The 56,838-nt window shown below is 58.0% G+C and carries 51 protein-coding genes, 3 tRNA genes and 1 pseudogene (1 of these 55 only partly in view); 35 read left to right on the top strand and 20 right to left on the bottom strand.

Translation table 11 applies throughout. The annotated features are described in order from the left end of the window. A protein-coding gene (locus tag VF716_RS00275; protein WP_013983016.1) for an AAA family ATPase crosses the window boundary here: on the bottom strand, positions 1-88 show its 5' end (the start). Its footprint begins 872 nt before the window's first position; the window shows 88 of its 960 coding nt (coding positions 1-88); the start codon lies at positions 86-88; its stop codon lies off the left edge, out of view. A 211-nt stretch (positions 89-299) separates the two neighbouring features. Between VF716_RS00275 and VF716_RS00270 the strand changes: the two genes are divergently transcribed. After that, positions 300-5,150: an NAD-glutamate dehydrogenase gene (locus VF716_RS00270; protein ID WP_125856471.1), complete on the top strand. Its 4,851-nt coding sequence runs from the start codon at positions 300-302 to the stop codon at positions 5,148-5,150. A 123-nt stretch (positions 5,151-5,273) separates the two neighbouring features. Here VF716_RS00270 and VF716_RS00265 read toward each other — a convergent pair whose 3' ends face one another. Then, complete coding sequence (locus VF716_RS00265) at positions 5,274-6,188, bottom strand: DUF6685 family protein (RefSeq protein ID WP_017245192.1); 915 nt, start codon at positions 6,186-6,188, stop codon at positions 5,274-5,276. A gap of 158 nt (positions 6,189-6,346) precedes the next feature. Between VF716_RS00265 and VF716_RS00260 the strand changes: the two genes are divergently transcribed. Both VF716_RS00260 and VF716_RS00255 read left to right on the top strand, forming a co-directional pair. Next, positions 6,347-6,568 (top strand): DUF2835 domain-containing protein, encoded by a 222-nt coding sequence (locus tag VF716_RS00260; protein WP_011913506.1) that lies wholly within the window; start codon positions 6,347-6,349, stop codon positions 6,566-6,568. A 111-nt stretch (positions 6,569-6,679) separates the two neighbouring features. Beyond that, complete coding sequence (locus VF716_RS00255; protein WP_125865486.1) at positions 6,680-7,711, top strand: quinone-dependent dihydroorotate dehydrogenase; 1,032 nt, start codon at positions 6,680-6,682, stop codon at positions 7,709-7,711. A 91-nt stretch (positions 7,712-7,802) separates the two neighbouring features. On the opposite strand, the gene rmf is transcribed toward VF716_RS00255, so the two are convergent. Next, positions 7,803-8,018, bottom strand: coding sequence for a ribosome modulation factor (rmf, locus tag VF716_RS00250; protein ID WP_011913504.1), 216 nt, complete (start codon positions 8,016-8,018; stop codon positions 7,803-7,805). 360 nt (positions 8,019-8,378) lie between these two features. Between rmf and rlmKL the strand changes: the two genes are divergently transcribed. Continuing rightward, positions 8,379-10,556 (top strand): bifunctional 23S rRNA (guanine(2069)-N(7))-methyltransferase RlmK/23S rRNA (guanine(2445)-N(2))-methyltransferase RlmL, encoded by a 2,178-nt coding sequence (rlmKL, locus tag VF716_RS00245; RefSeq protein ID WP_011913503.1) that lies wholly within the window; start codon positions 8,379-8,381, stop codon positions 10,554-10,556. 47 nt (positions 10,557-10,603) lie between these two features. Here rlmKL and dacB read toward each other — a convergent pair whose 3' ends face one another. After that, positions 10,604-12,061 carry a D-alanyl-D-alanine carboxypeptidase/D-alanyl-D-alanine endopeptidase gene (dacB, locus tag VF716_RS00240; protein ID WP_440551202.1) on the bottom strand — a complete coding sequence of 486 codons (1,458 nt, stop codon included), beginning with the start codon at positions 12,059-12,061 and terminating at the stop codon, positions 10,604-10,606. A 265-nt stretch (positions 12,062-12,326) separates the two neighbouring features. Between dacB and VF716_RS00235 the strand changes: the two genes are divergently transcribed. Next, on the top strand, positions 12,327-12,671 hold the full coding sequence (locus tag VF716_RS00235; protein WP_011913501.1) for a YggL family protein: 345 nt from the start codon (positions 12,327-12,329) through the stop codon (positions 12,669-12,671). Here the strand turns inward: VF716_RS00235 and VF716_RS00230 are convergent. The 6 genes from VF716_RS00230 to VF716_RS00205 all read right to left on the bottom strand — a co-directional run bounded on the left by VF716_RS00230 (position 12,655) and on the right by VF716_RS00205 (position 17,857). Continuing rightward, positions 12,655-13,749, bottom strand: coding sequence for an FUSC family protein (locus VF716_RS00230; protein WP_013983010.1), 1,095 nt, complete (start codon positions 13,747-13,749; stop codon positions 12,655-12,657). The two genes, VF716_RS00235 and VF716_RS00230, sit on opposite strands and share 17 nt — an antisense overlap. A 4-nt stretch (positions 13,750-13,753) precedes the next feature. Beyond that, positions 13,754-15,085 (bottom strand): deoxyguanosinetriphosphate triphosphohydrolase, encoded by a 1,332-nt coding sequence (locus VF716_RS00225; RefSeq protein WP_011913499.1) that lies wholly within the window; start codon positions 15,083-15,085, stop codon positions 13,754-13,756. A 157-nt stretch (positions 15,086-15,242) separates the two neighbouring features. Beyond that, entirely contained in the window at positions 15,243-15,563 is a 321-nt protein-coding gene (locus VF716_RS00220; protein ID WP_011913498.1) for a hypothetical protein, read from the bottom strand. Then, positions 15,560-15,940 carry a phage holin family protein gene (locus VF716_RS00215; RefSeq protein WP_011913497.1) on the bottom strand — a complete coding sequence of 127 codons (381 nt, stop codon included), beginning with the start codon at positions 15,938-15,940 and terminating at the stop codon, positions 15,560-15,562. The genes VF716_RS00220 and VF716_RS00215 overlap by 4 nt, the downstream gene beginning before the upstream one ends. A 14-nt stretch (positions 15,941-15,954) precedes the next feature. Continuing rightward, positions 15,955-16,356 carry a DUF883 family protein gene (locus VF716_RS00210; RefSeq protein WP_011913496.1) on the bottom strand — a complete coding sequence of 134 codons (402 nt, stop codon included), beginning with the start codon at positions 16,354-16,356 and terminating at the stop codon, positions 15,955-15,957. Between the two features lie 226 nt (positions 16,357-16,582). Then, on the bottom strand, positions 16,583-17,857 hold the full coding sequence (locus VF716_RS00205; RefSeq protein WP_125850011.1) for an OprD family porin: 1,275 nt from the start codon (positions 17,855-17,857) through the stop codon (positions 16,583-16,585). 420 nt (positions 17,858-18,277) lie between these two features. Between VF716_RS00205 and VF716_RS00200 the strand changes: the two genes are divergently transcribed. Next, on the top strand, positions 18,278-18,526 hold the full coding sequence (locus VF716_RS00200) for a glutaredoxin family protein (protein ID WP_041771738.1): 249 nt from the start codon (positions 18,278-18,280) through the stop codon (positions 18,524-18,526). 79 nt (positions 18,527-18,605) lie between these two features. Here the strand turns inward: VF716_RS00200 and VF716_RS00195 are convergent. The 3 genes from VF716_RS00195 to mobA all read right to left on the bottom strand — a co-directional run bounded on the left by VF716_RS00195 (position 18,606) and on the right by mobA (position 19,703). Next, positions 18,606-18,682, bottom strand: a tRNA-Pro gene (locus tag VF716_RS00195). A gap of 144 nt (positions 18,683-18,826) precedes the next feature. After that, a complete protein-coding gene (locus VF716_RS00190; protein WP_013983005.1) occupies positions 18,827-19,048 on the bottom strand; it encodes a YgdI/YgdR family lipoprotein in 222 nt (73 codons plus the stop codon). 46 nt (positions 19,049-19,094) lie between these two features. Then, on the bottom strand, positions 19,095-19,703 hold the full coding sequence (mobA, locus tag VF716_RS00185) for a molybdenum cofactor guanylyltransferase MobA (protein ID WP_279642842.1): 609 nt from the start codon (positions 19,701-19,703) through the stop codon (positions 19,095-19,097). A 201-nt stretch (positions 19,704-19,904) separates the two neighbouring features. On the opposite strand from mobA, the gene VF716_RS00180 reads away from it, so the two are divergent. Then, the gene (locus VF716_RS00180; RefSeq protein WP_440551194.1) at positions 19,905-20,933 is read left to right on the top strand and encodes an acyltransferase family protein; all 1,029 of its coding nucleotides are present in this window, start codon (positions 19,905-19,907) and stop codon (positions 20,931-20,933) included. A 69-nt stretch (positions 20,934-21,002) separates the two neighbouring features. Here VF716_RS00180 and VF716_RS00175 read toward each other — a convergent pair whose 3' ends face one another. Then, on the bottom strand, positions 21,003-21,320 hold the full coding sequence (locus tag VF716_RS00175; RefSeq protein WP_020308694.1) for an I78 family peptidase inhibitor: 318 nt from the start codon (positions 21,318-21,320) through the stop codon (positions 21,003-21,005). A 204-nt stretch (positions 21,321-21,524) separates the two neighbouring features. Here VF716_RS00175 and VF716_RS00170 point away from each other — a divergent pair, with 204 nt between their 5' ends. After that, positions 21,525-21,926, top strand: a complete 402-nt coding sequence (locus VF716_RS00170; RefSeq protein WP_011913489.1) for a PA2779 family protein — start codon at positions 21,525-21,527, stop codon at positions 21,924-21,926. Further along, positions 21,923-22,882, top strand: a complete 960-nt coding sequence (locus VF716_RS00165) for a PA2778 family cysteine peptidase (RefSeq protein ID WP_440551191.1) — start codon at positions 21,923-21,925, stop codon at positions 22,880-22,882. Before VF716_RS00170 ends, VF716_RS00165 begins: the two co-directional genes overlap by 4 nt. Here the strand turns inward: VF716_RS00165 and VF716_RS00160 are convergent. Further along, entirely contained in the window at positions 22,879-24,162 is a 1,284-nt protein-coding gene (locus tag VF716_RS00160; protein WP_440551189.1) for an NAD(P)/FAD-dependent oxidoreductase, read from the bottom strand. The two genes, VF716_RS00165 and VF716_RS00160, sit on opposite strands and share 4 nt — an antisense overlap. A 168-nt stretch (positions 24,163-24,330) precedes the next feature. On the opposite strand from VF716_RS00160, the gene VF716_RS00155 reads away from it, so the two are divergent. From VF716_RS00155 to VF716_RS00100, 12 genes are all read left to right on the top strand, one after another. After that, positions 24,331-24,407 (top strand) — tRNA-Val (locus tag VF716_RS00155). A gap of 226 nt (positions 24,408-24,633) precedes the next feature. Beyond that, positions 24,634-26,556 (top strand): threonine--tRNA ligase, encoded by a 1,923-nt coding sequence (gene thrS, locus VF716_RS00150; protein WP_053527226.1) that lies wholly within the window; start codon positions 24,634-24,636, stop codon positions 26,554-26,556. Next, positions 26,556-27,107, top strand: a complete 552-nt coding sequence (gene infC, locus VF716_RS00145; RefSeq protein WP_169918131.1) for a translation initiation factor IF-3 — start codon at positions 26,556-26,558, stop codon at positions 27,105-27,107. Before thrS ends, infC begins: the two co-directional genes overlap by 1 nt. 59 nt (positions 27,108-27,166) lie before the next feature. After that, a complete protein-coding gene (gene rpmI / locus VF716_RS00140; RefSeq protein WP_003298367.1) occupies positions 27,167-27,361 on the top strand; it encodes a 50S ribosomal protein L35 in 195 nt (64 codons plus the stop codon). A gap of 27 nt (positions 27,362-27,388) precedes the next feature. Further along, complete coding sequence (gene rplT, locus VF716_RS00135) at positions 27,389-27,745, top strand: 50S ribosomal protein L20 (protein ID WP_003282569.1); 357 nt, start codon at positions 27,389-27,391, stop codon at positions 27,743-27,745. Positions 27,746-27,919: 174 nt separating this feature from the next. Next, positions 27,920-28,924 carry a phenylalanine--tRNA ligase subunit alpha gene (gene pheS / locus VF716_RS00130; RefSeq protein ID WP_049325873.1) on the top strand — a complete coding sequence of 335 codons (1,005 nt, stop codon included), beginning with the start codon at positions 27,920-27,922 and terminating at the stop codon, positions 28,922-28,924. 31 nt (positions 28,925-28,955) lie between these two features. Further along, positions 28,956-31,334, top strand: coding sequence for a phenylalanine--tRNA ligase subunit beta (gene pheT, locus VF716_RS00125; RefSeq protein WP_049325849.1), 2,379 nt, complete (start codon positions 28,956-28,958; stop codon positions 31,332-31,334). A gap of 3 nt (positions 31,335-31,337) precedes the next feature. Next, positions 31,338-31,640, top strand: a complete 303-nt coding sequence (gene ihfA / locus VF716_RS00120; protein WP_011913482.1) for an integration host factor subunit alpha — start codon at positions 31,338-31,340, stop codon at positions 31,638-31,640. Then, positions 31,621-31,977: a MerR family transcriptional regulator gene (locus VF716_RS00115; RefSeq protein WP_011913481.1), complete on the top strand. Its 357-nt coding sequence runs from the start codon at positions 31,621-31,623 to the stop codon at positions 31,975-31,977. The genes ihfA and VF716_RS00115 overlap by 20 nt, the downstream gene beginning before the upstream one ends. Before the next feature lie 85 nt (positions 31,978-32,062). Then, positions 32,063-32,139: transfer RNA gene (locus VF716_RS00110), tRNA-Pro, on the top strand. Between the two features lie 217 nt (positions 32,140-32,356). Further along, a complete protein-coding gene (locus VF716_RS00105) occupies positions 32,357-32,572 on the top strand; it encodes an AlpA family transcriptional regulator (RefSeq protein ID WP_024915821.1) in 216 nt (71 codons plus the stop codon). A 359-nt stretch (positions 32,573-32,931) separates the two neighbouring features. Further along, the gene (locus tag VF716_RS00100; RefSeq protein WP_074859101.1) at positions 32,932-33,888 is read left to right on the top strand and encodes an inovirus-type Gp2 protein; all 957 of its coding nucleotides are present in this window, start codon (positions 32,932-32,934) and stop codon (positions 33,886-33,888) included. Positions 33,889-34,253: 365 nt separating this feature from the next. Here VF716_RS00100 and VF716_RS00095 read toward each other — a convergent pair whose 3' ends face one another. Both VF716_RS00095 and VF716_RS00090 read right to left on the bottom strand, forming a co-directional pair. Beyond that, the gene (locus VF716_RS00095) at positions 34,254-34,832 is read right to left on the bottom strand and encodes a plasmid pRiA4b ORF-3 family protein (RefSeq protein ID WP_074859107.1); all 579 of its coding nucleotides are present in this window, start codon (positions 34,830-34,832) and stop codon (positions 34,254-34,256) included. 14 nt (positions 34,833-34,846) lie between these two features. Next, a complete protein-coding gene (locus VF716_RS00090; RefSeq protein ID WP_033997851.1) occupies positions 34,847-35,722 on the bottom strand; it encodes a helix-turn-helix transcriptional regulator in 876 nt (291 codons plus the stop codon). 137 nt (positions 35,723-35,859) lie between these two features. Here VF716_RS00090 and VF716_RS00085 point away from each other — a divergent pair, with 137 nt between their 5' ends. The 14 genes from VF716_RS00085 to brxL all read left to right on the top strand — a co-directional run bounded on the left by VF716_RS00085 (position 35,860) and on the right by brxL (position 55,924). After that, positions 35,860-36,528, top strand: coding sequence for an OB-fold protein (locus tag VF716_RS00085; RefSeq protein WP_074859110.1), 669 nt, complete (start codon positions 35,860-35,862; stop codon positions 36,526-36,528). Between the two features lie 92 nt (positions 36,529-36,620). Continuing rightward, a complete protein-coding gene (mads1, locus tag VF716_RS00080; RefSeq protein ID WP_069953197.1) occupies positions 36,621-36,824 on the top strand; it encodes a methylation-associated defense system helix-turn-helix domain-containing protein MAD1 in 204 nt (67 codons plus the stop codon). Further along, entirely contained in the window at positions 36,817-37,428 is a 612-nt protein-coding gene (locus VF716_RS00075) for a DUF1819 family protein (RefSeq protein ID WP_025297449.1), read from the top strand. The genes mads1 and VF716_RS00075 overlap by 8 nt, the downstream gene beginning before the upstream one ends. A gap of 23 nt (positions 37,429-37,451) precedes the next feature. Further along, positions 37,452-38,081: a DUF1788 domain-containing protein gene (locus VF716_RS00070; protein ID WP_209375533.1), complete on the top strand. Its 630-nt coding sequence runs from the start codon at positions 37,452-37,454 to the stop codon at positions 38,079-38,081. 11 nt (positions 38,082-38,092) lie between these two features. Next, the gene (gene brxC, locus VF716_RS00065; RefSeq protein ID WP_440551174.1) at positions 38,093-41,647 is read left to right on the top strand and encodes a BREX system P-loop protein BrxC; all 3,555 of its coding nucleotides are present in this window, start codon (positions 38,093-38,095) and stop codon (positions 41,645-41,647) included. Between the two features lie 80 nt (positions 41,648-41,727). After that, positions 41,728-43,536 carry a BREX-1 system adenine-specific DNA-methyltransferase PglX gene (gene pglX, locus VF716_RS00060; protein WP_074859117.1) on the top strand — a complete coding sequence of 603 codons (1,809 nt, stop codon included), beginning with the start codon at positions 41,728-41,730 and terminating at the stop codon, positions 43,534-43,536. Beyond that, entirely contained in the window at positions 43,533-43,676 is a 144-nt protein-coding gene (locus VF716_RS00055; protein WP_083393743.1) for an ATP-binding protein, read from the top strand. Before pglX (VF716_RS00060) ends, VF716_RS00055 begins: the two co-directional genes overlap by 4 nt. Continuing rightward, positions 43,660-44,970, top strand: a complete 1,311-nt coding sequence (locus VF716_RS00050) for an AAA family ATPase (protein ID WP_074859120.1) — start codon at positions 43,660-43,662, stop codon at positions 44,968-44,970. The genes VF716_RS00055 and VF716_RS00050 overlap by 17 nt, the downstream gene beginning before the upstream one ends. Next, positions 44,963-45,493, top strand: coding sequence for a hypothetical protein (locus VF716_RS00045; RefSeq protein ID WP_074859123.1), 531 nt, complete (start codon positions 44,963-44,965; stop codon positions 45,491-45,493). Before VF716_RS00050 ends, VF716_RS00045 begins: the two co-directional genes overlap by 8 nt. Before the next feature lie 58 nt (positions 45,494-45,551). Beyond that, the gene (locus tag VF716_RS00040; protein ID WP_440551168.1) at positions 45,552-48,572 is read left to right on the top strand and encodes a reverse transcriptase domain-containing protein; all 3,021 of its coding nucleotides are present in this window, start codon (positions 45,552-45,554) and stop codon (positions 48,570-48,572) included. Then, positions 48,569-50,359, top strand: a complete 1,791-nt coding sequence (gene pglX, locus VF716_RS00035; RefSeq protein WP_440551165.1) for a BREX-1 system adenine-specific DNA-methyltransferase PglX — start codon at positions 48,569-48,571, stop codon at positions 50,357-50,359. Before VF716_RS00040 ends, pglX (VF716_RS00035) begins: the two co-directional genes overlap by 4 nt. A gap of 7 nt (positions 50,360-50,366) precedes the next feature. After that, positions 50,367-52,874, top strand: a complete 2,508-nt coding sequence (gene pglZ, locus VF716_RS00030) for a BREX-1 system phosphatase PglZ type A (protein WP_440551162.1) — start codon at positions 50,367-50,369, stop codon at positions 52,872-52,874. 17 nt (positions 52,875-52,891) lie between these two features. Next, the gene (locus VF716_RS00025; RefSeq protein WP_440551159.1) at positions 52,892-53,773 is read left to right on the top strand and encodes a hypothetical protein; all 882 of its coding nucleotides are present in this window, start codon (positions 52,892-52,894) and stop codon (positions 53,771-53,773) included. 51 nt (positions 53,774-53,824) lie between these two features. Beyond that, complete coding sequence (brxL, locus tag VF716_RS00020; protein WP_440551156.1) at positions 53,825-55,924, top strand: BREX system Lon protease-like protein BrxL; 2,100 nt, start codon at positions 53,825-53,827, stop codon at positions 55,922-55,924. Positions 55,925-56,017: 93 nt separating this feature from the next. Here brxL and VF716_RS00015 read toward each other — a convergent pair whose 3' ends face one another. From VF716_RS00015 to VF716_RS00005, 3 genes and pseudogenes are all read right to left on the bottom strand, one after another. After that, the gene (locus VF716_RS00015; protein WP_169713330.1) at positions 56,018-56,188 is read right to left on the bottom strand and encodes a hypothetical protein; all 171 of its coding nucleotides are present in this window, start codon (positions 56,186-56,188) and stop codon (positions 56,018-56,020) included. A gap of 9 nt (positions 56,189-56,197) precedes the next feature. Next, the gene (gene radC, locus VF716_RS00010; RefSeq protein ID WP_074859139.1) at positions 56,198-56,695 is read right to left on the bottom strand and encodes a RadC family protein; all 498 of its coding nucleotides are present in this window, start codon (positions 56,693-56,695) and stop codon (positions 56,198-56,200) included. Continuing rightward, a pseudogene (locus VF716_RS00005) lies at positions 56,667-56,838 on the bottom strand (hydrolase or metal-binding protein); the annotation flags it as partial. The gene radC and the pseudogene VF716_RS00005, both read right to left, overlap by 29 nt.

Here is a 56,838-nt window from a genome sequence, read left to right as displayed (position 1 = left end):
TCAGTAGGCGTTCGATGAGCCGTTCCTGGCCCAGGATCTGTGTGGACAGGAACTGCCGCAGCGCGACTATCGATTCACGGTGGTCCATCGTTTCGGTTCTTCCTGGTGGGCGGCCGGCCCCGGCTGTTGACGCCGATGCCAGCGTGGCCGTCATCGGCTGCTACAGACGGTCGCAGAGGGCCGCAAGGGATGCGCCACTTTACTGCATTAACCCTCGTCTAGACTAACCTTGAACCTTCGTCCTGTGCCGTCAGTCACTACCGACGAGCCTTTCCCCAGCAAGCCAAGCGGAGCCATACATGGCGTTCTTTTCAGCGGCCAGCAAGGCCGACTTTCAGCAGCAATTGCAGACAGCGTTGGCCCAACACGTAGACCCGAAAATCCTGCCCCAACTGAATCTGTTCGCCGAACAGTTCTTCGGCATCGTCGCCTTGCCCGAGCTGACCGAGCGGCGCATGAGCGACCTGGTTGGCTCGACGCTGGCCAGCTGGCGGTTGCTCGAGCGCTTCGACCCCGCCGTGCCGGAAGTGCAGGTCTTCAATCCCGATTATGAAAAGCATGGCTGGCAATCCACCCACAGCGTGGTCGAGGTGCTGCATCCGGACATGCCGTTCCTGGTCGACTCGGTGCGCATGGAGCTGACCCGCCGCGGTTACAGCATCCATACCCTGCAAACCAGCGTCCTGCAGGTGCGCCGCGCAGCCGACGGCACATTGCTGGAGCTGCTGCCCAAGGACGAGCGCGCCCCGGACAGCCACGCCGAATCGCTCATCTTCGTCGAGATCGACCGTTGCGCCAGCGCTTCGGCCCTGCGCGAGCTGGAGCAGTCGCTGCTCGGTGTGCTGGCCGACGTGCGTCAGGTGGTGGGTGACTTCGCGGCCATGAAAGGCAAGGTAGGCGACCTGCAGGCGCGGCTGGAGCAGGTTAACCTGCGCATCGATGCCGATGAGCTGGACGAGATCCGTGACTTCTTGCGCTGGCTGGCCGATGACCATTTCACCTTCCTCGGTTACGAGGAGTTCTCCGTGCTGGAGCAGGGCGACGGCGGTCAGATCGTCTATGACGAGAATTCGCTGCTGGGGCTCTCGCGCAGCATGCGCACCGGGCTGTCGCAGGAGGAGCAATCGCTTACCGGCCAGTCGGTCAGCTATCTGCGCGAGCCGCTTCTGCTGTCGTTCGCCAAGGCGGCGATGCCCAGCCGTGTGCACCGCCCGGCTTATCCGGACTTCGTCTCGGTGCGCGAATTCGACGAGCAGGGCCGAGTGGTGCGCGAGTGCCGCTTCCTCGGTTTGTTCACCTCGTCGGTCTACACCCAGAGCGTGCGGCGCATCCCCTTCATCCGGCGCAAGGTCGAGACGGTGGTACAGCGTGCCAACTTCGGCAACTCGGCGCACCTGGCCAAGGAGCTGGTGCAGGTTCTGGAAGTGCTGCCGCGTGACGAGCTGTTCCAGGCGCCCATCGACGAGCTGTTCGAAAATGCCATCGCCATCGTGCAGATCCAGGAGCGCAATCGCCTGCGGCTGTTCCTGCGCTTCGATCCGTACCGACGCTTCTGCTACTGCCTGGTCTACGTGCCGCGCGACAGCTATTCCACCGAGACGCGACTGAAGATCCAGCAGGTTCTGCAGGAGCGGCTCGAGGCGAGCGACTGCGAGTTCTCCACCTATTTCTCCGAATCCGTACTGACCCGGGTGCAGTTCATTCTGCGCCTGGACCCCAGCCGAGCGCTGCAGGTCGATCCGGCGCGTCTCGAGCAGGAAGTGCTGCAGGCCTGCCGTACCTGGCAGGACGATTACCAGGGCCTGGTGGTCGAGCGCTTCGGCGAAGCGAAGGGCACGCACCTGCTCAGCCAGTTTCCCAAGGGCTTCCCGGCCGGCTACCGCGAGCGCTTCTCGCCGCAATCGGCCACCGTCGACATGCAGCATGTGCTCGATCTGAGCGAAGAGCGTCCGCTGGTGATGAGTTTCTACCAGCCGATCACCGCGGAAGAGAACCGCCTGCATTGCAAGCTTTACCACCTGGATACGCCGCTGCCGCTGTCGGACATCCTGCCGATCATGGAGAACCTGGGCCTGCGCGTGCTCGGTGAGTTTCCGTTCCAGCTGCGCGACAGCAGCGGCCGCGACTACTGGATCCATGATTTCGCCTTCACCTATTCCGAAGGCCTGGAAATCGATCTGCTGGAGATCAACGAGGCGCTGCAGGACGCCTTCATCCACATCTATGGCGGTTTCGCCGAGAACGATGCCTTCAACCGCTTGGTCCTGACGGCGGGCCTCGCCTGGCGGGAGGTCGCGCTGCTGCGGGCCTATGCGCGCTATCTCAAGCAGATCCGCATGGGCTTCGATCTGGGCTATATCGCCAGCGCGCTGCTCAACCACACCGACATCGCGCGTGAGCTGGTTCGACTGTTCAAGATGCGCTTCTACCTGGCGCGCAAGCTGGGTGACGAAGACCTGGCCGACAAGCAGCAACGCCTGGAGCAGGCGATCCTCAGCGCCCTGGATGACGTGGCGGTACTCAACGAGGACCGAATTCTGCGGCGCTACCTGGCCCTGATTCAGGCAACGCTGCGTACCAACTTCTATCAGCCGGACGCCAGCGGCAAACCCAAGCCGTATTTCAGCTTCAAGCTCGATCCCCGGGCCATTCCGGAAATGCCGCGGCCGGCACCGATGTACGAGATCTTCGTCTATTCACCGCGGGTCGAGGGCGTACACCTGCGCGGTGGCAAGGTGGCCCGTGGCGGGTTGCGCTGGTCGGATCGCGAGGAGGACTATCGCACCGAGGTACTCGGCCTGGTCAAGGCGCAGCAGGTGAAGAACGCGGTCATCGTCCCGGGTGGGGCCAAGGGCGGCTTCGTGCCGCGGCGGCTGCCGACCACCGGCTCGCGTGACGATATTCAGGCCGAAGCCATCGCCTGCTATCGCATCTTCATCAGCGGGCTGCTGGATATCACCGACAACCTGCGCGACGGCCAGGTGGTTCCACCCGCCAACGTGCTGCGTTACGACGGCGATGATCCCTATCTGGTGGTTGCCGCGGACAAGGGTACGGCGAGTTTTTCCGACATTGCCAACGGCATTGCCGCCGAGTACGACTTCTGGCTTGGCGATGCCTTCGCCTCGGGCGGCTCGGCGGGTTACGACCACAAGAAGATGGGCATCACGGCCCGTGGTGCCTGGGTATCGGTGCAGCGTCATTTCCGTGAGCGCGGCATCAACGTGCAGACCGATGTGATCAGCGTGATCGGCATTGGCGACATGGCTGGCGACGTGTTCGGCAATGGTCTGTTGATGTCCGAAACCCTGCAACTGGTGGCAGCCTTCAACCATCTGCATATCTTCATCGACCCGAATCCCGACCCCGCACGCAGCTTTGCCGAGCGCAAACGCCTGTTCGACTTGCCGCGGTCATCCTGGACCGATTACGACGCGTCGCTGATCTCCGAGGGCGGCGGCATTTTCCCGCGTTCGGCCAAGCGGGTGCAGATCACCGCACAGATGAAGGAGCGTTTCGCCATCGAGGCGGATCAGCTGACGCCGGCCGAACTGATTCACGCCCTGCTCAAGGCGCCGGTGGATCTGCTCTGGAACGGAGGCATCGGTACCTATGTGAAGAGCAGCGGCGAAAGCCACGCCGAGGTCGGCGACAAGGCCAACGATGCGGTGCGAGTCAACGGTGCCGATCTGCGCGCCAAGGTGGTGGGTGAGGGTGGCAACCTCGGCATGACCCAGCTGGGACGCGTCGAGTACGCGCTGCATGGCGGCTCGAGCAACACCGACTTCATCGACAATGCCGGTGGGGTCGACTGCTCCGACCATGAGGTGAATATCAAGATTCTGCTAAACGAGGTTGTCAGCGCGGGGGACATGACAGCCAAGCAGCGCAACCAGTTGCTGTTCGACATGACCGATGCGGTAGCGGATCTGGTGCTGCAGAACAACTACAAGCAGACCCAGGCACTGTCCCAGGCGCAGCATCGCTCCCGTGAGCGGGCCTCCGAGTACGTGCGGCTGATCAATGCGCTGGAGGCTTCCGGACAGCTCGATCGCGCGCTGGAGTTCCTGCCTTCTGACGAGGCGCTCGCCGAGCGCGCCAATATCGGCAAGGGGCTGACCCGTCCGGAGCTGTCGGTGCTGATCTCCTACAGCAAGATCGAGCTCAAGAAGGCGCTGCTGGATTCCCGTGTGCCGGACGATGACTACCTCGCGCGGGAGATGGAAACCGCATTCCCGCAACAGCTGGTCGAACGCTTCCGTGGTGCCATGTTGCAGCACCGCCTCAAGCGCGAGATCGTCAGCACCCAGATCGCCAACGATCTGGTCAACAACATGGGCATCACCTTCGTTCAGCGGCTGCACGAAGCGACGGGCATGAGCGCTGCCAATGTGGCCGGAGCCTATGTCATCGTGCGCGACATCTTCCATCTGCCGCACTGGTTCCGCCAGATCGAGGCGCTGGACCACAAGGTGCCTGCCGAGCTGCAGCTCAGCCTGATGGATGAGCTGATGCGTCTCGGTCGGCGTGCGACGCGCTGGTTCCTGCGTAACCGGCGCAGCGAACTGGATGCCGCGCGGGATGTAGCGCATTTCGGTCCGCGGGTTGCAGCCTTGGGATTGAAGCTGGACGAGCTGTTGCAAGGCTCGACCCGCGACCATTGGCAGGAGCGCTATCGGCGTTACACCGAAGCTGGCGTGCCCGAGCTGCTGGCGCGCATGGTTGCCGGCACGAACCATCTGTACACGCTGCTGCCGATCCTCGAGGCCGCCGACGAAACCGGGCAGGTTCCGGCGCACGTGGCCGCGGCGTATTTCGCCGTCGGCGGGGCGTTGGAGCTGCCGTGGTATCTGCACCAGCTGACCAACATGCCGGTGTCCAACAACTGGCAGGCGATGGCCCGCGAAGGCTTCCGCGACGACCTCGATTCGCAGCAGCGCAGCATCACGGTGTCTGTGCTGCAGATGGACAACGGACCGGAGTCGATCGGCGAGCGAGTCGATAGCTGGCTGGCCCTGCGGCCGGCTCCGCTGGAGCGGTGGCGATCGATGCTTGCCGAACTGCGCAGCGCCAGCGGCAATGACTATGCGATCTATGCCGTTGCCAGTAGGGAGCTGCAGGGGCTGGCGCAATCGGTAGGGCATGGCTGAACCCGCTGCGCCCCCTGCGCACAGGTCGCAGGGGGCGTACATTTGGCCCAACATAAAAAGCGCACCGCGGCAGCGGTGCGCTTTTCTATGTGAGCTGCGTTCGAAATCGCACCGTGGTGCGGTTCAGTCCTGCGACGGCTGGCCGACCTTGAAGCGGGTAATCTGCGGCAGGTCACGCAGATAACGGATCAGATCCGGCGCGCCGGCCAGCTTGAGCCCTTCGCCGATGGCGTTCGCAGTCGGGTCGCGTCTCTCCAGCAGGAGCAGCTCCGAGTTGCTGGTGTCGCGCAACAGCGTCAGGCGGGCGTAGGGGACATGGCTGTCCAGCAGCAGCGCCATGAATTCGCGATCGCTCCAGGCTTGCGCAGGCATGGTAACGGCATGGTAGTCCGCATCCAGCGCATGCAGGCCGGGACGGTCGAGTCGATATTCGGTGACGTTGGCGGGCAGTGATACTTCCAGCCCGCGCAGGCGAGCATAGGCTACGGCGGAGGCGAACGCTTCGAGGTGATGATCGCCGGCCCAGTAGAGGCGTTCGCCGAGCCAGCTGGCCTGGCGCAGCTCGATCGTTGCGCCTGTGTCGAAGCCGGGGAGGGCAGTGCCAAGGGCGCGGGCGAAGTCCTTGTAGCTGATGATGCGAACCTGCCGACACGCCGCTGTGCTGGCGAAGGCCTCGAACGTCGGGTAGCTGGGCTCGTTCTTGCGCTGCGCACCGAAGCCGTCGACCTGGCGCAGGTCGACCAGCGTCTGCACGCTGAGCTTGCTTACCAGCCGGGTCAGGGCAGCGTGGGCACGGGCCTTGTCTTCCTGAACCGGACCGGACAGCGCACCGCGCGGCAGCTCCAGGAGGCGTTGCAGGCACGGACCATCGTTCCAGAAGATGCTCGGTTCGGGCTCGGGCAGGTGCGCGAATGGCAACTGCAGGCCGCTGGCGCGTTCCTGGACGGGAAGCGCGGACTTCGAGCGCAGCCCGAGGCGTTGCGCAAGTCTGGCGATTTGAGATGTCAATGAAGGCATGGGCTCGGGCAGGCTCATCATGATGCTTGAGCTCTCAGGGCTACGGCCGAAGTGTGGCAGACCTGTGGCATTTGCGCACGGGCTTTGCACCGCGCGTGCCGATGCCACACGCACTTGGGGCGGCCAATCATGGCGTGTCGATGTGGCAATATCGCTGGGTAGATCACTGAGGAGCCTCCATGCCAAATCTGGTGCTGGATATCGCGCTATCCGCCGAACGAATGAAAGCGGTATACCAAGGCCATGCGAATCGCATCCTGATCCGAAGCCGCGATGGCACGCGGGTCAGCCTGCCTGCGCATCATCTGCGCCCGTTTCTGACCCACGAAGGCGTATATGGTTCCTTCGAGCTCGAGTTTGCCGAACAGGGTCAGTTGCTGGGCTTGCGGCGGCTGAAATGACGCGCTCGGCGACTGCTGGCGACGCCCGTATTTCATCACCCGCCGCTGCGGCTGTACGGACCTCGGGCTGCTATACTCCGCGTCCACCTTTACCGAGACTTTAGGCTGCGTATGTATAACCTGGCCCGCCAGCTGTTGTTCAAGTTATCTCCGGAAACTTCCCACGAACTTTCCCTCGAGCTGATTGGCGCGGGCGGCCGTCTCGGGCTGAATGCGATGCTTAGCAAGCCGCCGGCCAGCCTGCCAGTGCGGGTGATGGGGCTGGACTTTCCCCACCCGGTAGGTCTGGCCGCGGGGCTGGACAAGAACGGTGAGGCCATTCGCGGGCTGTCGCAGCTGGGCTTCGGCTTTATCGAGGTCGGCACCGTGACGCCGCGCCCGCAGCCCGGCAACCCGAAGCCGCGAATCTTCCGCCTGCCGGAGGCCGAGGCGATCATCAATCGCATGGGCTTCAACAACCACGGTGTCGATGCCTTGCTGGCTCGTGTCGAAGCAGCCAGGTTCAAAGGCGTGCTGGGGATCAACATCGGCAAGAATTTCGACACCCCCGTCGAGCGCGCCGATGAGGATTATCTGCTCTGCCTGGACAAGGTCTACCACCACGCCAGCTATGTCACTGTGAACGTCAGTTCGCCCAATACTCCGGGCCTGCGCAGCCTGCAGTTCGGCGACTCGCTCAAGCAGTTGCTCGACGCGTTGCGGCTGCGTCGTGAAGATCTGGAGATCATGCATGGCAAGCGTGTACCGCTGGCCATCAAGATCGCGCCGGACATGACCGATGAAGAAACCGCGCTGGTGGGGGAGGCCGTGTTCCAGGCGGGAATGGACGCGATCATCGCCACCAATACCACCCTCGGCCGCGAAGGCGTCGCCGGCCTGGCGCATGCCGATGAGGCAGGTGGCCTGTCCGGCGCGCCGGTACGGGACAAGAGCACCCATACGGTGAAAGTGCTGGCGCAGACGCTGGGTGGGCGACTGCCGATCATCGCCGTAGGCGGTATCACCGAGGGTCGTCACGCGGCCGAGAAGATCGAGGCGGGTGCCAGCCTGGTCCAGTTGTACTCAGGCTTCATCTACAAGGGACCGGGTCTGATCCGCGAGGCGGTGGATGCCATCGCGGCGCTGCGTTCGCAGGCGAAGTAGGTGGTGGGAAGGGGCTCCTGTTTGGAGCCCCTGGGCTTCTAGCCCGCCGCCCGGGTAGGGCGTGCCGTATCAAGTCGGGTGGATCGGTAAATCAGCCGACCGCGTGAAGTTCGTTGAGTCTATGCAGACCGGCCGTGCCGGTCAGACCATCCCAGTTGTCGCCGCGACCCTCCCGCCAGCCGTTGATCCAGGCTTGGCGAACTTGGGGATGGGAGAAGGGACAGAGGTCGCGAGATTTGCCATGTATGCCATGTTGATAACCGCGCAGAAATGCTCGTTCCATCGGATCACGCTTGAGTCTTCTCATTGGGTATTGCCCTCAGTGGTTGACTGGTGTTCCTGTGGCCTCATGGCGAGACCGGGCAGATAGACTGCCGATTGAGGCGCGCTGCCGGCGTGGCGCGCCTCGCCGACATCCTTGCGATGACGGCCTGAGGTGAGTTCTAACCCAATGCCCCTGAGGCTGGAATGATCGTTTTGTCATAAGTAGGTAACGAATCTATGGTTCTGCCCATAAGCCGGAGTCGGCGAGGCATCTGAAGTGCACGCCTGGCCGCCCCGCCTAATTGCCAGCCATCTTTTTCTTGCCATTCATTTTTTGTTCGTTGCTGCGTTTGTTCCGACGAAAGGGTCGTAGCGGCCCGCAGCACTTTTTTCTGGAAACGCCATGACCGATCGCCATGAACTGATCCTGACCTGCCCCAAGGGGCTCGAAGGCCTTTTGCTTGAGGAGGCCACCGCGCTTGGTCTGGAGGAGGGGCGCGAACAGACTTCTGCCGTTCGCGGGTATGGCGCATTGGAGGTGGGCTATCGGCTTTGCCTGTGGTCACGCCTGGCCAACCGCGTACTGCTGGTGATCAGTCGCTTCCCGACGGTCGATGCCGAGACGCTCTACCAGGGCGTGCACGCCGTCGATTGGGCCGAGCACCTGCTGCCATCCGGCAGCCTGGCCGTGGAGTTCAGCGGGCGTGGTTCGGGGATCGACAACACGCATTTCGGTGCGCTCAAGGTCAAGGATGCCATCGTCGACCGGCTGCGCAGCGCATCGGGCGAGCGGCCAAGCATCGATAAGCTTGACCCCGACCTGCGGGTGCACCTGCGCCTGGACAAGGGGCAGGCCGTGCTCTCGCTGGACTTGTCCGGTCATAGCCTGCATCAACGCGGCTATCGTCTGCAGCAAGGTGCTGCACCACTGAAGGAAAACCTTGCCGCCGCCATCCTGATCCGCGCCGGCTGGCCGCGCATCGCCGCCGCTGGTGGTGCGCTGACCGACCCCATGTGCGGTGTGGGTACCTTCCTGGTGGAAGGCGCGATGATGGCGGCAGATATCGCACCCAATCTCAAGCGCGAACGCTGGGGCTTCAGCGCCTGGCTGGGGCATGTGCCGGCGCTGTGGAATCGCCTGCACGCCGACGCCCAGGCGCGCGCGGAGGCCGGTTTGGCCAGACCACCGCTGTGGATTCGTGGCTATGAAGCCGATCCGCGTCTGATCCAGCCTGGTCGCAACAACATCGAGCGCGCCGGACTGTCGAGCTGGATTCGTATCTACCAGGGTGACGTCGGGAGTTTCGAGCCGCGCCCAGACCAGAACCAGAAGGGGCTGGTCATCTGCAACCCGCCTTACGGCGAACGCCTGGGTGACGAGGCCAGCCTTCTTTATCTCTACCAGAACCTGGGCGAGCGCCTGCGCCAGGCCTGCCTAGGCTGGGAGGCTGCTGTGTTCACTGCCGCACCGGACCTCGGCAAACGCATGGGTATCCGCAGCCACAAGCAGTACGCCTTCTGGAACGGCGCACTGCCGTGCAAACTGCTACTGATCAAGGTCGAGTTGGACCAGTTCGTTACCGGCCAGCGCGCTGGCTCCACCGAGCCACAGCCTCAGCAGGCTCCGGTGGAGCAGGCACGTCTGAGCGAAGGTGGGCAAATGTTCGCCAACCGCTTGCAGAAGAACCTGCGGCAGCTCGGCAAATGGGCGCGTCGCGAAGGCATCGAGTGTTATCGACTGTACGACGCCGATATGCCGGAGTACGCATTGGCGGTCGATCTTTATCGCGATTGGGTGCATGTGCAGGAATATGCTCCGCCACGCTCCATCGATCCGGACAAGGCCCAGGCTCGCCTGCTCGATGCCCTGGCGGCTATTCCGCAGGCGCTGGGCATTGCGCGCGAGAAGGTGGTGGTCAAACGTCGCGAGCGCCAGAGCGGCACTCGCCAGTACGAGCGCCAGGCCTCCCAGGGTGAATTTCTCGAAGTCAGCGAGGGTGGCGTCAAGCTGCTGGTCAACCTGACCGACTACCTGGATACCGGCCTGTTCCTCGACCATCGCCCGCTGCGCCTGCGCATCCAGCGCGAAGCGGCCGGCAAGCGCTTTCTCAATCTTTTCTGCTATACCGCGACGGCAACCGTGCACGCGGCCAAGGGCGGCGCGCGCAGCACTACCAGTGTCGACCTGTCCAGGACCTATCTGGACTGGGCGCGGCGCAACCTTTCGCTCAACGGCTTCTCGGACCGCCAGCGGCTGGAACAGGGAGACGTGATGGCCTGGCTGGAAGCGGATCGCGGCGAATACGACCTGATCTTCATCGACCCGCCGACCTTCTCCAACTCCAAGCGCATGGAAGGCGTGTTCGACGTGCAGCGTGACCACGTTGCCCTGCTCGACCTGGCGATGGCACGGCTGGCTACCGGCGGGACGCTGTATTTCTCCAACAACTTCCGCAAGTTCGTGCTGGACGCGAGCCTGATGGATCGTTACGCAGTAGAGGAAATCACGGCTTCTACGCTGGATGAGGACTTCCGCCGCAATCCGCGAATCCACCGTGCCTGGAAACTCCAGGCACGGTGATGACGGTTCTGAGCGGGCCTCAGGCAGGCCCGCTCTTCCTGTAGCGATCAGCGCTGAGCGGTGCTTTCTCTGCGCTGGTTGTACAGGCTGACCAGCACCTGATCCAGGATCGACGAGGCGCCCCATGGACGCGGGTGGTTGAGGATCGCCACCACCGCCCAGACATTGCCGTCGCCGTCTCGACTGTAGCCCGCGATCGCGCGCACGGTATTCAGCGTGCCCGTCTTCACGTGTGCCTTGCCGGCGACCGGCGTGTTGCGCAGACGCTTGCGCATGGTGCCGTCCACGGCCGCCAAAGGCATCGAGGAGATGAACTCGGCCGAGTAGGGGCTGCGCCAGGCGGCCTGCAGCAAACTCGCCAGTTCACGCGCGCTGACCCGCTCGGCACGGGAAAGGCCGGAGCCGTTTTCGATCACCAGGTGCGGGGAAATCAGCCCTTTCTTGGCCAGCCATTGGCGGATCACTCGCTGTGCCGCCTTGGCGTCATCGGCATCCGCTTCGTTGCGGAACGCCGCACCCAGGCTCAGGAACAGCTGCTTGGCCATGGTGTTGTTGCTGTACTTGTTGACGTCGCGAATGATCTCGGTGAGGTCCGGGGAGTAGGCCCTGGCCAGCAGGCGGGCGCTGCTCGGTACCTGGGCGACACGATCAGTGCCCAGGATGCTGCCGCCGAGTTCGCCCCAGATCGCCCGCACCGCGCCTGCGGCATAGCGTTCGTGGTCCAGCAGGGAAAGATAGGTCTGCGCGCTGCAACCAGCGGCGAGCTTGCCCGTGACCACCACGGTGACCCCGTCGCCGTCGGCAACGGGGTTGTACAGCACCTCTGGCCAGCCTGGGCACTTGGCTGCCGGCAAGGCCTGAACGCGGTTGTCGATGCGGACGCTGGCAATGGGCGGCTCCACCGCCACGTTCACCTTGCCCCCATCGTTGCGGACGATGAAGCGCAGCGCCTTGAGGTTGACCAGTAGCGAATCGGGCCCGACCAGGAACGGCTTGTTCTGGTCGCCGCCGTCATCGTCGAATACCGGCAGGTCGGGCTGGACGAAGTGGCTGCGATCCAGCACCAGATCGCCGGTGACCTTGCTCACACCGTTGGCGCGCAGATCACGCAGCAGCAACCAGAGCTTCTCCATGTTCAGCTTGGGATCGCCGCCACCTTTCAGATAAAGATTGCCATTGAGCACGCCATCCACCAGCGGGCCGTCGGCATAGAACTCGGTTTTCCACTGATGATTGGGCCCGAGCAGTTCGAGTGCGGCGTAGGTGGTGACCAATTTCATGGTCGAGGCGGGATTGACCGATACGTCTGCATTGACGATTGTCGGTGCCGCGTTGCCGGTAAGCGGCAGCATGACGACCGACAGCGCATCGTTGTTGATCTTGTTGGCCTTGAGCGCCTGTTCCACACGCGCAGGCAGCGTCTGGTTCACGCCGGCCGCATGAATCGGCAGCGCAATGGGAAAGGCCAGAACGGCCAGGGAGATACCACGAAGGATTCTGTTCATTTGCGAGCGCCTCTGAGCGCACACAGGGGGCTGCTGGCGATTCGATTCGGCATGCGATTTCCCACTGCACTAAGGGAACGATTGCGGGCCATTATGCCCGGCCCGTAGAGGCGCTGTGCCTCTATCCGATAAGCGTAGCTGCGTCGCAGGGGTTACTGCAAAACAAGATGGCGAGCCGTTGCGGCGGCGGTTCTCGGTCATCGCCTTGGCATCGGGTTGCTGTTAGAGTGCGCGCCGTCATCACGTTGAAAAAAGGATCGATCCAATGGCTACCAATCGTTCGCGCCGCCTGCGCAAGAAACTCTGTGTCGATGAGTTCCAGGAGCTGGGCTTCGAGATCAATCTCACCTATCGCGAAGGTATCGAAAGCAAGGCCGTGGATGACTTCCTAGAAGCATTCATCAGCGAGGCGATGGAAGCCAACGAGCTTGGTTATATCGGCGGTGAAGACTACGGTTTCGTCTGCCTGGCGCGCCGTGGTTCGGTCACCGAAGAGCAGCGTGCCAAGGTCGATGCCTGGCTGAAAGGCCGCAGCGAGCTTGCTGAGTACAACGTCAGCCCGCTGATGGATGTGTGGTATCCGGAAAACCCGATCAGGACCGAGAAGTAGTCTGCTCGTCGGTTCGTTGCGCTGCTGCCAGCTGGGCTTTCCTTCGTGAGCGCCTGGCCAGCAGCAGATGCAGCAGGTGCATCAGCGTTGCGATGAGCAACGCAACGCCCACGCCAAGGCTGGCATTGATGAGGCGTATCTGCGGCAGGTTCCAATCCTGCGCGAGGGTTTCTGCCAGCAGCAGGAAGAGCAGGGTGGTCTGCAGCACGAACAGCCCGTAGTGATTCGCCTGGAAGGCCCTGCCGAGCACAACCAGCGGCAGCAGGATCATCACCATCAGCGGCGGGTCGGCCAGGCCATGTCCGATGTAGATGAGGATGGCGGCGGCGGCCAGGATTCCGAGGCTGGCCTGCAGGGCGCGAACCAGGCTGCGTTCGAGGTCCATCTGCAATGTGGTGAACACCGCCAGCGTCAGCCAGTAGCCTCTCGGCAACTGCGCCATGTTCACGATAACACCACCCAGCGCGCCGGCCAGCATGTAGGTCAGCGCGTGTACTCGCCATTGCCGGATCGGCGTTCGTCGAGCGTGCCGCCGCAGCACCCGCAGGATGCTCAGCAATCGTGGCATGTACGGCCACATACGCAAGCCATGCATGCCGCGCAGACCGAACGCCAGCAGCGTCACCCACAGACCGCCAAGCGCGAACAGCACGGCAATCGCATAGGGGTTGTTGAAATCGGCGACGCCATGCTGGCCCTGGCCGAGGCACAGGCAGATCGCCAGGCCGATGCCGAGTTTGCCGGCTTCGCTGCCATATCGTTGCAACCAGGCCAGAAGCAAACCGTAGAAGGCGAACAGGCCGAGGCTGATCAATGGGTGGGTGGCTGACCAGAAACCCAGGCCGGCACTGCCGGCGCCCAGTGCGATAAGGAGCAGCATCCGCAGCATGCCGAAGCGATGAAGCGGATTGGCCTTGGCGGCCTGGAATGCACCTACCGTCGCCCAGAGAAAACCCGGGTGACCGCTGAACAGGCCCAGCAACAGCGGCAGCGCACAGCCGAAGCCTGCGACCATCGCCGCGCCCCAGGCGGGGCGCCCGGGATGCCAGTGAATGCTTTGCCGCAACAGACGCTTCATGGGGTCAGACCGGGCTGGAGCGACCGGTCATTTCTCCGGCCATTTCCGTGGCGTAACTGTCGGTCATGCCGGCGATGAAATCGATCATTCGCAGAAACGACTGGTAGAGCGGTAGCTCGGGAGAGGGTGCGCTGCGTCCGAGCAGATCGAGGATCCGCTGGTTCTTGAATGAAGGCGTACCGCCACGATGCTGTTCCAGCGCCGCCCCGCAGAAAGCGTTGAGCAGGATCTCCAGCGTCGTGTAGGCGCCGATCTCGTGCAGGGTCTTGCGTTTGTCCTGGAAAATCTTCTGGCGGGCCATCGCTTTCGCCTGCACCACGCAGGCCTTGGCAGGACCATGCATATGCTCGACCAGGTCGCCCGGCAGTTCGCCGCGCAAGAGGTTATTCTGCTGTTCGACGAACGCAGCGGCAGCGGCATTGGTCAGATGCTCGATGGCCTTGCCGCGCAGGATCGCCAGCTTGCGGCGCCTGGAGTCGCCTGGGCCGAGTTGGCGATAGGTTTCCGGGATATCGTCGCCAACCAGCGCCAGCAGCAGTTCCTCGACTTCCGCGTACTCGAGCAGTTCCATTTCGAGGCCATCTTCGAGGTCGATCAGCCCGTAGCAGATGTCGTCCGCGGCCTCCATCAGATACACGAGGGGGTGGCGCCCCCAGCGCTGATCGGCAACCTTCGGCAGGTTCAGCTTGTGTGCGATCTGCTCCAGCAACGGCAACTCGTTCTGGTAGCAACCGAACTTGTGTTTCTTGTACCCCAGCGCCTCGGCATGGCGAGACGTCCATGGGTATTTGAGATAGGTGCCCAGCGTGGCGTAGGTAAGCCGGGTGCCTCCGTCGAACTGGTGATACTCCAGCTGCGTGAGCACACGGAAGCCTTGGGCATTGCCCTCGAAGTTGAGAAAGTCTGCCCGCTGCGCATCCGTCATGTCGTCCAGCCAACCGCGTCCCGCAGCCTGCTGAAACCAGCAGCGAATGGCATCCTCCCCGGAGTGGCCGAATGGCGGGTTGCCGATGTCATGGGCGAGGCAGGCCGACTGGACGATCATGCCGAGATCGGCGGGGCTGCACCACTCCGGCAAGTCATCGCGAAGGACTTCGCCGACGCGCATGCCGAGCGAGCGCCCCACGCAGCTTACTTCGAGCGAATGGGTTAGCCGGGTATGGATATGGTCGTTGCTGGAAACCGGATGGACCTGGGTCTTGCGGCCGAGGCGGCGAAACGCGCCGGAGAAAATGATACGGTCATGATCCTTGTGGAACGGGCTGCGCCCCAGCTCGTCGCTGCTATGAGCGGACTTGCCGAGTCGTTCACGGGTAAGCAGTGTGTGCCAGTCCAAGACCATCTCCATATTGCCATTAGCGGGCTGGTGCAAAGCTACCATAACCGTCCAACCGCGAATCGCTACTATCGCACTATGCGACCCGCGCGCGCAGGCAGCTTGACCCAGGTGAAGCTGGATCGAGCTGCCAGTACAACAGGTGTTGCTCCAGCGGTTAGTGCAACTTTTCGCGCAACTTCTGCTGGCCCTTGATCAGGGGGTAAACCGTCAAGGCGACACGAGCCAGCTTGCCCAGCCTGCCCATCCGGCGACCGAACAGAGCCAGTACAACCGTGGCGGCAATCATCAGCGGGCCCTTGCCTGAGGAGGGATCGGCAGATGAGCGCCGTGAGGTTACGAATCCCTTGATCTGCTGAAGCGGATGGGAAAGAGGTTGTGCGTGGTAGAGCATCTGCTGGCGATGCATTTCCATGCGAAGGCGCACCAGATCCTTGCGCATGCTCAACTCGTTCGAGGTGCTCAGGGGTCGACTCATGGCAATAGACGCTCCCGGTTACGCTCCAGCTCTTCAAGAGTGGCTTGGAACGGCGCTGCACATTTCTTGGCCAGTGAAATGGCTCGGCTGATACAGATGATCATGATCACTGCATAGATGGCGCACAACGTCAGGATTGCTGCCATTCGGTGGGTTTCCCAGAACGCGATCACGATCGCGGCCGAGAGGCCGACCAGAACCAGTAGGCCAAGAATCAGGCTGACGCCAGCCAGGAGAAAAAGCCGAAACGTCCGGGCTTTTTCTTCCTGAACCTCGATGCCCACCAGCTCCAAATGCCCTTGGAGCAGGCCGACGAACGCGCCGCCCAGCTTTTTCAGCGACGGTCTGGGAGCTTCTGAGCCGGGCTTCGCTTCCATCTGCGGCTCTCCCATCAGCGACGTGTGATCAAGCCGAGCAGGAAACCGACACCGGCGGCGATGCCAATCGACTGCCACGGGTGACTATGCACATATTCCTCGGTGCACTGGATTGCTGCCTGACCCTGATCGCGCATCGAGCTTTCGCGGTCTTTCAACATCTCACGCGCCTTGGCGATGTTCGCGTTGATCTTGCTGCGTAGCTCTTCGGTCTGGCCACCTGCAGTTTCCTGCGTGTGCTTGAGCAGGCGTTCGGTGTCGCCTATCAGGGTATGGAACTCCTCGATCAGGGCGTTCTGCGCAGCCTGCAGGTTGCGACGATGGGCCGACGTGTCGATAAGGGGGCGGGTGCTCCCAGCGGGCCCCTCGGGGATCGGGGTGTTGTCGCTGGTGCCGAAGGTGGATTCGGTAGACATTCGCAGCTCCTTTTCTGAATCTAGCGGCGACGAAAGGTCCCGCTGCCTCAAGTTTCGAGCATGCTGCCGCTGCAAAGGTTCCCGTTTCGTTGGGGATATCCGATTGATATGAGGTTGGCGGAAGAAAGATTGGCTCGTCGCTATGGCAAATCTGGAAAATAACCAAAAGAAAACCCGCCGAAGCGGGTTTTCCTGTTCTACAGCACGATCGTGCTATAGCCGCTAATTACATCAGCGGAATGGTGTAGCTGACGATCAGACGGTTTTCGTCGACATTATTGCTGGCGGCGATATTGCCACGTGCAGTCGCGTTGCGCCATTTCACGTTCAGGTTCTTCAGCGCGCCTTCTTGGAAGGTGTAGCCAATGTCCATGTCGCGCTCCCAGATCTTGCCTTCGGACTGACCTGCGCCACGCTCAACGTTGTCGCCTGTGATGTAGCGAGTCATAAAGGTTAGGCCAGGAATGCCAACCGACGCAAAGTTGAAATCATAGCGAGCTTGCCAAGATTTCATATCCGCAAATGCGAAGTCATTGATCTGGACATAGTTAACCAGGAACGGGTCGGTAAACTCGCCGACATACGCGAAGCCTGTGTCTCCGCTCATCTTCTGATAGCCGAGACCGAAGCTGTGCCCGCTTAGGGCGTAGGTAACCATTGCTCCTAGCGCGCGGTTGTCAACATTCGAAGAGCCATCTTCCGAGGAGCGGGCATAACGCAGATCGGTTTTTAGAGATTGCTTGTCACCAAGTGGCAGCACATGCACCAGGTTGGTCGAGTGTTGCTTATACACTTCTTCCAAATTGCTGTAATAGTAAGAGGCAGTGAGGTCATCGGTCAGCTTATAGCTACCGCCTGCGAACATGAAGTCGTCCACATCGCTGGAGTCGATGCCGGTTTCGCCTACGGCCGCACCTTTGCCGCCGTACGCCAGCGCTTCGTTGTTGGACGAATTGCGATGGTTGGCGCGGTTCAGGTAGCCAGCGTCTAGCGTCAGGCCCTGGATATCTTTAGAGACGATCTGCGCGCCTTGAAAAGTTTGCGGCAGCAAACGAGAGTCGCTCGACGAGATTGCCATGTTCTTCGGTTGCAGGGTGCCGATTTTCAGAACAGTTTCAGACACTTTGGCTTTTGCGGCCAGGCCAAGCATCGAGTAGTCGTCTGCAGATCCGTCGCCGTCGGCAGGCAGCAGCCCAGAACCGGTACGACCGCCGCCCGAATCAAGCTTGACGCCCAGCAGACCGAGTGCATCGACACCGAAACCGACAGTGCCTTCGGTATAACCGGATTCGACGCGCAGCAGGAATCCCTGTGCCCACTCTTCCGCTTTGCTGTTAGAGGTGTTTGGAACTTCGCGGAAATCACGGTTGAAATAGAAGTTACGCAGTTCCAGGCCAGCCTTGGTGTCTTCGATGAAGGCGGCTTGAGCCATGGTTGGGATAGCCAGTGTTGCTCCCAGAGTGGCGAGGGCCACGCCCCGGGCGATGGGGGTCTTGAGCATTTCTTATTTCTCCTCGTTGGATGATGCTCTGAAGTCGCTCTTTACGGCGCCATGCAATAAAACATTACAGAGGTTTTTCAACCTTTAGACTTTAGTCGCCAAGCCCTGCAAGTCAACGTGCTAGACGGTCGCAGCCCTGACGGCCGTTTAAGGCTGTCGGTCGGTCACGCATCGAATATTCACGTCGCATGATCTGGCGATTAAACACTAAAGGGTCAACCGGGCAATCTGCGTCGCCGCGGGTGGCAGCATCCTAGCGTTTTGCTCGGGCAGAGTCGAATGGCCTGAGCATAATCGCCTGGTGAGTGGGGCCGATTTCACATTTTTGACTGCGTGAAGGCGCATTCACGCTTCGTAACTAAGATGGCTAACCACCTCGGCCTTGCTAGAATTTCGACATGAATAATTGCGAGATCGCCAATGTTGCCTGAATGCCAGCTTTTCGGAACTCTGGGTTGCCATCTCTGCGAGCAGGCGGAAGAGGTGCTCATGCCGCTTGTAGAGCATGGTCTGTTAGTGGAATTGATGGATATTGCCGAGCGCTCCGACTGGGTCGAACTCTACGGGCTACGGATACCGGTGCTTCGCCGCGTTGACAATGGTGCAGAATTGGATTGGCCGTTCGAGGCCGAACAAGTAGTGAGCTTTCTGCAGGCTGCCGCAAAGTAGGTCAAATGACATGCATAAAAAAACCGGCTCGTTGGCCGGTTTTTTATGGTCTGCCATTCAATAACAGATCCGCGGGATATGGTCGGAGCGACTGGATTCGAACCAGCGACCTTCTCGTCCCGAACGAGACGCGCTACCAAGCTGCGCTACGCTCCGAAGATGGCGCGCATTCTACAGAAAAAGTTTTGTCGCACAAGACGTTACGCCGGATTTTTTTCACACGCCGTGCTGGCCCGGTGAGACATGCTGAGGCTTGTCGTGCTGTCTGATCCGAAGCCGACAGCACGACGTTCAGACTGATCAGAGTTCGCGAACGGTGCGGACCTGATCCTTGTTCACCTTGCCCGGCTTGCCGTCGAGCTGCTCATATTCATAGAACCCCGATTCGTCGTCGTAATCCGGGCGGTCCAGGGTCTGGATCTCGCGACCGTCGTTCAAGGTGATAACGCTCGGATTGGCGCAACCGGCCAATATGCCGAAGCTCAGCGCAAGAATGAGGGTGGGTAGAGTGCGTGTTTGCATGACGCTGTTCCTTCTGCGAGTAACGATAACCATCGGACGAAGCGCGCTACGATGAAGTTCCCAGCTCTGAACGGCTGGCTTTGAGAAGCTCTGGTGTGTTGAGGTTGGCCAGGCGAGGATCGTCTCTCCTGACTTGCAGTTCACGCGCGCCGAGCTTCAGCAGAATGCGTTGCGGGCTGCGCTCCCCGGCACGCCAGAAGGCGTCTATTTCTGCTCGCATGCTGGTAGGTATGACACAGAACAGCGGCTCCCATTGTTCGCCGCAGCGGAGCATCACGGGTTGGTCGGGCGTGCTGATTGCTGCCGAGTACAGCGAATGCAGCAGAGGACGATCTACAAGGGGGGTATCGCATGGTAGCAGGAGCAGCCAGCGGTGGCTCGCGGCGGCAAGCCCGGCGCGTATCCCTGCGAGCGGGCCAGGAAATCCGTCTTCGTCATCGCTGACCAGGCGGTCGGCATAGCCGGCGTAACGCGCGTGGTTCCGATTGCAAGACAGCAAGAGCTCATCGGTCAGTGGGCGGGCAACGTCATGCAGCCAGGCGATCAGTGGGCGACCTCGCCACTCCAGCAGCCCCTTATCCTGACCGCCCATACGCTGCCCGCGGCCTCCGGCCAGAAGCAGAATGGAGCAGGACTGGAAAGTTGAGTCGGTCATTGGGTGGCTCCTGAAGCGTGCAGTCGGACCGTGCCAGCAATCCTACGCGGCTGTGGCGTCGCTGTCCGTTCGGCAGATACGGACATGCAGCCGTTGCGTCGCTAAACCATCGAGAAATCCTGTTGTCTATCTCCTCCATCCGCTTTCTACAGAGGGCGGGGTGCCGCCTGCTTATTGGCCGAAATACAAGGAGAACAGACAATGCAGGAGAGAAACGTTTGGGTTGATTATGCCAAGGCGATCGGAATCATTCTCGTTGTCTACGGGCATGTCGCGCGGGGCGTCTTCAATGCAGGGCTGCCCATGGATGAGGGTGAATTCGTGCTTGTGGACAGCATCATCTATAGCTTCCACATGCCGTTGTTCTTCTTCCTTTCCGGCTTGTTTTTTTTCGATTCGCTGCAAAAGCGGGGTAGGGGCGGCCTGATCATCAACAAGGTGGATACGATCGTTTATCCATTCATTGTCTGGTCCTTGCTGCAAGGGCTGTTAGAAGTCGTCCTGTCGAATTACACCAATGGCCAGGTCACCTTGACTGAGGTGTTCTCGTTGCTATGGCTGCCGCGTGCCCAGTTCTGGTTCCTTTATGCCCTGTTCCTGGTGTTTCTGGTCTGCACGTTCCTGTATGCGAAAGCCGATCGCCGATACTTTCTACCGTTCGTCGTGCTGTTCGGAGTCCTGTTCGTCTTCCAGCAGGAACTGACGATCAACAACATGACGCGCTTCATCCTGGGGAATACGGTGTTCTTCGCGCTGGGGGTCTGGTTCAACGAAGTGAAGGCTTTTTTCCTGGCACGCTGCACGCAATTAACCGTGTTTTTCGGTGCTTTGTTCATTATCGGCCAGTATCTGTTTCATATCACATTTGGCATGAACTACACCGACGGCGGCCTGCCGGTGCTGGCTCTGGCAACGATATCCATCTTTTTTATGGTCGCGCTTTCGATGTGGCTTGGACAATTCCGTGTCGACTGGTTTCTGTTTATCGGCGCGTCCTCGATGACGATCTACCTCATGCATATCCTGGCCGGGAGCGGCGCGCGGGTGATTCTCAGCAAGTTCCTAGGCATCGACTCGATTGCTGCACATCTCGTGGTCGGCACACTGATTGGGCTCGTTGCTCCGCTGCTGGCTCAGATCGTGATCAATCGTTTCAACCTGCACTTCCTGCTTACTCCGCCAAAGCGAATCTCCGCTTCCCATCTGCGTATGCGCAAGGCCGTGGCGTGATGCGCATCCGCTAGGTCCTCCCGACAGCCGCCAGAAGATACTGGCGGTCAGTCGGGCTCAGGTGCGGGTTCAGCCGCAGCTGACGCGTTCTATGGTCAGATTTGCGTCAGTATTGAGGTTCAGTCTCTGGGAGTTGTACTCCAGTGTAACGACGTCATCGGGCCGAAGTATTCGGGCTACATCGGCACCTGCCTTGTCCCTCGCCTGTTCCAGTAATTCGGGGGTCGCGACCTTGCCGACAAGGCTGCTCACCGCCTCTGAATTGCATTTGCCGTGTTGCTGGGTATTGGCTTGCTGGGCGTTGTCGTCCGGGGTTGCAGTGGTTTGGCACCCACTTGCCAATGCTGCTCCCAGTGCTATCGATGCGAGAAAGCTGATTCGGTACACGAGTTCTCCTTTTGGTCGGTTCGCCGAAGCGCAACTATTATCAGAATTGCGAGCGGGTCAGTAAGGCGATTGAGATAACTGGCAGCTGTATTCGCCTGAAGCCTAAAAAAGAGGCTATGGGCGGGAACCGAAGCGGCGTCATTTCGTCTTATTGCTTGATGGCGCTTTGCAATCCTGGCTGAAGAAAAACAAGGAGTTTCCGCTATGTTTACCTCCCCGTTACTCAAGCGTATCGCTACCGTACTGGCTGCTTTGCATATCCTGTTGGTGGCACAGATTCCCATGGCGCAGGCTGCCATGATCGGAACGCCGGAAGTGGTCGCCGAGCATCAGCAGCAAGTCGACAGACAGCAGTTGCTGACCATGCTGGAAGATCAGGACGTGCAAAAAAAGCTCGAGTCTATGGGCGTTGAGCGTGACCAAGTGGAAAAGCGTATCAACAGTCTGACCGCCGCAGAGCTGGCGCAATTCAACCAGCAGCTTGACCAAGCGCCGGCAGGCGCTGGTGTGGTTGGTGTGATCGTGCTGTTTCTGGTGATCTTCATCATCACCGACATGCTCTGCGCGACCAACATCTTCAACTTCGTCAACTGCATCAACCGTTGAGCCTGCGGTTAGCCCTGCTTGTATTGTTCGGCCTGCTCGGGGCCTGTGCTCGTACGACAGTGACGCTTGTCGACGCCTCGCACCTCCCCGTTCGGGCCGAGTTGGCTGATGTACCGTTCTATCCGCAGGAAGACTTCCAATGCGGGCCCGCTGCGCTGGCCACGATGCTGTCGCAACGGGGAATTGACGCGATGCCCGATGCATTGGTCGAGCAGGTTTACATCCCTCAGCGCAAGGGCAGTCTACAGGTGGAAATGGTGGCTGCTGCTCGCTCCGCCGGGCTGCTGGTCTACCCGCTGCGCCCCCGTCTGGAGGATGTTCTGACCGAGATCGCGTCGGGTAATCCGGTGCTTGTGTTGCAAAACCTAGCATTCGATCGATGGCCGCAGTGGCATTTTGCTGTGGTGGTGGGATTCGATCTTGAGCGGCAGGAGATCATCTTGCGTTCCGGTACCACGGAACGATGGGTTGGTGGATTTCGGGAGTTCGAACGATCCTGGGCCAAAGGCGGCCGTTGGGCTGTGCTCACCCTGACACCAGCTCAGATTCCAGAGACTGCGCAGGAGGCCGTTTGGCTTCGCAGTGCCAGTGATATGGAGGAGGTCGGGCAACGGCGGGGTGCCCGGCAGGCATACGATGCCGCTACGGCGCGCTGGGGGTCAGCGCTGGCGTACTTCGCCTTGGCTAACAGCCAGTACGGTTCGGGTGAGATACACGCTGCGGAGGCATCGTTGCGTGCCAGCGTGCGCGTGGACCAGAGGTTCGCGATCGGTTGGTTCAATCTGTCGCAGGTAATGGCCGAGCAGGGCTGCATCTCGGAGGCCCGGCAGGCTCGAGCCTGTTCGGCCCGACTTGCACCGGGTGATGACCGTCTAAAGGCGCCTTTGCCGGCTGCCGCAGAGCAGGCGGCTCGGCAATGCGCTCCGCCACCGTCGTGCCCGCTGCCTGTTCACTAGAACCCGATTCGGTCGCGCAGACTGTAGTACATGGCGCCGAGAGCGCTGAGCGGCGCCTGGAAGCGCTGACCGCCTGGGAACGGGTAATGCGGCAGGCTGGCGAAAGCATCGAAACGCTCGGCCTGGCCGCTCAGTGCTTCGGCGATCACTTTGCCTGCGACGTGGGTGTAGGTGACGCCGTGACCGCTGCAGCCTTGAGAGTAATAGATGTTGCTTCCCAGCCGCCCGACTTGCGGTAGGCGCGACAGCGTGAGCAGGAAGTTGCCCGTCCAGGCGTAGTCGACTTTCACATTCGCCAGCTGTGGGAATGTTTTTAGCATCTTCGGTCGGATGATCGAGGTGACATCAGCTGGATCTCGCGCACCATAAACGACCCCACCTCCGTAGATGAGGCGCTTGTCTGCCGAGAGTCGATAGTAGTCGAGCAGATAGTTGCAGTCCTCGACGCAGTAATCCTGGGGCAGAAGGCTGCGAGCGAGTTCCTCGTCAAGAGGCTCGGTAGCTATCACCTGGGTTCCGCAAGGCATCGATTTTGCCGCCAGTTCAGGGATCAGGCCGCCTAGGTACGCATTGCCTGCCACCACCACGAACCTAGCGCGAATACTCCCATCAGGCGTGTGCACTACCGGCTGCTCGCCGCGCTCGACGCGGATCGCTGGCGAGTTCTCATAGATGATGCCGCCGAGAGACTCGATCGCCGTAGCTTCTCCCAAGGCCAGATTGAGCGGGTGGATATGGCCGCCTTGTTTATCGAGCATGCCGCCGGCGTAGCGATCAGACGCTACAACCTGCTGGATATCATGCTGGTCCAGCAATTCGAGATGCTGGTAGCCGTATCGCTCCCATAGCGCCTTCTGCGCTTCGAGATGGTGCATCTGCTTCTTGTTGAAAGCAGCAAACACGCCGCCGTCTTTCAGGTCGCACCTGATGTGGTAGCGGGCGACCCGATCGCGGATGATCCTTCCGCCTTCAAATGCCATTTCGCCGATCAGCTTGGCGGCAGGCTCGCTGACGCTGCGCTCAATGCTGTCGAGGTCTCGGCTGTAGCTGTTGACGATTTGCCCGCCGTTGCGACCGGATGCGCCGAAGCCAACCTTCACGGCTTCCAGAACGGTGACGCTGAAGCCCTTCTCGAGCAGGAACAGGGCAGTGGACAGACCGGTGTAACCGGCGCCAATGACGCACACGTCGACCTGATGATGATCAGCTAGCGCGGGGCGAGATGCGGTTTGATTGGCGGTCGCAGCATAGTAGGAAGCTGGATAGTCCTTGTGCGGCATATTGCAATCTCTGTTCTAAATATTTTACGCATGCTAGCGCTTAACCGGCCGCCTTGCCAGGTAGGCCCAGCGATACGTGTGGATTTCCAAATTTTCCAAATATCAGTGAGTTAGCAGAAAAAACTGCTTGACTCTTTTTTTCATCCATTTAGAATGCGCCCCCATCGAAGGCACATAGCTCAGTTGGTTAGAGCACCACCTTGACATGGTGGGGGTCGTTGGTTCGAATCCAATTGTGCCTACCAATTCGAAAAAGGGTCGCGCAAGCGACCCTTTTTTTTGGCTTGCTTGCCAGCGCATCGGTGTTCTGGAAGCATCGCCAGTCGTATTTCCCAGTGACTTCGGTCCGGTCGAGAGTGAGCCTATCAGGTGCCTGCCATTGTGCGGCAGGCCTGCTCGCCGGGTCGCTTTCCTGGCTCATCCCAACCCATGTGGCCTTTGGTACGGGTCACCACTAGGAGAGGAGGCGCCATGCCCACCATTACTCTTCCCGATGGCAGTCAGCGTTCGTTCGATCATCCCGTTACCGTGGCTGAGGTTGCTCAGTCCATTGGCGCCGGCCTTGCGAAGGCAACCCTGGCTGGCAAGGTCGACGGCAAGCTGGTCGACGCCTGTGATTTGATCGAGCGCGATGCTTCGCTGCAGATCATCACGCCGAAGGATGAGGAGGGGTTGGAGATCATTCGCCACTCCTGCGCGCATCTGGTCGGTCATGCGGTAAAGCAGTTGTATCCGAACGCCAAGATGGTAATCGGTCCGGTCATCGATGAGGGTTTCTATTACGACATCGCCATCGATCGTCCCTTTACCCCGGAAGACATGGCGGCCATCGAGAAGCGTATGGCCGAGTTGATCGACAAGGACTACGACGTCATCAAGAAGATGACGCCGCGAGCCGAAGTCATCGAGGTCTTCACGTCGCGAGGTGAGGATTACAAGCTGCGCCTGGTCGACGATATGCCCGACGAGCAGGCGATGGGCCTGTATTACCACGAAGAATATGTGGACATGTGCCGCGGCCCGCACGTGCCGAATACCCGCTTCCTGAAAGCATTCAAACTGACCCGCATTTCCGGTGCGTACTGGCGTGGCGACTCGAAGAACGAACAGCTGCAGCGCATCTACGGCACTGCCTGGGCCGACAAGAAGCAGTTGGCCGCCTATATCCAGCGCATCGAGGAGGCCGAGAAGCGTGACCATCGCCGGATCGGCAAGCAACTCGACCTGTTCCATACTCAGGAAGAAGCCCCTGGTATGGTCTTCTGGCACCCGGCTGGCTGGACGCTCTACCAGAACCTCGAGCAGTACATGCGTCAGGTGCAGCGCGAGAACGGCTATCAGGAGGTGCGCACGCCGCAGGTAGTCGACCGCATCCTCTGGGAGAAGTCCGGACATTGGTCGAACTACGCCGAGAACATGTTTACCACCTCGTCGGAAAACCGCGATTACGCAGTCAAGCCGATGAACTGCCCGTGTCATGTGCAGATCTTCAACCAGGGCCTGAAATCCTACCGCGATCTGCCGCTGCGCATGGCCGAGTTCGGCGCCTGCCACCGCAACGAGCCGTCTGGTGCGCTGCATGGCATCATGCGTGTGCGTGGCTTCACTCAGGATGACGCGCACATCTTCTGCACCGAGGAGCAGGTGAAGAAGGAAGCTGCCGACTTCATCAAGCTGACGCTCAAGGTCTATGCCGATTTCGGTTTCAGCGATATCGCGATGAAGCTTTCGACCCGTCCGGCGAAGCGTGTCGGTTCCGACGAGTTGTGGGATCGCGCCGAAAGTGCGCTGGCCGAAGCGCTCAATGAGTCAGGTCTGGCCTGGGAGTATCAGCCGGGCGAGGGAGCCTTCTATGGGCCGAAGATCGAGTTCACTTTGCGCGATTGCCTGGGTCGCAACTGGCAGTGCGGTACGCTGCAGTACGATCCGAATCTGCCCGAGCGTCTCGATGCCAGCTACGTGGCGGAGGACAACAGCCGTCAGCGTCCGGTGATGCTGCACCGTGCGATCCTCGGGTCGTTCGAGCGGTTCATCGGCATGCTCATCGAGCACTACGCCGGCGCATTCCCTGCGTGGTTGGCACCGACCCAGGCGGTGATCATGAATATCACCGACAAGCAGGCCGCATTTGCCATAGAGGTGGAAAAAACGCTGGTCCAAAGCGGGTTCCGTGCCAAGTGTGACTTGAGAAACGAAAAGATCGGCTTTAAAATCCGCGAGCATACTTTGCTCAAGACACCCTATCTCTTGGTTATCGGGGATCGGGAAGTCGAAACACGATCCGTTGCTGTGCGCTCCCGCGAAGGCGTCGATATGGGCTCCATGCCGCTCGAACAATTCGCCCAGCTGCTTGCACAGGCGGTTTCCCGGCGTGGTCGCCAAGAATCGGAGTAATCATTATTAAGCGTGAAATGAGACAGGATAGACGAGCTCAGCCCAAGGCACCGATCAACGAAAACATCACCGCGCGCGAAGTGCGCCTGATCGGTGTCGATGGCGAGCAGATTGGCATCGTCTCTATTGATGAAGCGTTGCGGGTCGCCGAAGAGGCAAAGCTGGATCTGGTGGAGATTTCCGCTGATGCGAATCCCCCGGTCTGCCGGATCATGGATTACGGCAAGCATCTCTTCGAAAAGAAGAAGCAGGCTGCGGCTGCAAAGAAGAATCAGCACCAGCAACAAATCAAAGAAATCAAGTTTCGTCCAGGGACGGAAGAAGGGGATTACCAGGTAAAGCTACGCAACCTGGTACGTTTCCTTGAAGATGGGGACAAGGCCAAGGTTTCATTGCGATTCCGCGGCCGTGAGATGGCTCACCAGGAGCTGGGGATGGAACTGCTCAAGCGGGTCGAAGCTGACCTCATTGAGATTGGTACCGTCGAACAGCATCCGAAGCTGGAAGGACGCCAGCTGATGATGGTCATCGCTCCCAAGAAGCGTAAGTAACCTCCCGGGCACTGGCAGGCCTGATGGTTAACTGTTGTTATTGAATGCGGAGTACGAACATGCCAAAGATGAAAACCAAAAGTGGTGCTGCGAAGCGCTTCAAAAAGACTGCTAACGGCTTCAAGCACAAGCACGCTTTCAAGAGCCACATCCTGACCAAGATGACCACCAAGCGTAAGCGTCAGCTGCGCGGTTGCTCGCAAGTGCATCCGTCTGACGTTGCAAAAGTGGAGCGCATGCTGCGCGTTCGTTGATCCGGTCAAGACTCAGAGGAATAACTCATGGCTCGTGTTAAGCGTGGCGTCGTTGCCCGTCGCCGTCACAAGAAAATTCTGAAACTCGCCAAAGGCTACTACGGTGCGCGTTCGCGCGTATTCCGCGTTGCCAAGCAGGCGGTAATCAAGGCTGGCCAATACGCCTACCGTGACCGCCGTCAGCGCAAGCGTCAGTTCCGCGCTCTGTGGATCGCCCGTATCAACGCTGGTGCTCGTGTCAACGGTCTGTCCTACAGCCGTCTGATCGCCGGTCTGAAGAAGGCGGCCATCGAGATCGACCGCAAGGTTCTGGCCGATCTGGCAGTGAACGAAAAAGCAGCCTTTGCTGCGATTGTCGAGAAAGCCAAAGCTTCTCTGGCTTAAGCCCCGGCAATCGCGAATCTTCGGGTTCGTTGCAACGTCATCAATAGGGGAAGAGCCTTGTGCTCTTCCCCTATTTCGTATCTGAGAAGGGGCTTTTGCAAAAGGGCGCTTGGCAGTCGGTCGCTACGGGACGATACCAGCGCGGTTCTGCAAGAACCTCTGGAGGTTATGTACATGGAAAATTTGGATGCACTGGTCTCGCAAGCGTTTGAGGCTGTGCAACGAAGTGGAGACATTGCGGCTCTCGAGCAGGTGCGCGTCCAATATCTGGGTAAGAAGGGCGAGCTCACCCAGTTGATGCAAACCTTGGGGAAGCTTTCTGCTGAGGAGCGGCCGCAGGCTGGTGCGCTGATCAATGCCGCCAAGAGCAGTGTTCAGGATGTCCTGAATGCTCGCAAGGCTGACCTAGAGAAGGCTGCTTTGGATGCCAAATTGTCAGCCGAGCGAATCGATGTGACACTGCCTGGGCGCGGACAGGCAAGCGGGGGATTGCATCCAATCTCTCGGGCTTTGGAGCGAATGGAACAAATTTTTAGTCGCATTGGCTATAGCGTTGCCGAGGGTCCTGAAGTTGAGGACGACTATCACAACTTCGAGGCGCTCAACATTCCTAGCCACCATCCCGCACGGGCAATGCACGATACCTTCTATTTCAATGCCAACACGGTTCTTCGTACGCATACGTCCTCGGTACAGGTTCGGACAATGGAGTCGCAGCAGCCGCCGATACGCATTATCTGTCCAGGTCGCGTATATCGGTGTGACTCTGATCAGACGCATTCTCCGATGTTCCATCAGGTCGAAGGCTTGTTGATCGACGAGGGCGTCAGTTTTGCGGACCTCAAAGGCACTATTCAGGCTTTTCTGCGAGAGTTCTTTGAGGCTGATCTTGAGGTGCGTTTCCGTCCTTCATTCTTCCCTTTCACCGAGCCGTCGGCCGAGGTTGATATTCGGCGGGTCATAACCAAGAACGGCGAAACCAAGTCGGATTGGTTGGAGGTTCTGGGTTGTGGGATGGTGCACCCGAACGTGTTGCGAATGTCTGGAATCGACCCGGATAGGTATCAGGGCTTCGCTTTCGGAATGGGTGTCGAGCGGCTTGCAATGTTGCGCTACGGGGTCACGGATCTGCGTATTTTTTTCGACAACGATCTGCGGTTTCTTGAGCAGTTCCGCTAAGAAATGACGCTGTAGTTTCCAGGAGAACAGCATGAAATTCAGTGAACAATGGCTGCGGAGCTGGGTAAACCCGCAGGTTTCCCGCGAGGAGCTGGTTGCTCGTCTGTCCATGGTGGGGCTTGAGGTTGATGCTGTGACGCCCGTTGCTGGCAGCTTCAGCGGTGTGGTTGTTGGTGAGGTCCTCGAAACCGTGCAGCATCCTGATGCCGACAAGCTTCGGGTCTGTCAGGTCAGCAATGGAAGTGAAACCTTTCAGGTCGTCTGCGGAGCCCCGAACGTGCGGCCAGGCCTGAAGATCCCGTTTGCAATGATCGGTGCTCAATTGCCAGGCGACTTCAGGATCAAGAAGGCCAAACTCCGCGGTATCGAATCCAATGGCATGCTTTGCTCGGAAACCGAGCTGCAGGTGGGGAGTGACGATAGCGGACTGATGGAGCTGGCCGGCGATGCGCCGGTCGGTAGTGATTTTCGTGAGTATCTCGGTCTTGACGATGCAAGCATTGAAATCGGTTTGACCCCAAACCGCGGTGATTGCCTCTCCATCGCTGGCTTGGCTCGTGAAGTTGGCGCCATTTATGACTCAGTGGTGAGTCCGGTGCAATTCGCCCTGGCCCCGCTGCACCATGACTACACCTGTCCAGTCGAGGTCCTGGCCCCCAAGGCATGCCCGCGTTATCTCGGGCGTGTTATCCGTAATGTTGATCTGTCGCGCCCGACGCCGCTTTGGATGGTTGAGCGCCTTCGCCGCTCCGATATCCGTAGCATTGATGCGGTCGTCGATGTAACCAACTACGTAATGCTCGAATTGGGTCAGCCCTTGCATGCCTTCGATCTTGCCGAGATCAAGGGCGGTATCCGGGTTCGGATGGCTGAAGAGGGCGAAAAGCTCGTCTTGCTTGACGGTCAAGAGATCGCCCTGCGTGCGGATACGCTCGTTATTGCAGACCATCAGCGCGCTCTTGCCATCGCCGGTGTCATGGGTGGAGAGCACAGCGGCGTAAGCACTGCTACCCAGAATATCTTCCTCGAAAGTGCTTTTTTCGACACCATTGCGCTGGCCGGCAAGGCTCGTTCCTACGGCTTGCACACCGATGCGTCCCATCGCTACGAGCGGGGCGTCGACTCGCAGCTCGCCCGTCAGGCGATGGAGCGCGCAACGAGTTTGCTACTGAATATCGTCGGCGGCGAGGCGGGGCCGATCATTGAGGTGGTCAGCGAAGACGACTTGCCGAAAGTCGCTCCAGTAACTTTACGCGCGGAGCGCATCAACCAGATGCTGGGGCTGGAAATGGATGGCGCCGAAGTGGTGCGCCTGCTGGCATCCTTGGGCTTGGTGGTTACCGAAGAGGCTAAAGGTCGCTGGCAAGTCTGTGTTCCGAGTCACCGCTTCGATATCAGTCTTGAGGTCGATCTGATCGAAGAGCTGGGTCGGCTGTATGGTTATGACCGCTTGCCCGTGCGTTATCCGCAGGCCCGGCTTGCACCTGAGGCAAAGCCCGAGGCTCGTGCCGAGCTTCCTTTGCTTCGGCGTTTACTGGTCGCCCGCGGATATCAGGAGGCGATCACTTACAGCTTCATTGATCCCAAGTTGTTCGAGCTGTTCAGTCCTGACATGAAGCCGTTGCAGCTTGCCAACCCGATCTCCGCTGATATGGCGGCCATGCGCGCGTCGCTTTGGCCAGGGCTGGTCAAGGCGCTGCAGTACAACCTCAACCGGCAGCAACCACGCGTGCGTCTGTTCGAGGCAGGGTTGCGCTTTGTTGGTCAGTTACAAGAGCTTGAGCAGGAAAGCATGCTGGCTGGCGTGTTAACCGGGAGTCGTCAGCCAGAGGGTTGGACGAACTCGCGCGAGGCGGTGGACTTTTACGACATCAAGGCAGATGTCGAGGCGCTGCTTGCTTTTGCCGGAAATGCTGGCGTCTATCGTTTCGTTGCGGGAGAACATCCGGCACTGCACCCGGGGCAGACCGCGCGTATCGAGCGCGACGGCCGACTGGTCGGATTCGTTGGGAGTCTCCATCCTGAGCTGGCAAGCACCCTGGGTATCGATCAGCCGGTCTACATGTTCGAGTTGAAGCTTAGCGAGATTGCCGAGGGGCGGATGCCTTCCTTCACGGAGCTGTCGCGATTCCCGGAAGTCCGGCGTGACCTTGCTGTGCTGGTCGGGCGGGAGATCGCGGCCGAAGACATCCTGAGTTGCATTCGTGATGCTGCGGGCGAGAATCTGACAGACCTCAAGCTATTTGATGTCTATCAGGGGAAAGGTATTGATCCCCTTAGCAAAAGTATGGCAGTCGGCTTGACCTGGCAGCACCCATCGCGCACTCTAAACGACGATGAGGTGAACGGTGCGATGCAGAAAATCCTCACCTCCCTGGAAGAAAGGTTCAACGCCACGTTAAGGAAATAGCGTATGGGGGCTCTGACGAAAGCTGAAATGGCGGAACGTCTATATGAAGAGCTGGGCTTGAATAAGCGCGAGGCCAAGGAACTGGTCGAGCTGTTTTTCGAGGAAATCCGACAGGCGCTCGAGCACAACGAACAGGTCAAGTTGTCCGGCTTCGGCAACTTCGACCTGCGCGATAAACGTCAGCGCCCAGGTCGTAATCCGAAGACGGGTGAGGAAATTCCTATCACGGCGCGTCGTGTGGTGACGTTCCGTCCTGGGCAGAAACTCAAAGCGAGAGTCGAGGCCTATGCTGGAACCAAGCCATAACGACGAGCTTCCTGCCATTCCGGGCAAGCGCTACTTCACCATTGGTGAGGTCAGCGAACTCTGCGCGGTGAAACCCCATGTGCTGCGTTACTGGGAGCAGGAGTTTCCTCAGCTGAACCCGGTGAAGCGTCGTGGTAACAGGCGCTACTATCAGCGGCAAGATGTGTTGATGATCCGTCAGATTCGCGCGCTTCTCTACGACCAGGGTTTCACCATCGGAGGCGCCAGGCAGCGCATGTCCGGTGACGAAGCGCGCGACGACACCACCCAATACAAGCAGCTGATTCGGCAGATGATTTCGGAGCTTGAGGAAGTGCTGCAGGTTCTGAGGAAATAGCTTTACTTGGCTCTAAAAAACTTTCACTTTTTCAGATGCTTAATGTATAGTTCGATCCGCTTTCAGCAGTGCTGACAGCATTCGTCGGGGCGTAGCGCAGCCTGGTAGCGCACTTGCATGGGGTGCAAGGGGTCGAGTGTTCGAATCACTCCGTCCCGACCAAAAAACCCTAGAAAATCCAAGCACTTACGGGTGCTTGGATTTTTTTATGCTCGTCGTTTTTCTGTCTTGGGCTGATTTCCGGTATTTTGGTCACCGTTGGGTCACCGTTAGATCATTTGTGCGTGTTCGAACTGGTGGATTCCATTGCCGAGATGCTTTCGTGTTGTGAAAGTCCTCTGTTTCGTGCCTGTGTGGCATATGACAGAGGGGTAGTGTTTTGAGAATTATTCGTTTGAGGGGTGTGGTTAGCTCCACCGGTTTGGCGAGATCTACAATCTACAAGCTCATCAGTTTGGGGGAGTTTCCCAAACCTGTCCCTCTGGTTGGGCGTAGCGTCGGTTGGATTGAAAGCGAGGTGCACGACTGGATCCTGGCCAGGATTCAGGAGCGCGACCTGACTGAGGGAACTGCTTCGCGTCCCACCGGCCTCTGAGTGTCGCCAGCTAGAACGGACCATCTGCGCAATGGCTGGCTACGGCTGGTCATGGCGCTTATGCCGCGTGGAGAGGTCTGCATTCTCAGCTAACTCTCCCAAAATGTGATCTGGCAAATCCCCTGGCAGGCTTGGCAATATTGCTCGCCATTGCTTGGTTTCGTCGGGGTGGTCTTCTTGGGGGTGAGCTGCTCTCTAGTGATATAGCTAATAGCTACCGACTATCATTATCTATATTTCAATAGTTTATACCATGGCATTGCTGCACAGTACCTACCCACTGCCCAGTCAGGGATAGTCCATCGTAAAAAATCACTAGACCACCTTCTGGTATGCCTTAAACAACGAGGGATACCACCATGAACAATCGCAAGACCTACACCCACCTCCCCCAATCTGACATTGCTCTCCAGATCGAGCGACTTGTCCAGGTCATCGAAGACTCTGACTCACCGGCATACCGAATCAAGCAGACTCGTACGGGTTACGAGCGTGTCGAAGAGACCAGGCTCTCCCGGTACTTGACGCACATCAAGCAGATGGTCGACCTGTTCGATGATCGTGTGCCCTACGACTACAGCGAGCACCTGCAAGCGTTCAGGGCTGCATGTCAGGACATCGGGCTGGAGCGTCACCCTAATGGCCCGGTCTGCCTGAATGAAGGGGGCACTGCCTACCTGGATCATCATCGCAGCATGAACGTCTTGGTCGCCCGGATCCGTCAACTGACTCGTGAACGGTGGTATCGCCGCAAGACAGATGACCACCGCTATCAGGCCAGGAAGCAGGAGATCCAAGTCTGCGACTACGCCGATGCCTTATGTGAGCTCTATTCGCGTATCACCATCGTCAGGGTCGACTTCCATTACCGTGCTGCGGCGCAGGCTAGGCTACGTGCCGAGCACGTATTCGATGACCTGGATGATCTGATCTACGAGCACAGACGGAACCCGATCTTCGAGCATCTCATCGGCCACATTTACTCGGTCGAGCAAGGTGATCACCACGAGGGCAGGGGCTACCACATCCATGCTGCTTACTTCTTCAATGGCAACGAGGTGCGTGGCGATGTCTACAAGACCATCCAGCTAGGCGAGTTGTGGGAAGACATCACCCGTGGCCAGGGCTATTCGCATAGCTGTAACCATGACAAGGAGCAGCATGGAGACGAGTGTGGTATCGGTCGCATCAAGAGGAATGATCGAGGGATTCGGCGCCATGTACACAAGGTGGTGAAGTATCTCGTCAAGGATGCTCAGCATCTGCGCTTGAGGCCCGAGGGAGCTCGATGCCTAAGGACGGGAATGCTCCGATAGTCGAACATCATGGGCGAGGATGGTGTGTCTCAATACCGCATCCATCGTTTGAACGGAAGATCTGTCCACTTTGGTTACATGCCAAAAGTGGACAGGTCGCCATGGCAGGAACGCCTCGCTATGGTCGAGCGATCACCTACCCGGAGGTTTGCCATGTTCACTTTGCTGATCTCGCCTCATGATGTCCTGGCCCTTGTCTGTCTTGTAGCGATCTTGCTCGGACTGGCCAGGCTGGCCTATGGCGGTGCAGTCCAGTGAGCGTCCGGACTTCGATATCGCGGCGGTATCGATCCTGCTAGTCAGGTTGCTCATCGTGAACAGCCTGTCAGACTGCATCTGCTGGGGTTGCTGGGGGCGCTGCTGACTCAGCCCCACAGGTTGTTGCAGATCCGCTGCACAGCCGCGTTGGCCGCTCGGCGATCAAATCCTTCGGGGTCGAAACAGCCACCGGCCCATTCCAGTGCGTTTCGGCCTTCCTCGCTGGCCGGTTGCTGGATCAGTGCCAGAAAATCCAGATAACCCGGCACACCGCCTACATCCTCAGGAGGGCAGGCGCGGGCGCCATCCAGCACCTCGCACCAGGTGCCCGTGAAGTCGCAGGGCTCGATAGTCTCCACGGCGATCACATGCTGCCAGCTATCGCCAAAGTCGTAGAGGTAGCGCAGGCGGTCGCCTTCCTTCAGCATGCGGCGCAGCTTGAACTTGCGGTCATCCAGCGCCTCGTCGTCGTCCATAAATTCCGCATCCAGGGGCATGTAGCGGTTCATCCCCAAACTGAACTCATGCAGATGGCTGCTGTGCCAGCCCATGGCCGCCTGAATGAAGTGGTGCAGTTTACGCAGGGTGCAGTCGCCGCTGACGCGGATGCGCCGCCAGATCGGCGGATCGAGCTGCAGCGGCTCCAGCTGGATATGCAGGGTGTAGAGCATCGGTTGCGTGGCCATGTCTTTATCCTTGCTCAGTGATACAGCCACGGCTGCAGTTCATCCAGATTGGCGACGACAATCTGCTGCGCCGTCGCCTTGGCATGCACCTTGGTCGGGTCGATCTGATAGCGCTGCAGCACGTATTGCACCAGAGCGCCGCGGGTTTCGATTACCAGCCGGCCATCCTGCATGCCGTAGTCGGCCTCGATGATGGCGCGTTGCTCTGGTTTCAGGCGCGAGTCGGGCTCGATGATCACCGGCAGTGATGTGGCCCAGCCCGGATCACTCTCGCGGCCGTGATCGGTCGGATCATCCATCAGTTCCGGTATGCCCCGGAAGCGGCTCAGAACGAAGTCACGATAATCCCGATTCTTCTCGCAATAGGCCCGCACATGCCAGCGCATGCCGGTGTAAACCAGGGTGTGCGGGGCGATCAGGCGGGTTTCGCCATCGGGCGTGGTGAAGGACACGTACTCGCATTCCAGGCGCAGCCCCTCCCGGCAGGCTTTGAGCAGCGGGCGCAGCACTTCCGGCCTTACCGAGCGATCCGGCACTGCCAGTACCTCTGTGTGTGCATAGGCCAGTGCCAGGCCCTCGATATGCGGGGCGCGCTCATGGTTCTGGTTGAGCAGGTGCAGATAGGCGCTGGCGCTGTCGTCGATGAACAGCGGTTGGAAGCGTCGGCTCGGGACGTACCCCTTCAAATGCTTGTCATATTCGAGGTTCTTCGGCGCGTGTTCGCTGATGTAGGTGTTGATGTCCTTCGACGCCTGCTGGCGGCTGATGCCGAAGCTCTGCATTAGGTGATTGGTGGTCAGGCGGCCCTCCCACCAGGCCACTGTCTCGATCAGGCGATAGCGCAGGGCCAGATCCCAGCGCACGGACTCGATTGACTGCTTGCGTTTCATGGCCCCTCCATCTGCTCGAAAACTTTACCTGTACAGGCAAACACTCTAGATACGTCTAGTCACGCTACATATCTTGATTCGCACAAGCAAGTCGGCAGCGCCGGCCAATCCAGGAAGAGCAATCAAGGAGTAGCAACATGGCATTGATCAACTGTGAAGAATGCGACCGCATGGCCAGCGACCAGGCTGCAGCCTGCCCGCACTGTGGGGCGCCTATCGCTAAGCAGCCGGCACCTGTTCAAGCCCAACCCAGGGTGCAGGTTATCCGCAGCGTTGGCTTCTGGCTCGGCGTGGGCGTTTTTCTGTTCCCGGTCGTTTTTGCCTGGTTCTTGCTGCGCCAAGGGCATAGCACCACGAGCCGGGTAATTGGCTTTTCATGGTTGGCGTTGGCGCTGTTTCTTATGGCTGGGCACGAGCGGAGCGATACGCGGTCAGCGGCGGCCACCACCAGCCGGAGTCAGCCAGCAAAGGTGTCGGCGTCTGCCGAACCACTGCGCGAAATCAGCGCTCAGCAACTGGCTCAGGCGTATGACCGCAATACGGTCGCAGCCGATCAGCAGTTCAAAGGTAAGCGCTTCAAGGTCACTGGCGTGGTGGAGTCGATCAATACCGATTTGTTCGGTAATCCTTACGTCACCCTGCGTGGCGGGGTAAACCAGTTCATGGAGCCGCAATTCCAGCTCGATGACGCCCATGCCAACTACGCCGCAGGCCTGCAGAGCGGTATGCGCATCAGCTTGATCTGCATTGGGGGCGGTGATGTGGCCAAGACGCCAATGTCCAAGGACTGCGCTCCCGCCAACTGAGTCTTCAGCGTGATTTCACTGGGCAGATAAATCCGTCTTAATCCTGCTCAATCAGCTAAGATCTGTGCTTCCTATTCGATATGGATCTGGAAATGACCGATCGGTGGTTGAGCGTAGAGGAAATTGGCGAACACTTGGGCGTGAGTAAGGACACTGTCTATGCATGGATCGCAAAGCGGCACATGCCCGCGCACAAGGTGGGGCGGCTCTGGAAATTCCAGAAGGCTGAGGTCGACGCGTGGGTTAAAGCTGGCGGTGCCAGTGATGATGTCGCCTCGGAGTCGGCGCATGGCTGATCCATACCGCTTGTCATTCACCACAGGTGGGCTCTTCATTCAGGAGTCACCGCCTGTGGCTGAGCTTTTCCTCATGAAGCGTGACTGGCAAGAGGCTCGTGATCAGGTTCGTGAGATGAACCTGCTGCAAGTACGTACTGCAGCAGCTGCCACGCGTATTAGTAAAGAGATTGTCGCCCGATTGGAGCACCTGGATGTAGGTGAGCTTGAGGCCTTGGTTGAGGGGAACAGGAAAGATCAGGGATACCTTCTCTGGGCTGCCTGTTCCCGGCGCTACACCTTTATCCGCGAGTTCGCGATGGAGGTGCTTCGTGAGCATCTACTGATGAGGCGGCGCGTCCTATCCTCGGTCGACTTCGACGCATTCTGGAGCAGGAAGGCTCTATGGCACGTTGAGCTAGATCAGATCGCTGAGTCGACGCAAAAAAAGCTCAAACAGAACCTCTTTCGGATGTTACGAGAGGCGGATCTGATTGGTGATTCGCTACAAATTCAGCCGGCCCTATTGTCGCCGGCGTTGGCCCAGCTGCTGGCCAAAAGGGGTAAGGAAGAGTTGCTGATCTACCCCGTAACTGATCAGGAGATTACGCGTTGGCTTCAATGAACCGGAAAATCAGCGAGCAGCCAATGGCCGCTCGCTTCGATCATTTGCTAGGCGTAATCAGTGGTCAGCGTTTCCTTGAAATGAGGGGGCTGAACAACGATCTGCCCTTTTACATCTGCGAGTTCAAGGCTGCTGAAGCGGTGGAGATGGAGCGTGTACGCCGGCAGCTGGTAACGCGACTGGCGAACATGAGCATTCCCTGTCTCCAGGGACGAGGCATCCATGTCCTGGACATCAACCTGTATGACTTGTCCGTTGAGCTGCTCAAGGCCCGGGAGGGCAGCAGTGAAGAGGGCAACCTCTGGGATGACCTTCTCGCCATTGAGCAGGAGGTAGAGAAAGAACAGCTGTTGGAGACTCTGCAGAACGTCTTGGGCATCGAGGAGTATCTGATCCCCGCTATCGGCGAGCGACTGGCAGTTGCTGAGTACGACGTTCTATTCCTCTCCGGCATCGGTGAGGTGTTCCCCTACATCCGTTCACACAACGTGCTGAACAACCTGCAAAGCACGGCCAAGTCCAAGCCCACCGTTATGTTCTTTCCCGGCGAGTACCGGTACTCGCTGGAGCAGGGGGCATCGCTGGAGCTGTTTGGCTTGCTGCATGACGACAAGTACTACCGCGCATTCAACATTTTCGAGACTCAGGCCTGAGGAAGCAGTAGATGGAACTCAACGGCATTTTCCTGAACCCCGTCAGCCGTCCTATTGAAGGGGTGATCAAAGCTGATGATGAAGCCAGCCTTTACAACGAGCTGAGCGAGTATGTGCTGACTGACGAGGTCGCCAAGCGCCTGGAGCACTTCCTTGATGCTTACACTGACTATCATGGCGCCAATGGCGTGTGGGTGTCTGGCTTCTTCGGGTCGGGTAAATCTCACTTGTTGAAGATGCTGGCGCTTCTGTTGGAAAACCGCCGCATCGATGGCTCCTCTGCCCTGGATATCTTCCTGCCCAAGATCCACGAGGACGATGCACTCCTGCGCAGCAAGCTCAAGCAGGCTGTCGCCATTCCTTCGAAGAGCATCCTGTTTAACATCGACCAGAAGGCCGACATCATCAGCAAGACGCAGATCGATGCCTTGCTGTCGGTCTTCGTCAAGGTCTTCAACGAGATGTGCGGCTACTTCGGCAAGCAGGGCTACATTGCCCAGTTCGAACGAGATCTCGACAGCCGCGAGCAGTTCGACGCCTTTAAGGACGCCTATCAGATCATCGCCAAAAAGCCATGGGAGCGTGGTCGCGAGCAGGCCCTGCTGGAGTCCGGCAACATTGCCAAGGCCTATGCACAGATCACCGGTGAAGATCCGACTCTGGCCAAGGGAATTCTCGACAAGTACCGCACCCAGTACAGCGTCTCAATTGAGGACTTCGGCAACCAGGTCAAAGCCTGGCTAGACAAGCAGCCGGCCAATTTTCGCCTGAATTTCTTCGTCGATGAGGTAGGCCAATACATCGCCGAAAACACCAAGCTGATGACCAACCTGCAGACAGTCGCCGAAAGCCTGGCGACTAAGTGCCAGGGGAGGGCTTGGATCATCGTCACCGCCCAGGAGGATATGAACTCCGTGCTCGGTGACATGAGCAAGCAGCAGAGTAACGACTTCACCAAGATCCAGGCTCGCTTTGCCAACCGTCTCAAGCTCACCAGTGCTGACGTAGCTGAGGTGATCCAGAAGCGTCTGCTGACCAAGAACGATAGCGGTGCAGATCTGCTGAAAACTGTTTACGACCAGCAGTTCAACAACTTCAAGACGCTGTTTGAGTTCGCCGATGGCGGCCAGCATTACCAGAACTTCCGAGATCTGGAGCATTTCACCTACTGCTATCCGTTTGTGCCCTATCAGTTCCCGCTATTCCAGTCGGCCATCCGTGGCATTTCTTTGCACAACGGCTTTGAAGGTAAGGCCAACTCGGTAGGTGAGCGCTCCATGCTCGGCGTGTTCCGCGAGGTGGCCATCGCGATTGATAACGAGCCGGTTGGGCAGCTGGCCACCTTTGATCGAATGTTTGAAGGCATTCGTGGCGCGCTGAAAAGCGCGATCCAGAGTGCGATCAACACTGCCGAGCACCACCTGGGCGACGAGTACGCCGTTCGCGTCCTGAAGGCTCTTTTCCTGGTCAAGTACGTCAAGGAGTTCAAGGCCACCCTGCGCAACCTCAGTGTGTTGATGCTGGAGCGTTTTGGCGAGGACGTGCCCGCCCAACGCAAGAAGCTGGAAGCTGCACTCAACCTGCTTGAGCAGCAGACCTACATTCAGCGTAACGGCGACCTCTACGAGTACCTTACAGACGAAGAGAAGGACATTGAGGAGGAGATCAAAAACACCGAGGTGGAGTCTGCGGATATCCTCAAGGAGTTGGAGGTCCTACTGTTTGATGGGGTAATCAAGCAGCGCAAGATCCGCTACGAGAACGGCCAGGATTACTCCTATACCCGCAAGATGGATGATCGGGTGCTCAGCCGGGAGCATGAACTCACCATCCACGTCGTAACACCGCTCAGCGACAACTTCGACAATCTCACCGTGCAGCGCATGCAAAGCATGGGGCGTGATGAGCTGCGTGTCGTGCTGCCTGCCGATGCGCGTTTCATGCAAGACCTGACCATGTACAAACGCACGGAGACGTACATTCGTCAGAACAGCAGCACTCAACAGGAGGCGGTGAAACGAATCCTAGACTCCAAGAGCTTCCAAAACACCGAGCGCCTTGCGGATATCCAGGAGCGTGCCAAGCAACTGTTGGCAGGTGCCCAGCTGATCATCAATGCTGCCGACATCGAAGCCCCTAGCACCGATGGGCAGACACGCATACTGAAAGGTTTCTACCAGCTCATCGAAACCACCTATCCGAACCTGCGTATGTTGCGGGATGTGCCCTTCAGCGAGGCTGATATCGGCAAGTACTTACGCCAGGGGCAGGACGGACTGCTTGGCAATGATGCCACCAGCCTGAGTGAGCCCGAACAGGAGCTGTTGGCTTTTATCCAGACCAATGCTCGCAGTGGCGTTCGCACAACGGTCAAAAGCCTGCTGGAGCGCTTTGAGCGCAAGAGTTACGGCTGGTACTACGCCGCAATTCTCTGCAACCTCGCCCTGCTTTGCGCGCGAGGAAAGGTAGAGGTGCGTCAGGACAGCAATCCCCTGGAAGGGGATCTGCTGGAGCGCAGCCTGCGCAATACCAATGCCCATGCCACCTTAGTACTGGAGCCGCAGATTGAGTTCAGCGCTTCCCAGGTACGTGCGCTGAAGGATTTCTTCGCGGACTTCTTTGACCAGCCGGCCAGCAGCAATGAAGCCCGCGCTCTGGCGCGTGAAACCATAGATGCCATCAAGGAGCTTGAGATCGATCTGGCTGAGTTGCATGGTCAGAAAGTGCAGTATCCCTTCCTCAGTGCCTTGGACGGTGTGCTGGCGACTCTCAAGGAAATAGCTGCCAAGAATCCAGCCTGGTTCCTGACGGATCTGTCCCGCGCAGAAGATGCGCTGCTAGAAGCCAAAGAGCAGGTCATCGACCCTGTGCAGCGCTTTATGAAAAGCCCGCAGAAAGAGATCTACGATCTGGCTCGTCTGCTGGTGCAAGAGCAGCAAGAGAATTTTGCCTACGTCGGCTCGGCGGAAGTTGACGCCATTCGAGCCGTGCTTGCAGATGCAAAGCCCTGGCAAGGCAATCGTCTTCAACAAGCTCGGCAGCAGTTGGAGGCGCTTCAGCTTGCCATTGCCAACCAACTGGCCAGCGAGCAAAAAGCCAGTGAGCAGTTGCTCGACGATCTGGAGCAGCGCCTGCAGGGCGCCGAGGGTTACGCGGCTCTTGACGCTGGGCAGAAACAGCAGTTCTCAGCCCCCTTCGCACAGGCTAAGCAGCAGCTGAAAGGGCAAAAGCTCATTGCGGTCATTCGTGACCAGCGCAATCGCTTTGAGGACGAGCAATACCCTCAGCTGTTGCTCAAGCTCGATCAGCTGGCGCGTCCCAAGCCGGCCCCTTCTGAGCCGCCTGCGGCATCTAGCCGACCGGAGAGCACTCAAGCGCCAAGCACTGACATGCCTAAGCAGCCGGAGATGGAGGTGGCGGAACCGCGCATTGTGCAGTCTCGTCACATCAAAGTCGGCTACGCAAAGCCCTGGTTGACCAGTGAAGCCGAGCTAGACGAATACCTGCAGAAGCAACGTGAAGCCTGGCTGAAGGAAATCCAGGCTGGCAACCGAGTGCAGATCTGACACGGAATAAATACAACTGGCCCGTCAGGTGCGAGGCCAAGTCTAGGGCCGTTCGGTTGAATGGCCGAGTGGGGGGATTGATGGATACCAGCAAACTCAAGAAATTTGCCCAATACGCACGACGCACCTTGCTTGATCAGGTGAGTGGCAAGATGGATGTGGTGCTAGCACCGCAGAGTGCTGCACGTCGTGAGCGAGCCCAGGTAGTGGCTGAGTTGGAAAAACTGATCAGCAACTCCGGTCGCGAGTATGTGGAAGAGCGTGTTGCCTACACCTGGTTTAACCGCTTCTGTGCCTTGCGTTTCATGGACGTAAATCGCTACACGCGTATCGGTGTGGTGTCACCGGCTGAGGGCCAGTTCCAGCCCGAGATCCTGGCTGAAGCCAAGATGGGGCACATCGACGAGGAGATGGTGCCGAGTCAGATTCGTCAGAAGATCCTGGATCTGCTAGCTGGCCGCGCACCAAGCACCGACTCGCAAGGCGAAGCCTACCGCCTGTTGGTAGTTGCTGCGTGCAACGCTTGGCACCAATCGATGCCCTTTCTGTTCGAGCGCATCGACGACTACACCGAGCTTCTGATGCCCGACGATTTGCTTTCGGGCAACTCTATCCTGGCCTACACGCGGGAAGCCATGACGCCTGACGCCTGCAAAGATGTTGAGGTGATCGGCTGGCTGTACCAGTTCTACATCTCCGAGAAGAAGGACGCGGTGTTCGAGGGGTTGAAGAAGAATCAGAAGATCACTCCCGAGAACATTCCGGCTGCCACTCAGCTGTTCACCCCGCACTGGATTGTGCGCTACCTGGTGGACAACTCGCTGGGCCGACTGTGGCTGCTCAACCGGCCCAACTCACGGCTGGCAGAGCAAATGGAGTACTACATCCCGCCAGAGAGGCCAGAGACTGATTTCCTAAAGATCGCCGGCCCAGAGGACATAAAAGTCTGCGATCCGGCGTGCGGCTCCGGTCACATGCTCACCTACGCCTTCGACCTGTTGTATGGGATGTACGAAGAGGAGGGCTATGACCCGGCTGAGATCCCGGAAAAGATCCTCACCCACAATCTTTTCGGCATCGAGTTGGACGAGCGTGCAGGAGAACTGGCTGCCTTTGCGCTCACCATGAAAGCCCGAGCTCGCCAGCGGCGCTTCTTCAACAAAGGTGTCAAGCCGAACATCTGCGTGCTGGAAAAGGTGAGCTTCAGCCGCGAAGAGCTGGACGAGTACATGGGCTTTGTCGGCCGTGACTTGTTCACCTACGGCCTTCGCGAAACGCTGGAGCAGTTCAGTGAAGCCGACAACTTCGGCTCGCTGATTGTGCCCAAGGTCGCCAACGTGGCAGATGTCCTGGCCACGCTGGAGAGCAAGGACATGAGCAGCAACCTGTTCTTGGCCGAGACGCACAAGAAGGTCCTGACTGTTCTGCGCATGGCTGACGCGTTGAGCCCGCGCTACGCAGTAGTCGTGGCTAACCCTCCTTACATGGGCGGTAAGGGCATGAATCCTCGCTTGAGCACTTGGGCCAAGGAGAACTTCCCGAGCAGCAAATCCGACCTGTTTGCGATGTTCATCGAACGCAACTTGGATCTGACGGTGAAGGGAGGAGCTGTTGCCATGATCACCATGCAGAGCTGGATGTTCCTTTCCTCCTTCGAGTCTCTGCGTAGCCGCATTCTGAATCAGCACACCATCCTATCCATGGCGCACTTGGGTGCACGAGCCTTCGACAGTATCGGCGGTGAAGTTGTTTCGACCACAGCCTTTATACTGGAAAACGCCCACAAGCCTGATTATCGGGGCGCTTACATGCGCTTGGTGGATGGCAATTCGGAAGCGGAAAAGATGGAGATGATGGCTAAGGCTATCGCTCAAGGCAGGGCTGCATGACCAGTAGCCTCCAGCTCAAGAGCTTCGGCGCATTCACCGATCTGAGCATCGACTTCTCGCGAGGCATTAACATCGTCACCGGCGAGAACGGTAGCGGCACCACAGCCTTCAAGGACATTCCTCATGAAGCTTATTATTGAAAACATCGGCATGCTTGAGCATGCAGAAATTTCACTGCGCAAGCTGTGCGTGATTGCAGGTGAGAACGACAACGGCAAGAGCACGATAGGTAAGATCTTTTTTTGCATCGTCAAGGCCATCAATCGCTACCGAGAAGACCTGCAGGAGTCAAAGGAATTCTGGGCAAATGAGAAGACGGACGAAATCTACTTCCGTCTGCGCGAGGCCATACGGTTCACCGGCCCCGAGGTGATGGATGTACTGAGGCGCTTGCGCATGTCCTCAAGACACCGCCTGAATGCCGAAGAGCAGCTGGCCGCTGTCGACGAATCCATTCAGCGTGTTTTCGCCCTGACAGAGTTCGAGCCAAATGACAGGCAGGCAGTCCTCGCCCTGCGCGACGAAATCCAGGCCGTGCTGGATCGGCCCGAGAACATCAAGCAATCGATTGAGAACGCACTTAACAAGGTCTTCGCATCGGAGTTCGATGCCTCATTGCTGCTGCACGGTGCAACACAGGGGCGTATCCAGCTCGTTGAGAACGATTTAACCCTGATGGATCTCGTAGTGACCGATGATGGCGTGAGCCTGATGGGAGAGGTGGAGCCAGTGGCACTGAAAGATGCCACCTTCATCGATTCGCCGCTCATCTTGAACAACCACGACGTGCTGGCGCGCAGCCAAACCTTGCTGGACGTGGACCAAAGACGGTCGGGCCGTTTGAGCCTGCCATACACGACCCTGCACACCAAAGACCTGTTCGACAAGCTTCGCACACCGGTGCTGCCATTGGATTTGCTCAGCCCAGACAACACGATGAGAACAAACCGTGTGCTGGATGATATGGAGGTGCTGATCGACGGTGAGGTGGCTTACGACAAGACCGAGCGTGACTTTGTATTTCGCCGGCCAAGTGGCGCAGCCATCTCTATCAAAAACACAGCCAGTGGCATCAAGGTATTTGGTTTGCTGAAGATGTTGGTGGCCAATGAGTTCGTGACCAAAGACACCATCCTCATATTTGACGAACCTGAAAACCACCTGCATCCAAAGTGGCAGCTCAAACTGGCGCAGGTGCTGCTCAAGTTGGTGGAAAGCGGCGTTTATGTGCTGGTGTCGTCGCACAGCCCTTACCTGATTGAAGCGCTCAAGCGTGGCGTGGACCGCGCAGGCCTGACTAATGAGGCACGTTTCGCCCTTGCTCAGGAACGGAAGATCAATGACGAAGACCGCCTAAGCGATATTTTCAGCGTACTAGCCGAGCCCTTTGAAGCGTTCAGAAAAATGGATGCTGAGGACTTGGGTGATGAATAAATACAGCTTACGGCAGTATCTGGCGCAAAAACTGGGGCCGCATTCATCTACCTTCAAAGCCACCAGCTTTGATGACGCGAACAATACACACCTCTGCAGTGATGAGACTACGGAGGAGGTGTACAACTTTGACGCCTACATACGGGCTCTCGGTGCTGATCCCATTCCTGCCTCACCCGACGCCATCCACATTGGCAGCAAAGATCTTTACTTCGTTGAGTTCAAGAACCAGCGACCAGCCGATGTCGACAAGTCACAGATGCAGCGCAAATTCGAAGCAGGAACGGGAATACTGAAGGATCTTCTGAAAGATTTCTCCGCAAAGGACTGCCGATATCATTTCTGCGTGGTGATGAAGGCCCAGCCAAAGCCGCGCTTCATGGATTTTCGGCACATAGAGCAAAGCGCAGTTAGGTTTGAGCTTGATGCCTTGAACCAAAGGCTGGGCGGCTTTTACGACCATGTTGTCACTGAAAGCATTGATTTCTACGTTGATCAATTCAAGGCATTGCAGTGCGCATGAGCCACGACATTGCGACTAGAGTGCAAGCGCCAAGCGTAGCATCCAAGAGATGGCGAGTATGACCACTCTCCAAAATCTCGGTTTGGCCTATCGCAAAGCCAAGGTAGACCTGTACTACTCGTCTCATGCATCGCTGGACGCGATTGCGGACTACGAGGACGCACTCCATGCCAACCTGACTGCTTTGCTCGCGAAGCTGCTTAGCGATGATGAGTCCTGGGTCACGCAACCCGAGTTTATCGGCGGCTGGACTCTGGCCACCAAGTCGGTGGACATGTCTTGCTGGGATGAGTATCGCAAGCAGAATGGCAATGGTCTGATCTTTTCATCTCCGGCCGAGGAGTGGGCCCATGCCTGTGGCCTTCTGGCTGAAGGCGCCCCCCCCAAAAAGCCCAAGGCCGAATTTCGAGTGATGGCCCAGTGCAGCCTGGACTTTCATGTGCTGTCCACCCTCTGGATGCTGGAGGTTGGCCATCAGTTCGATGTCAAGTTGACCGACTGTGCCTATGGCAACCGATTGCGCCGTACGCAAGATGGGAAAGGCATCAATGCGCTCTCGCTGGGCTCTTTTAAGCCGTACCTGAAGCCATTCCGCGACTGGCGTGATCAGGGTATAGAGGCCATGCGTATTGCGTTGAACGCAGACAAGAAGATCGTGGCGCTCACGGCGGATGTCAGCTCTTTCTATCACGAGCTGAATCCTGGCTTCATGCTCAATCCAGCCTTCGTTGTGGATGTGCTGGGGCTGGAATTGTCTCCTGCTCAATCTAAGCTGCATCGCCTTTTCATTCAGTCGCTGCAAGCTTGGGCGGCAGCCACGCCGTTGAAAAAGGGTCTGCCCGTAGGTCTGCCTGCTTCAGCCGTGGTGGCGAACCTTGCGCTGATTGAGCTGGACCGCGTCGTCGAGCAGCAGATTGCGCCGCTGTACTACGGACGCTATGTAGACGACATTCTCCTGGTCATGGAGAACGGTGCCAGCTTCCGCTCTACGGCTGAGCTGTGGGAGTGGTTGTTTGCCCGCTCCAGCGGCATGCTGGCGTGGGTGCCGGGCGAGAAGCATAAGCAAATCGGTTTTCAGCCCAGCTACTTGAGCGACAGCCAGATCCGCTTTGCCAACGCCAAGAACAAGGTGTTCATGTTGGCGGGCGAGCCGGGTAAAACCCTGGTGGATGCCATCGCTCACCAGATCCACGAGCGGGCAAGCGAATGGCGCGCTATGCCGCGTTTGCCACGCGCTGCCAGCCATGTCGGCACTGATCTGTTGGCCGCAACGCAAAGCGACGGTGAGGCCGCCGACAACCTGCGCAAGGCGGATGCCCTGACCATGCGCCGCGCGGGCTTTGCCATCAAGCTGCGTGACTTTGAAGCCTACGAACGTGACCTGCAGCCAGACGCGTGGCGCGAGCATCGCCAGGCCTTCTTCCGTGCGTTTGTCCAGCATGTGCTGGTGCTGCCGCAGTTTTTTGATCTGTCGGTCTACCTACCACGGGTTATTCGCCTCGCTACGGCGTGCGAAGACTTTTCAGCCTTGCGCCAGATTTTGCGAGGGCTGGATCAATTGTGTACGCAAGTGTCACAAGGTTGCGAGCTCAGCATTAAGGCCTGCCCCGCAGAAGACAATCCAAGCCACAGCGAAATACTGGATCGCTGGCAAAAGCAGCTTTTCACCACGGTACGCGAGAGCATCAGTGCTGCCTTTCCGCCTCGGCTATCGAAAGACGGTAAGGCGGCCTGGCTGGCACACATGGAGGGCTATGCACCGGCGAATATCGATGCCTTCCTGAATTGGTATTTGTTCCCCATCAAGGGCTTCCAAACTCAGCAAGCACGGCTGTTCTCATTTGATCTGGCGCATATGCCGTTCCGCTTTCTTGGCCTGCCCGAGGAAATGGTGGCCCAGCGCGGTATCCCGGCCAGGAAGACTGCTACATCCTGCACCCATGCTACCGATTTGCTGCCAGGCACTGTGCTCGAAGGCAGCCAAGTACTTGCAAAATGGATCCGCTTCAAAGGTTTGCCGCACGGGCTACTGTTTGCTACCCGGCCTTACAACCTGCCGGAGCTGTTTATCCTGAACAAGGCCGCCTACGATGCTGCGGCGCGCGCGGCCATGCAAGCTGTCGTCCTCGCTGTACGCGGCTTCGAGCTTGGTGATGCAGCGCCCGCTTTCGACAAGCACGGCGTGCTACAGATCCCGGACGGGCATCCGCAGAGCAAATACGCCATCGCCGTCTCCAGTTGGAAAACGCAGATGGTGAGCTGGACAGCTTCGGTCATGCGCATGCCCGATCCTGATGCCGAGCGTTACGCGCGCTTGTGTCGCTTGCTGGATGGTGTAATTGCTCAGCCACGGCACAGCCGCTATCTGGTTCTGCCCGAGCTGGCCTTGCCCGCGCACTGGTTCATCCGTATTGCGCGAAAGCTTCAGGGGCGCGGCATTTCGTTGATCACTGGCATTGAATACCTGCACGCCAGTAAAGGGCGCGTGCGCAACCAGGTTTGGGCTGCGCTGTCGCACGATGGCCTGGGCTTCCCTTCGTTGATGATCTATCGGCAGGACAAACAGCGCCCAGCCCTGCATGAGGAACGGGAGTTGCAGCGTCTGGCTGGCTTGGAGTTGAGAGCTGACAAGGCGTGGCGAACACCGCCCATTCTGCAGCATGGTGACTTGCGTTTTGCCCTGCTGATCTGCAGTGAACTCACCAATATCAGCTATCGTGCCGCCCTGCGCGGCAAGGTGGACGCGCTGTTTGTACCCGAATGGAACCAGGACACCGAAACCTTCAATGCCTTGGTGGAGTCCGCTGCGCTGGATATGCACGCCTACATCATCCAGTGCAATGACCGCCAATACGGTGATAGCCGCATTCGCGCCCCCGCAAAAGACAGTTGGGAGCGTGATGTGCTGCGAGTTAAGGGCGGTGTGACCGACTATTGCGTAATCGGTGAGATCGACGTGCAAGCGCTGCGCCAGTTCCAGAGCAGCTATCGCTCACCGGCCAAACCGTTCAAACCGGTGCCGGATGGATTTGAAATTGATTTTGGCCGCAAGGTATTGCCGGCGGGAGATAAAGAATGAGTGAGAGCCCGAACAGCAGCCGAGATCTGGGCATGGAAAAGTTTTTTTTCCGAGCTTCGGCGGTGGACTTTAAGAAAATTCCCAGCGGACCAATTGCTTATTGGGTAACTAACGCGGTGCTTGAGCATTTCTCTAACAGCAGGAAGCTTGAGGATATTTCCAAGCCAAAGCAAGGAGCAACCACATCAAATAATGGAAGATTTCTGCGACTTTGGCACGAAATCTCCAAAGCTGATTTTTGTACGGAAGCGGGCTCTTTGCAATCGGCTTCTGACAGTAGAAAGAAATGGTTCCCATATAACAAGGGTGGTGATTTCCGTAGGTGGTATGGAAACCAGGATTTTGTAATTAACTATGCAGATGACGGGAGGGAGATTAAGGAGTTTCATGAGGAACTCAATAAAACCAGTCCCGGAGGGCGCCTAAAAAATCAAGACTGTTATTTCAAGCCCTGCGTGAGCTGGTCAAAAATCTCGAGCGGAACATTCGCGGTTCGTTACTTTCCTCAAGGTTTTATTTTTGATGTTGCAGGTTCGGCAGTGTTTTTTGATTCGAACAAAGCTAACCTATACTTCAATGGCTTGCTAAATACGATTTTTGTAAGGTATGTTCTCGGAGCCCTTTCTCCAACACTAAACTTTGAAGCAGAGCATTTGTGCAAAATTCCTATTATTCATGAAGAAAATATTGAAGCGCAAGTTACCGGCTTAGTTGAGGAGTTAGTTAGGAACTCAAAAAATGACTGGGACTCCTTCGAAACCTCTTGGAACTTCACTGGCTTTAAGCTGTTGCACCCCGAAAACCGCCAGCCAACTCTCAACGCAAGCTATAAGAAGCTCCGCGGCCACTGGCGCGAGATGACGCTCGAACTGAAGCGCCTGGAAGAAGAAAACAACCGTATCTTCATCGAGGCCTATGGCCTGCAAGACGAGCTGACGCCCGAAGTGCCGCTGAACGAGATCACGCTCACCTGTAACCCGTATTACCGATACGGTGGCGATAAAACCGAAGAAGAGCTCGAAGCTCTGCTACTGGCCGATACCATGCGCGAGCTGGTGTCTTATGCCGTGGGCTGTATGTTCGGTCGCTACAGCCTGGACAAGCCGGGGCTGATCTTGGCGAACCAGGGCGAGACTCTGGCGGACTATCTGGCTAAGGTGCCGCAGCCCAGCTTCCCTGCCGACGATGACAACGTGATCCCGCTGCTCGATGGCGACTGGTTCCCCGATGACATCACCTTACGTTTCCGTCAATTCCTGCGCGTGGCCTTTGGCGATGCGCATTACGAGGACAACCTGGCCTTTATCGAACAGGCGCTAAACGTCAAGGGCAAGCGAAACTTCAGCCTGCGCGACTACTTCCTGGGCGAGTTCTATACCGACCATGTGAAGCGCTACAAGAAGCGTCCAATCTATTGGCTGTTCAGCAGTCCGAAGGGTACCTTCAGCGCACTGGTCTATCTGCATCGTTATCGCCCGGACACCGTCAGTGTGGTGCTCAGCTACCTGCGCGATTTCCGCAAGAAGCTCGCCTCGCGTCTGGATTATCTGCAGCAGGTAGCTATCAACCCATCTGCCAGTCAAAGCGAAAAGACGAAGGCCAGCAAGGAAGCCGATACCATCAAAAAACAGCTTATTGAGCTGGATGATTACGAGCGCGATACGCTTTATCCGCTGGCGACAGAGCAGGTCGAGCTGGATCTGGACCATGGCGTTAAGGTCAACTACCTCAAGCTGGGCGCAGCCCTGAAGAAGATCGTCGGGTTAGACGCCAAGGGTGAGGACTGATCCGTACATGAGTAACCTCAAGATTACCCAGGCGCTGACGAACCTATTTGAGAAGCAGCGTATTGTCTTCTGGTACGACAACCGTCTGGAGTTCCGTGCAGATTTCGAATCGCTAGAGCTGCCGGGTGTCGAGAAAATCGAGCTGGCCAACAACGAGTTCGGTGTTAAGTACCGCATCCTGCGCGAGCAGCCCGAGCAGAAGTTTCTGCTGTATCGCGAGGGTGCCGAGCCGGCCTACTTGGATAACTGGTTGCTTGATGTGCAGCTGGCAAGCGGCAACACCTTCCGTACGGACCAGCTTGCCCTCTGGCTGGCCGAGCTGGAGTTGGGGCCCGACTGCTATCCGGTATTGGAAGAGCATGCGGCCTTCTTCGCTGCGGCCAAGCGGCGTGAGCAGTTGCGTAAGCTGCTGCAGTCGGGCGACTCGCACAGCATGCTGCGCTTCAAAATGCTCGCCGTGTGTACAGGCTCCGAGCCACGATTGGATGTAATTCTTGAAGAGCTGCTGGCTGAGCTCGCCAATGCGGAAGTCACACGCATCAAGCTTATCGAAACAAGTGGCCTGGATAGCTTCCTCTGGGAGCAGATGAAGCGCGCCTACGGTTATGTGTCGCAGCAGCCTGGACTGCACGATTTCGTGATCGAGCTGTTCAAGGCTTGCTTCATGATGGGTACGGATCCTGAGTACAAGTCGCGCTTGTCTGCAGAGTCCTTAGTCTTTCTCCGGCGCTGGAAGGACAGTCGGTCACACGAAAGCAGTTTTGAAATGCTGTCTGCGCAGTGTGCAGAGTTGCTACAGATTGGTGACAAGCTGCATAAGCTTGATTATCGAGCCCTCCTGGATCTTGATTACTTTGAGCTGATCGACCGCAAGATCCTCAGTGAGCTGGTTCGCGCGACTGTTGCCCGAACGGCGACTGCTGCCGATGTCGAGCAATCTGTGCGTCAACGGCGCCAGAGCCATTGGTTCAGCCATTTCGAGGATGTCTATCTGGCGCTGGATCATGCTGCGCAGTTCCTGCAGACGCTTGATGCCGCCAAGCTGGAAATGGCCTCCTTGGCCGATGGCGCGGAGAAGTACGCGAAGAGCTGGTACCGGCTGGATCAGCTGTATCGTAAATTCGTCCATCACGCGCGCAAGTCTGGCCAGGCCTCCTTGCTGGAGGAGCTCAGCGCCCAGATCGAAAACCAGTACACCAACAACTATCTGGCACGCCTTAATGATCGTTGGCAGCAGTTTGTAGACTCTGCAACAAGCTGGACGGCAGCTCCGATCATGCTGCAGCGGAATTTCTTCAGCCGCTGCGTCAAGCCTTTCCTGGAGCGCAAGACCAAGGTCTGCGTACTGATCTCGGATGCTTTCCGTTATGAGGTAGGTGAAGAGCTGCAGAGCCTGATTCGCCGTGAAGACCGCTTTGAGGCCGAGCTGGAACCGGCGCTTTCCATGTTGCCGAGCTACACACAGCTGGGTATGGCCGCACTGCTACCTAACCAGGCACTGCAGCTGGCTGAAAACGATAGCGGCGATGCAATAGTGGATGGTCAGAGCGCCCAGGGCTCGACTAATCGCGGCAAGATCCTTGCTGCTGCGGTGCCGAGTTCTGCTGTTCTTTTGGCCAAGGACCTGCTGGCTATGAACCAGGCGGATTCGCGGGCGCTGCTGCGTGATAACGATGTGGTTTACGTCTACCACAACCTGATCGATAAGACTGGCGACACGCGAGATACCGAGGAACGGGTATTTGCTGCGGCAGAAGAGACATTGGCCGAGCTGGTCCGGCTAATAAAGAAACTGACCAATGCCAATGCCAGCAACCTGTTAGTCACCGCAGATCATGGCTTCATCTACCAGCACCGACCGCTGGAGGAGAGCGATTTTCTCAGCAACGTGCCGGAAGGCGACGAGGTACTCTATCGGGACCGGCGTTTCGTCCTGGGGCGCGGTCTGCGCAGCCAGGCAGGTTTCCGAACCTTCACCCCTGAACAGCTGGGACTTGAAGGATCGCTGGATGTGCAGATCCCTAAGTCGATCAATCGCTTGCGTCTCAAAGGTTCTGGCAGCCGGTTCGTACATGGCGGAGCCACGTTGCAAGAAGTGGTGATCCCGGTTGTGCGTATCAACAAAAAGCGCCAAAGCGATGTAGGCAGTGTCGACGTCGAGTTCATCGGTGGCGGGAGCAGAAGCATCACCACCGGCCAGTTGGCCGTTGTGCTGTATCAGTCCGAGGCGGTCACCGAGAAGAAACAAGCTCGGCGCTTGCGTGCAGGCCTGTATACCCTGGACGGGGAGCTGATCTCCGACTCGCATGAATTGACGTTCGATTTCGCGTCCGATAACCCGCGTGAGCGCGAGCTGTCGGTGCGCTTCATCCTCAGCAGAAAAGCCGATGAAGCAAACAACCAGCAGGTTGAGTTGCGACTCGAAGAGCAGGTTGAAGGCACCTCGCATTTCACCCAGTACAAGGCCACTCGGTATACGATTCGTCGTTCGTTCACCAGTGAATTCGATTTTTAATGCAGGGATGTAACTCTATGAAAAGAATAATATTTTTTCTGTATGGATTGATGCTTCTTCCTTTTTGGGCTGTTTCTGGTGAGTCATTAAGGGTTGTTGAGGTTGAGCCAGCCCATACGAATAGCCCTGAGCGTTTTGAGCCGAAATGGGAGTATCGTAATATTGATTTTTCTGTCGGATTTTATTGCGGAACCACTAATGGTTTTTTGTCGTGGCCTGAATTCTATTGTCATGAGCCATATTTTTGGGTTGGTGGTATAAGTGTGGAGGCCTTAAATTTTCGCGAGGTCTTTGTTGCGACTGAAGGTATTCGGCTTGATGCAGCAAGGACTCCGTTTGAGAAGTCGACCAGTATGGGGAGGGAATTTTATTCTGAAATATCTAAAAATAATGATCCAGTTTTTCACTTGAAAGTTGTTGGCTGGGATGACAGGAGTGACACATATGGGTCGTATGATGGGAGTATTAAGCTGGTCGATTTCGGAAAGCGCGTTGAATACTATATGTCTGCTCAAAGAAAGGCGGCGCATGAAGACTTTGAGGATGAAGTCAGAGATTGGTTTTTTGCTGCATTCTCATGGGGGCTAGGTGTTTTGGCAATTATTTTTTCTTGTTGGGGAGTGTGGCGCTGGATTTTACCATTTTTCACTGGATTCAAAGGTGGTTGCGCAGGTCTTTCAAGGCGTTTTCGTAGTGGTCTTTTTGATCGGAAAATCAGGCAGGTGGCAGTCGATGAGGCTGTACGCCAGGTCACTCGACAAAAAATTTCAGAGGTAGAGGAAGGAGATATAGATTTGTTGCTCAGGCGAATGCAGGATGCGCTTGAAAGGGATGATATTGATGCTGCCAAAGCGATCTCTTCGATTATTAAAAAAGACAAGCGAGAGACAGGTTGTTAATTTTATAATTTCTAGATTATTTTTTTGAATTGCATAGTGGGGCGTGGTGCTATGAGTCAGCTCGATGACAAGATCAACCAGCATTTCGCCGGGTTGGTCGTCCGCAAGGATCTGGTCAAGGCGGTGAAGGGCAACGCCATCGTGCCCTCCTATGTGCTGGAGTACCTGCTGGGGCAGTACTGCGCCACTAACGACGAGACCACGATCCAGGCCGGCATCGAGACGGTCAAGGAGATCCTGCGCAAGCATTATGTGCATCGGAACGAAGCCGGCCTGGTGCGCTCGATCATCAAGGAGAAGGGGCGGCACAAGGTCATCGACCGCGTCAGCGTCTCCCTGAACGACAAGGATGACGTCTACGAGGCGGAGTTTGCCAACCTCGGCATCAAGAAGGTACTGATCGACTCCAGTACGGTGAAGGCTCACCAGAAGTTGCTGGTCGGCGGCGTGTGGTGCATCGCCGATCTGGAGTACGAGTACACTGAGGACAAGTCGGCTTCACCCTGGGTGCTGGCGTCGCTCAAACCGATTCAGATCTCCCGCTTCGACTTCGAGGGCTACCTGGATGCCCGCAAGCAGTTCACTACGGATGAGTGGATCGATCTGTTGATCCAGAGCATCGGTTTCAATCCGCCGATGTTCGGCAAGCGCAACAAGCTGCTGCAGTTAATCCGCCTGATTCCATTCTGCGAGCGTAACTACAACCTGATCGAGCTGGGGCCGAAGGGTACCGGCAAGTCGCATGTCTACTCGGAGTTCTCGCCTCACGGCATCCTGATCTCCGGTGGCGAGGTCACGGTGCCAAAGCTGTTCGTCCACAACGGCACTGGCAAGCTCGGCCTGGTGGGCTACTGGGACGTGGTGGCCTTTGATGAGTTCGCCGGCAAGCAGAAGCGCGTGGATAAAGCGCTGGTCGACATCATGAAGAACTACATGGCCAACAAGTCATTCTCCCGGGGGGTGGAGACCCTCGGAGCAGAGGCCAGCATGGTGTTCGTCGGCAACACCGACCACACCGTACCGTACATGCTCAAGCACAGCGACCTGTTCGACCCGCTGCCAGAGAAGTTCCACGATTCCGCCTTCCTCGACCGCCTGCATAGCTACATTCCGGGCTGGGAAGTGGACGTGATTCGTGGAGAGATGTTCTCCTGCGGCTATGGCTTTGTAGTCGATTATCTTGCTGAAATCCTTCGCTCACTGCGTAGCCATGATTTCTCGGACCGTTACAAAGGGATGTTTACGTTGTCGGATGACATCTCCACGCGCGACCGCGATGGCATCAACAAGACCTTCTCCGGGTTGATGAAGATCCTCTTCCCTCATGGCGAGGCGACTGGGTCTGAAGTCGAGGATGTGCTGCGCTGTGCCATCGAAGGGCGTAAGCGGGTCAAGGATCAGCTGCTGCGCATCGATACCACCTACCCAGCTGTTCGTTTTGCCTATCAAGGAAAAGATGGCGTCGAGAGGTTGGTCAGCACCCTGGAGGAAGGGGAGTACCCAAACCAGTACCACCGGCGAGTGGCGGGTGAAGTCTCGGAGGCAGATCTGTTCGATACGGCTAATGTCGCTCCTAGCGAGCCGGTTAGCGATGCGGTTAGTCCTCAGCCCATTCAACAGCCTGCTGTCTCGGTAAGCAAAGAGCCAGTACTGAAGCCTCAGCACTTGGTTATTCAGGAGAACCAGCGCGGTGTCACCTTCGATAGGCTGTTTGGACCTTATTTAAAAGGCGCCAAGCGGATTATCGTTATTGATCCGTACCTGCGGATGTTCCATCAACTTCGCAACCTCATGGAATTGATGGAAACGATCAGTAAACAGCTGGCTTCCGGTGAGGAAGTGGCTGTACATGTGGTCACCGTGGAAGATGAGTTCAATGGTGATCGCCAGACTGAAAGCCTGCAGAAAATTGCAGACGCTTGTGCGGGGGTGGGTATCAAGTTCACTTGGGCGTATGACACGACAGGGACTAAGCATGATCGTGACATCACCACTGATACGGGCTGGAAAATCGTGCTTGGACGTGGGCTGGATATCTTCCAGCGCTTCGAACTGAACGACGCGTTTAGCTTTGCGAACCGGTTGCAGCAACACCGGCAATGCAAGGAGTTCAGTGCAACGTTCGTTAAGGTTGAGGATGCCAGCGAGTGAGTGATCTTGCTCCTGGTAACCAGGCAGAGCAAAAAAAAAAGCAGACAGTGGCATGGTTACAGCCTTTCAGCTGTAACCACGTTTTCTGACCAACTAGCGTTCAGACTTCGGTGGCCGATTGAAGATCCAGCACGCCAACACCACAGCGATCAGTAATGGCGGAAAGCGCACCACCAGAATCACCAGTAGCAATATCGCAAGGCAGCCAGCCAGGATCCCGGCAAACATGAACGCGGCTGCGAACGTGCGTAGCAGTAGCTTCATATCGCCTCCTTACAGGTAGCCCAGTTCTGCCAGTGACACGCAGCCTTCGTTCCCCACCACGATGTGATCGAGCGTGCGCACACTGACGAGATTCAGCGCGTCTTGCAGTTTCGTGGTGAGATTGCGATCCGCCTGGCTGGGCTCGGGATCACCTGAGGGGTGGTTATGCACCAGGATGATTGCGGCTGCGTTGTGCTCCAGGGCGATCTTCACGACTTCCCGTGGGTAGACGCTGGCGCTATCCAGCGTGCCGCGAAACACTTCCTCAAATGCGATCACCCGGTGCCTGCTGTCGAGCATGAGCAGGGCAAATACCTCATGCTCATAGTCAGCCAGCAGCGCCTGTAGGTGACTGAACACCTCCTTAGGCGAGGTCAGTGCTCGTCCCTTGCGCAGGCGCAGGCTGGCCAGTTGCTTGGCCATCAGCAGGATGTCGTTTTCCGTCACTGGCGAATCGACCAGGTAGGTGCCGGTCGTGTCACTGGCTTTCAGCTTGTGCAGGCGCATGTCTGCCTCCTTGGTCTTGGTCTTTGGGTGGGGTTTGACGAGCAGCCTGTGCATCGAGTTTTTCAGCCAGGCTGGATTTGCTGGGGCTGGGGTGAGATGTAATCACTGCAGCTGGTGCTTCACCTTCGGGGTAGAACTCTTCC

Source organism: Stutzerimonas sp. Brlt_14 (genome assembly GCF_051948915.1).
Lineage (GTDB): Bacteria > Pseudomonadota > Gammaproteobacteria > Pseudomonadales > Pseudomonadaceae > Stutzerimonas > Stutzerimonas stutzeri.
This window is presented reverse-complemented; position numbering and strand designations above follow the sequence as displayed.

Excerpts from the sequence above, each read along its gene's own strand:
- VF716_RS00270 (WP_125856471.1), top strand. The coding sequence starts at position 300 with ATGGCGTTCTTTTCAGCGGCCAGCAAGGCCGACTTTCAGCAGCAATTG.
- VF716_RS00265 (WP_017245192.1), bottom strand. The coding sequence starts at position 6,188 with ATGATGAGCCTGCCCGAGCCCATGCCTTCATTGACATCTCAAATCGCC.
- VF716_RS00260 (WP_011913506.1), top strand. The coding sequence starts at position 6,347 with ATGCCAAATCTGGTGCTGGATATCGCGCTATCCGCCGAACGAATGAAA.
- VF716_RS00255 (WP_125865486.1), top strand. The coding sequence starts at position 6,680 with ATGTATAACCTGGCCCGCCAGCTGTTGTTCAAGTTATCTCCGGAAACT.
- rmf (WP_011913504.1), bottom strand. The coding sequence starts at position 8,018 with ATGAGAAGACTCAAGCGTGATCCGATGGAACGAGCATTTCTGCGCGGT.
- rlmKL (WP_011913503.1), top strand. The coding sequence starts at position 8,379 with ATGACCGATCGCCATGAACTGATCCTGACCTGCCCCAAGGGGCTCGAA.
- dacB (WP_440551202.1), bottom strand. The coding sequence starts at position 12,061 with ATGAACAGAATCCTTCGTGGTATCTCCCTGGCCGTTCTGGCCTTTCCC.
- VF716_RS00235 (WP_011913501.1), top strand. The coding sequence starts at position 12,327 with ATGGCTACCAATCGTTCGCGCCGCCTGCGCAAGAAACTCTGTGTCGAT.
- VF716_RS00230 (WP_013983010.1), bottom strand. The coding sequence starts at position 13,749 with ATGAAGCGTCTGTTGCGGCAAAGCATTCACTGGCATCCCGGGCGCCCC.
- VF716_RS00220 (WP_011913498.1), bottom strand. The coding sequence starts at position 15,563 with ATGAGTCGACCCCTGAGCACCTCGAACGAGTTGAGCATGCGCAAGGAT.
- VF716_RS00215 (WP_011913497.1), bottom strand. The coding sequence starts at position 15,940 with ATGGAAGCGAAGCCCGGCTCAGAAGCTCCCAGACCGTCGCTGAAAAAG.
- VF716_RS00210 (WP_011913496.1), bottom strand. The coding sequence starts at position 16,356 with ATGTCTACCGAATCCACCTTCGGCACCAGCGACAACACCCCGATCCCC.
- VF716_RS00205 (WP_125850011.1), bottom strand. The coding sequence starts at position 17,857 with ATGCTCAAGACCCCCATCGCCCGGGGCGTGGCCCTCGCCACTCTGGGA.
- VF716_RS00200 (WP_041771738.1), top strand. The coding sequence starts at position 18,278 with ATGTTGCCTGAATGCCAGCTTTTCGGAACTCTGGGTTGCCATCTCTGC.
- VF716_RS00190 (WP_013983005.1), bottom strand. The coding sequence starts at position 19,048 with ATGCAAACACGCACTCTACCCACCCTCATTCTTGCGCTGAGCTTCGGC.
- mobA (WP_279642842.1), bottom strand. The coding sequence starts at position 19,703 with ATGACCGACTCAACTTTCCAGTCCTGCTCCATTCTGCTTCTGGCCGGA.
- VF716_RS00180 (WP_440551194.1), top strand. The coding sequence starts at position 19,905 with ATGCAGGAGAGAAACGTTTGGGTTGATTATGCCAAGGCGATCGGAATC.
- VF716_RS00170 (WP_011913489.1), top strand. The coding sequence starts at position 21,525 with ATGTTTACCTCCCCGTTACTCAAGCGTATCGCTACCGTACTGGCTGCT.
- VF716_RS00160 (WP_440551189.1), bottom strand. The coding sequence starts at position 24,162 with ATGCCGCACAAGGACTATCCAGCTTCCTACTATGCTGCGACCGCCAAT.
- thrS (WP_053527226.1), top strand. The coding sequence starts at position 24,634 with ATGCCCACCATTACTCTTCCCGATGGCAGTCAGCGTTCGTTCGATCAT.
- rpmI (WP_003298367.1), top strand. The coding sequence starts at position 27,167 with ATGCCAAAGATGAAAACCAAAAGTGGTGCTGCGAAGCGCTTCAAAAAG.
- rplT (WP_003282569.1), top strand. The coding sequence starts at position 27,389 with ATGGCTCGTGTTAAGCGTGGCGTCGTTGCCCGTCGCCGTCACAAGAAA.
- pheS (WP_049325873.1), top strand. The coding sequence starts at position 27,920 with ATGGAAAATTTGGATGCACTGGTCTCGCAAGCGTTTGAGGCTGTGCAA.
- pheT (WP_049325849.1), top strand. The coding sequence starts at position 28,956 with ATGAAATTCAGTGAACAATGGCTGCGGAGCTGGGTAAACCCGCAGGTT.
- ihfA (WP_011913482.1), top strand. The coding sequence starts at position 31,338 with ATGGGGGCTCTGACGAAAGCTGAAATGGCGGAACGTCTATATGAAGAG.
- VF716_RS00115 (WP_011913481.1), top strand. The coding sequence starts at position 31,621 with ATGCTGGAACCAAGCCATAACGACGAGCTTCCTGCCATTCCGGGCAAG.
- VF716_RS00100 (WP_074859101.1), top strand. The coding sequence starts at position 32,932 with ATGAACAATCGCAAGACCTACACCCACCTCCCCCAATCTGACATTGCT.
- VF716_RS00095 (WP_074859107.1), bottom strand. The coding sequence starts at position 34,832 with ATGGCCACGCAACCGATGCTCTACACCCTGCATATCCAGCTGGAGCCG.
- VF716_RS00090 (WP_033997851.1), bottom strand. The coding sequence starts at position 35,722 with ATGAAACGCAAGCAGTCAATCGAGTCCGTGCGCTGGGATCTGGCCCTG.
- VF716_RS00085 (WP_074859110.1), top strand. The coding sequence starts at position 35,860 with ATGGCATTGATCAACTGTGAAGAATGCGACCGCATGGCCAGCGACCAG.
- mads1 (WP_069953197.1), top strand. The coding sequence starts at position 36,621 with ATGACCGATCGGTGGTTGAGCGTAGAGGAAATTGGCGAACACTTGGGC.
- VF716_RS00075 (WP_025297449.1), top strand. The coding sequence starts at position 36,817 with ATGGCTGATCCATACCGCTTGTCATTCACCACAGGTGGGCTCTTCATT.
- VF716_RS00070 (WP_209375533.1), top strand. The coding sequence starts at position 37,452 with ATGGCCGCTCGCTTCGATCATTTGCTAGGCGTAATCAGTGGTCAGCGT.
- brxC (WP_440551174.1), top strand. The coding sequence starts at position 38,093 with ATGGAACTCAACGGCATTTTCCTGAACCCCGTCAGCCGTCCTATTGAA.
- pglX (WP_074859117.1), top strand. The coding sequence starts at position 41,728 with ATGGATACCAGCAAACTCAAGAAATTTGCCCAATACGCACGACGCACC.
- VF716_RS00055 (WP_083393743.1), top strand. The coding sequence starts at position 43,533 with ATGACCAGTAGCCTCCAGCTCAAGAGCTTCGGCGCATTCACCGATCTG.
- VF716_RS00050 (WP_074859120.1), top strand. The coding sequence starts at position 43,660 with ATGAAGCTTATTATTGAAAACATCGGCATGCTTGAGCATGCAGAAATT.
- VF716_RS00045 (WP_074859123.1), top strand. The coding sequence starts at position 44,963 with ATGAATAAATACAGCTTACGGCAGTATCTGGCGCAAAAACTGGGGCCG.
- VF716_RS00040 (WP_440551168.1), top strand. The coding sequence starts at position 45,552 with ATGACCACTCTCCAAAATCTCGGTTTGGCCTATCGCAAAGCCAAGGTA.
- pglX (WP_440551165.1), top strand. The coding sequence starts at position 48,569 with ATGAGTGAGAGCCCGAACAGCAGCCGAGATCTGGGCATGGAAAAGTTT.
- pglZ (WP_440551162.1), top strand. The coding sequence starts at position 50,367 with ATGAGTAACCTCAAGATTACCCAGGCGCTGACGAACCTATTTGAGAAG.
- VF716_RS00025 (WP_440551159.1), top strand. The coding sequence starts at position 52,892 with ATGAAAAGAATAATATTTTTTCTGTATGGATTGATGCTTCTTCCTTTT.
- brxL (WP_440551156.1), top strand. The coding sequence starts at position 53,825 with ATGAGTCAGCTCGATGACAAGATCAACCAGCATTTCGCCGGGTTGGTC.
- VF716_RS00015 (WP_169713330.1), bottom strand. The coding sequence starts at position 56,188 with ATGAAGCTACTGCTACGCACGTTCGCAGCCGCGTTCATGTTTGCCGGG.
- radC (WP_074859139.1), bottom strand. The coding sequence starts at position 56,695 with ATGCGCCTGCACAAGCTGAAAGCCAGTGACACGACCGGCACCTACCTG.